The 57,671-nt window shown below is 67.0% G+C and carries 44 protein-coding genes (2 of these 44 cut by a window edge); 16 read left to right on the top strand and 28 right to left on the bottom strand.

Going from position 1 to position 57,671, the window contains the following annotated elements; all coding sequences use genetic code 11:
- On the bottom strand, positions 1 to 792 hold the 5' portion of the coding sequence (locus K2R93_01695; GenBank protein ID MBY0488529.1) for a hypothetical protein. The gene continues 471 nt to the left of window position 1, outside the view; the window shows 792 of its 1,263 coding nt (coding positions 1-792); the start codon lies at positions 790 to 792; its stop codon lies beyond the left edge, outside the window.
- Positions 793 to 800: 8 nt separating this feature from the next.
- The gene (locus K2R93_01690) at positions 801 to 4,499 is read right to left on the bottom strand and encodes a carboxypeptidase-like regulatory domain-containing protein (GenBank protein ID MBY0488528.1); all 3,699 of its coding nucleotides are present in this window, start codon (positions 4,497 to 4,499) and stop codon (positions 801 to 803) included.
- 172 nt (positions 4,500 to 4,671) lie between these two features.
- Between K2R93_01690 and K2R93_01685 the strand changes: the two genes are divergently transcribed.
- Positions 4,672 to 6,165 (top strand): hypothetical protein, encoded by a 1,494-nt coding sequence (locus tag K2R93_01685; GenBank protein ID MBY0488527.1) that lies wholly within the window; start codon positions 4,672 to 4,674, stop codon positions 6,163 to 6,165.
- A 6-nt stretch (positions 6,166 to 6,171) separates the two neighbouring features.
- On the opposite strand, the gene K2R93_01680 is transcribed toward K2R93_01685, so the two are convergent.
- Positions 6,172 to 6,345: a DUF2256 domain-containing protein gene (locus tag K2R93_01680; GenBank protein MBY0488526.1), complete on the bottom strand. Its 174-nt coding sequence runs from the start codon at positions 6,343 to 6,345 to the stop codon at positions 6,172 to 6,174.
- A gap of 68 nt (positions 6,346 to 6,413) precedes the next feature.
- On the opposite strand from K2R93_01680, the gene K2R93_01675 reads away from it, so the two are divergent.
- The 3 genes from K2R93_01675 to K2R93_01665 all read left to right on the top strand — a co-directional run bounded on the left by K2R93_01675 (position 6,414) and on the right by K2R93_01665 (position 13,261).
- Positions 6,414 to 7,685 carry a GAF domain-containing protein gene (locus K2R93_01675; GenBank protein ID MBY0488525.1) on the top strand — a complete coding sequence of 424 codons (1,272 nt, stop codon included), beginning with the start codon at positions 6,414 to 6,416 and terminating at the stop codon, positions 7,683 to 7,685.
- 49 nt (positions 7,686 to 7,734) lie between these two features.
- Complete coding sequence (locus K2R93_01670) at positions 7,735 to 10,509, top strand: 2-oxoglutarate dehydrogenase E1 component (GenBank protein ID MBY0488524.1); 2,775 nt, start codon at positions 7,735 to 7,737, stop codon at positions 10,507 to 10,509.
- A 112-nt stretch (positions 10,510 to 10,621) separates the two neighbouring features.
- Entirely contained in the window at positions 10,622 to 13,261 is a 2,640-nt protein-coding gene (locus tag K2R93_01665) for a PIG-L family deacetylase (GenBank protein MBY0488523.1), read from the top strand.
- A gap of 81 nt (positions 13,262 to 13,342) precedes the next feature.
- Here the strand turns inward: K2R93_01665 and K2R93_01660 are convergent, their stop codons facing one another.
- Positions 13,343 to 15,001, bottom strand: coding sequence for a sodium:solute symporter (locus K2R93_01660; protein ID MBY0488522.1), 1,659 nt, complete (start codon positions 14,999 to 15,001; stop codon positions 13,343 to 13,345).
- 289 nt (positions 15,002 to 15,290) lie between these two features.
- Here K2R93_01660 and K2R93_01655 point away from each other — a divergent pair, with 289 nt between their 5' ends.
- A complete protein-coding gene (locus K2R93_01655; GenBank protein MBY0488521.1) occupies positions 15,291 to 17,300 on the top strand; it encodes a response regulator in 2,010 nt (669 codons plus the stop codon).
- A gap of 3 nt (positions 17,301 to 17,303) precedes the next feature.
- On the top strand, positions 17,304 to 17,906 hold the full coding sequence (locus K2R93_01650; protein MBY0488520.1) for an ANTAR domain-containing protein: 603 nt from the start codon (positions 17,304 to 17,306) through the stop codon (positions 17,904 to 17,906).
- 99 nt (positions 17,907 to 18,005) lie between these two features.
- Here K2R93_01650 and K2R93_01645 read toward each other — a convergent pair whose 3' ends face one another.
- Together K2R93_01645 and K2R93_01640 are read right to left on the bottom strand one after the other, a co-directional pair.
- Positions 18,006 to 19,454, bottom strand: coding sequence for a M20/M25/M40 family metallo-hydrolase (locus tag K2R93_01645; GenBank protein MBY0488519.1), 1,449 nt, complete (start codon positions 19,452 to 19,454; stop codon positions 18,006 to 18,008).
- Between the two features lie 35 nt (positions 19,455 to 19,489).
- Positions 19,490 to 20,227 carry a twin-arginine translocation signal domain-containing protein gene (locus K2R93_01640; GenBank protein ID MBY0488518.1) on the bottom strand — a complete coding sequence of 246 codons (738 nt, stop codon included), beginning with the start codon at positions 20,225 to 20,227 and terminating at the stop codon, positions 19,490 to 19,492.
- A gap of 208 nt (positions 20,228 to 20,435) precedes the next feature.
- On the opposite strand from K2R93_01640, the gene K2R93_01635 reads away from it, so the two are divergent.
- A complete protein-coding gene (locus tag K2R93_01635; GenBank protein MBY0488517.1) occupies positions 20,436 to 21,758 on the top strand; it encodes a hypothetical protein in 1,323 nt (440 codons plus the stop codon).
- Between the two features lie 105 nt (positions 21,759 to 21,863).
- Here the strand turns inward: K2R93_01635 and K2R93_01630 are convergent, their stop codons facing one another.
- The 18 genes from K2R93_01630 to K2R93_01545 all read right to left on the bottom strand — a co-directional run bounded on the left by K2R93_01630 (position 21,864) and on the right by K2R93_01545 (position 38,525).
- Positions 21,864 to 23,930, bottom strand: a complete 2,067-nt coding sequence (locus K2R93_01630; protein MBY0488516.1) for a TonB-dependent receptor plug domain-containing protein — start codon at positions 23,928 to 23,930, stop codon at positions 21,864 to 21,866.
- A 201-nt stretch (positions 23,931 to 24,131) separates the two neighbouring features.
- On the bottom strand, positions 24,132 to 25,172 hold the full coding sequence (hypE, locus tag K2R93_01625) for a hydrogenase expression/formation protein HypE (GenBank protein MBY0488515.1): 1,041 nt from the start codon (positions 25,170 to 25,172) through the stop codon (positions 24,132 to 24,134).
- Between the two features lie 44 nt (positions 25,173 to 25,216).
- The gene (gene hypD, locus K2R93_01620) at positions 25,217 to 26,338 is read right to left on the bottom strand and encodes a hydrogenase formation protein HypD (protein MBY0488514.1); all 1,122 of its coding nucleotides are present in this window, start codon (positions 26,336 to 26,338) and stop codon (positions 25,217 to 25,219) included.
- The gene (locus K2R93_01615) at positions 26,335 to 26,631 is read right to left on the bottom strand and encodes a HypC/HybG/HupF family hydrogenase formation chaperone (protein ID MBY0488513.1); all 297 of its coding nucleotides are present in this window, start codon (positions 26,629 to 26,631) and stop codon (positions 26,335 to 26,337) included. Before K2R93_01615 ends, hypD begins: the two co-directional genes overlap by 4 nt.
- On the bottom strand, positions 26,609 to 27,814 hold the full coding sequence (locus tag K2R93_01610) for an NHL repeat-containing protein (GenBank protein MBY0488512.1): 1,206 nt from the start codon (positions 27,812 to 27,814) through the stop codon (positions 26,609 to 26,611). The genes K2R93_01615 and K2R93_01610 overlap by 23 nt, the downstream gene beginning before the upstream one ends.
- Before the next feature lie 7 nt (positions 27,815 to 27,821).
- Positions 27,822 to 28,709 carry a NifU family protein gene (locus tag K2R93_01605; protein ID MBY0488511.1) on the bottom strand — a complete coding sequence of 296 codons (888 nt, stop codon included), beginning with the start codon at positions 28,707 to 28,709 and terminating at the stop codon, positions 27,822 to 27,824.
- Positions 28,710 to 28,726: 17 nt separating this feature from the next.
- A complete protein-coding gene (locus K2R93_01600; GenBank protein ID MBY0488510.1) occupies positions 28,727 to 29,101 on the bottom strand; it encodes a hypothetical protein in 375 nt (124 codons plus the stop codon).
- On the bottom strand, positions 29,101 to 30,345 hold the full coding sequence (locus K2R93_01595; protein MBY0488509.1) for a hypothetical protein: 1,245 nt from the start codon (positions 30,343 to 30,345) through the stop codon (positions 29,101 to 29,103). The genes K2R93_01600 and K2R93_01595 overlap by 1 nt, the downstream gene beginning before the upstream one ends.
- 100 nt (positions 30,346 to 30,445) lie before the next feature.
- Complete coding sequence (locus tag K2R93_01590) at positions 30,446 to 30,649, bottom strand: hypothetical protein (GenBank protein ID MBY0488508.1); 204 nt, start codon at positions 30,647 to 30,649, stop codon at positions 30,446 to 30,448.
- Positions 30,636 to 30,950 carry a hydrogenase maturation protease gene (locus tag K2R93_01585; protein MBY0488507.1) on the bottom strand — a complete coding sequence of 105 codons (315 nt, stop codon included), beginning with the start codon at positions 30,948 to 30,950 and terminating at the stop codon, positions 30,636 to 30,638. The genes K2R93_01590 and K2R93_01585 overlap by 14 nt, the downstream gene beginning before the upstream one ends.
- Complete coding sequence (locus K2R93_01580) at positions 30,947 to 31,435, bottom strand: hydrogenase maturation protease (protein MBY0488506.1); 489 nt, start codon at positions 31,433 to 31,435, stop codon at positions 30,947 to 30,949. The genes K2R93_01585 and K2R93_01580 overlap by 4 nt, the downstream gene beginning before the upstream one ends.
- Positions 31,436 to 31,451: 16 nt before the next feature.
- Positions 31,452 to 33,074, bottom strand: a complete 1,623-nt coding sequence (locus tag K2R93_01575; GenBank protein MBY0488505.1) for a nickel-dependent hydrogenase large subunit — start codon at positions 33,072 to 33,074, stop codon at positions 31,452 to 31,454.
- A gap of 41 nt (positions 33,075 to 33,115) precedes the next feature.
- Complete coding sequence (locus K2R93_01570; GenBank protein ID MBY0488504.1) at positions 33,116 to 34,087, bottom strand: hydrogenase; 972 nt, start codon at positions 34,085 to 34,087, stop codon at positions 33,116 to 33,118.
- 141 nt (positions 34,088 to 34,228) lie between these two features.
- On the bottom strand, positions 34,229 to 34,858 hold the full coding sequence (locus tag K2R93_01565) for a response regulator transcription factor (GenBank protein MBY0488503.1): 630 nt from the start codon (positions 34,856 to 34,858) through the stop codon (positions 34,229 to 34,231).
- Between the two features lie 3 nt (positions 34,859 to 34,861).
- Complete coding sequence (locus tag K2R93_01560) at positions 34,862 to 36,580, bottom strand: GAF domain-containing protein (protein MBY0488502.1); 1,719 nt, start codon at positions 36,578 to 36,580, stop codon at positions 34,862 to 34,864.
- 51 nt (positions 36,581 to 36,631) lie between these two features.
- Positions 36,632 to 37,351 (bottom strand): hydrogenase nickel incorporation protein HypB, encoded by a 720-nt coding sequence (hypB, locus tag K2R93_01555; GenBank protein ID MBY0488501.1) that lies wholly within the window; start codon positions 37,349 to 37,351, stop codon positions 36,632 to 36,634.
- Complete coding sequence (gene hypA, locus K2R93_01550; protein ID MBY0488500.1) at positions 37,348 to 37,731, bottom strand: hydrogenase maturation nickel metallochaperone HypA; 384 nt, start codon at positions 37,729 to 37,731, stop codon at positions 37,348 to 37,350. Before hypA ends, hypB begins: the two co-directional genes overlap by 4 nt.
- Positions 37,732 to 37,736: 5 nt before the next feature.
- A complete protein-coding gene (locus tag K2R93_01545; GenBank protein MBY0488499.1) occupies positions 37,737 to 38,525 on the bottom strand; it encodes a DUF1641 domain-containing protein in 789 nt (262 codons plus the stop codon).
- Positions 38,526 to 38,629: 104 nt separating this feature from the next.
- Here K2R93_01545 and hypF point away from each other — a divergent pair, with 104 nt between their 5' ends.
- Complete coding sequence (hypF, locus tag K2R93_01540) at positions 38,630 to 41,032, top strand: carbamoyltransferase HypF (GenBank protein MBY0488498.1); 2,403 nt, start codon at positions 38,630 to 38,632, stop codon at positions 41,030 to 41,032.
- Complete coding sequence (locus K2R93_01535) at positions 41,032 to 41,709, top strand: sulfite exporter TauE/SafE family protein (protein ID MBY0488497.1); 678 nt, start codon at positions 41,032 to 41,034, stop codon at positions 41,707 to 41,709. Before hypF ends, K2R93_01535 begins: the two co-directional genes overlap by 1 nt.
- Here K2R93_01535 and K2R93_01530 read toward each other — a convergent pair.
- Positions 41,706 to 42,518, bottom strand: a complete 813-nt coding sequence (locus K2R93_01530) for a hypothetical protein (GenBank protein ID MBY0488496.1) — start codon at positions 42,516 to 42,518, stop codon at positions 41,706 to 41,708. The genes K2R93_01535 and K2R93_01530 overlap by 4 nt on opposite strands.
- Between K2R93_01530 and K2R93_01525 the strand changes: the two genes are divergently transcribed.
- The gene (locus K2R93_01525; GenBank protein ID MBY0488495.1) at positions 42,517 to 42,834 is read left to right on the top strand and encodes a superinfection immunity protein; all 318 of its coding nucleotides are present in this window, start codon (positions 42,517 to 42,519) and stop codon (positions 42,832 to 42,834) included. The genes K2R93_01530 and K2R93_01525 overlap by 2 nt on opposite strands.
- 27 nt (positions 42,835 to 42,861) lie before the next feature.
- On the opposite strand, the gene K2R93_01520 is transcribed toward K2R93_01525, so the two are convergent.
- The 3 genes from K2R93_01520 to malQ are packed head-to-tail and all read right to left on the bottom strand — an operon-like array spanning position 42,862 to position 47,466.
- Positions 42,862 to 44,685 carry a cyclomaltodextrinase N-terminal domain-containing protein gene (locus tag K2R93_01520; GenBank protein ID MBY0488494.1) on the bottom strand — a complete coding sequence of 608 codons (1,824 nt, stop codon included), beginning with the start codon at positions 44,683 to 44,685 and terminating at the stop codon, positions 42,862 to 42,864.
- Positions 44,686 to 44,689: 4 nt separating this feature from the next.
- The gene (locus K2R93_01515; protein MBY0488493.1) at positions 44,690 to 46,009 is read right to left on the bottom strand and encodes an MFS transporter; all 1,320 of its coding nucleotides are present in this window, start codon (positions 46,007 to 46,009) and stop codon (positions 44,690 to 44,692) included.
- Positions 46,006 to 47,466, bottom strand: a complete 1,461-nt coding sequence (gene malQ / locus K2R93_01510) for a 4-alpha-glucanotransferase (protein MBY0488492.1) — start codon at positions 47,464 to 47,466, stop codon at positions 46,006 to 46,008. Before malQ ends, K2R93_01515 begins: the two co-directional genes overlap by 4 nt.
- Positions 47,467 to 47,873: 407 nt before the next feature.
- Here malQ and K2R93_01505 point away from each other — a divergent pair, with 407 nt between their 5' ends.
- From K2R93_01505 to K2R93_01480, 6 genes are all read left to right on the top strand, one after another.
- On the top strand, positions 47,874 to 50,858 hold the full coding sequence (locus K2R93_01505) for a SusC/RagA family TonB-linked outer membrane protein (GenBank protein ID MBY0488491.1): 2,985 nt from the start codon (positions 47,874 to 47,876) through the stop codon (positions 50,856 to 50,858).
- Positions 50,859 to 50,873: 15 nt separating this feature from the next.
- Complete coding sequence (locus K2R93_01500; protein ID MBY0488490.1) at positions 50,874 to 52,442, top strand: RagB/SusD family nutrient uptake outer membrane protein; 1,569 nt, start codon at positions 50,874 to 50,876, stop codon at positions 52,440 to 52,442.
- Between the two features lie 5 nt (positions 52,443 to 52,447).
- Positions 52,448 to 54,058, top strand: a complete 1,611-nt coding sequence (locus K2R93_01495; GenBank protein ID MBY0488489.1) for an alpha-amylase family protein — start codon at positions 52,448 to 52,450, stop codon at positions 54,056 to 54,058.
- Between the two features lie 48 nt (positions 54,059 to 54,106).
- Positions 54,107 to 55,006, top strand: coding sequence for a nuclear transport factor 2 family protein (locus K2R93_01490; GenBank protein MBY0488488.1), 900 nt, complete (start codon positions 54,107 to 54,109; stop codon positions 55,004 to 55,006).
- A 76-nt stretch (positions 55,007 to 55,082) separates the two neighbouring features.
- Entirely contained in the window at positions 55,083 to 57,083 is a 2,001-nt protein-coding gene (locus K2R93_01485; protein ID MBY0488487.1) for an ABC transporter ATP-binding protein/permease, read from the top strand.
- 46 nt (positions 57,084 to 57,129) lie between these two features.
- Positions 57,130 to 57,671: the 5' portion of a hypothetical protein gene (locus K2R93_01480; GenBank protein MBY0488486.1), read on the top strand. Its footprint extends 67 nt past the window's final position; 542 of the gene's 609 nt are visible here — the first part of the coding sequence; its start codon is at positions 57,130 to 57,132; its stop codon lies off the right edge, out of view.

Genomic DNA, 57,671 nt, shown 5'->3' with positions numbered 1-57,671 from the left:
GTCCTGCCCGCGCACGATGGCGATGGTGCCGTCGGGCAGGAGCGTCCACTCGTCGGACACGGGGAGCGGATTGATCATGCGCCGCGAGAACGCCATGTTGCTCGTCGAGATGAAGACGCTCTTGGGCGCCGAAATCTTGAGAAACGCCACCGAATCCACGCTGCGCTTGTCGAAGTCCATGCGCAGAATGGGCGCCGAATCGGGCTCCGTGGTCACCCGTCGGCTGTTCCCGCCGGTGAATTCGAAGCCGTCGTTGCTGTTGCGCCGGATGCCGCGATAGAACAGGCGCCCCTTGGCATCGAACTGCGAGGCGCCGTACTGGCTGGACGCGATCAGAAACATGTCGCTCGCCCGCACCGGGGCCATCACGCGCGCAAAGGTGCCGGCACCGTCGATCACGAGGAACGCCTGCGAGTCGAGATCGATGAACAGGGTCGAGTCACCCTGATAGGGAATCAGGGAGCCGTTCGCCGTCCGCAGTCCGTAGGGGTTGGGGGAATTGCTGCTCGTGTCAGCAATGATGCGCGCCTGCTGCAGCGACTTGTCGTAGACCACCAGCTGCCGCCGCTGCACGTCGTTCACAATGACGCTGCCGTTGGGCAGGTGGCGCACACTCGACACATCGGTGAGCCGTGTGGTGTCGGCCGACTCCTTCGAGGCAAGCTGCCGCACGGGAATGGGGACGCGACTGGTGGTCACGCGCGTCTCGAGACTGTCCTGGGCACCGGCGGTAGCCGCCAGCGCGACACTCGCCAGCGCCGCACTCGCCACAAGTACCAGAGTGATTCGCATGGTGGGCCTCAGAAGAAGAAGAACGCGAACTCACTCCCCGACTGCCCACTCTTGAGCAGTTCGAGATAGCGCGGCTCGAGCTGTTGCAGGATCTGCGAGTTGAGCACGCGCAGCTGCCCCTTCGTGAGCAGCTTGCGCACGTTGGGGGTGGCGAGGATGAGGTAGTCGATCACGACCTCGCGGGCCGCCACGAGCTTTCGCTGGGCGTCGGCCTTGTCGTACTCCTTGGGGAGCGCCGCCAGATACTTGGCAGCCGGCGTCCACGCCGAATCGACGAGGCGGGTGTAGCGGCGGCTCATGGTGGCCAGGCTGTCGGCCTGTCGTCGCGTGAGATGGATCTGCTCGCCCACCTGCAGCAGGCGCGACATCACGTTCGGGAAGAGCTGTGGGCTCATCTGACGCACGGCGGCTTCGGTCATCTTGGCGCCCGCCCGGGTGCGGCCGCGGGCGAGCTGCTGACTGAGATTCTGCCAGTCACGCGTGGGGGCGAGGTCCACGTTGACCCGCATGGTGAGAATCGCGGGCGCCCGCGAGGTCACCTGCTGCACGCGCGTGGCGCCGAAGCGCTGGTTGACGTCGTAGCGGAAGCTGTTGGTCGCCGCGTTGAAGCCACGCACATAGAGCAGTGACTGGTCCACGAAGGGCGCTTGCCCCCAGCCCTTGAGCTTCTCGCTGCCATTCAGCAGCAGATCGGCGGCCGCCAACGGATTGGAGAGCGTGAACGAGAGCGTGGTGCGCTGCGGCAGCCGGATACGCGATGGATTCAGCGTGATGTTGAGCGACGAGTTGGCCGCGGTCCACGGCCCTTCGCAGCTGTTGCGATCAGCCAGCTTGCCCAGCTGGCTCCGGAGGCACTTCCGGGCAGCCCTCGAGCCGTTGTCGAGCAGCGCCTGCATGCCGGCCCCGAGCGCCGCATCCGTCGTACCACCCGGCGCATACACAAAGGCGCGATCGTTGGCGCGGCCGTCGCCGTTCACATCGCCGCTGATCATGGGCGTGAAGCGCTGCCCCGAGCTCAAGCGCCCATTCCATGTGAGCGTGACGAAGTTCTTCACGTTCCACGTGAGCTGGTACGAGAGATCGTGCCGCGGGGTCGCGCCGGTATTCCAGGCAATCGCCAGCGGATCGCCGGCCGTGTTGCTGAAGCCGCGATACTGCTGGGTGAGATACAGATAGCTGTAGCCGGCCGACCAGCGGAACGTGGGCGTGTTGAAGGTGAAGGGGGAGATATTCACCGTGAACTGTCCACTCTGCGAGCGCAGGTCCGAGCGCTGCTGTTGCACGCTGTTGAAGGCCGTGCTGATCCGAGCGTCGCGCGAGGCGATGAGGCCGCTGGCGGCGTCGATGCTGGTGGGCGCCACGTAGATCGGTCGTCCGGCTTCCCCGGCGAGCGCAAACTGCGGCTGCGCGCGGAAGTTGAGATCCACGAAGTCGGGCTGACTCAGGTTGAGCGCATACTGCACGTTCGCGGTGAGGTTGTAGCGGTTCCCCCACACGAGCCCGTTCCAGCTCAGGTTGCTGCGCCAGCTCCGTTCCTGCGTGTACTGCGGCCCGAACAGCGTGACGCTCGGCGCGCTGTTCGCGAAGAGCGAGCCACTCGTGCCATCGGCGCAGCTGCCGGCCACACCGTTCGGGTTGGCCAGAAGCATATCCCAATCGGCGATGGGCGTGGCCGCGCCCGTACACACGAGCTGCTGCTGCGACCCCGGCAACCCCGTGTTCGCGATGGCACCGGAGACGAGATCGGGCCCGCGCATGTTCTGAAAGAGCCCGAAGCCGCCGCGAATGGTGGCGCGCGGGCCGCTGAAGAACCCGTCGGCAAAGGAGATCTGCGGCGCCGTACCCATCAGCCAGGAGAAGCCGAGGCGTGGGCTCAGATAGAGGCGGTTCGGCACCAGTGTATTGGCAACGCCGAAGGCGCTCGCGATCGCGGCATTCTCGGCGGGGCGGTCGAGGAACGTGTTCCCATCCAGGCGCACGCCGTACTGCAGTTGCAGGTCCTTGGTGGGGCGGAAAGCGTCACCCAGCGCCACGGCACCCACCAGCGCGCGCCCGGTCTGCGACACCGTGTTGAGGTTGCGCGAGAAGCTCGACGCGCGGCCGACCGCCAGATCATCGAGCGACTGATAAGTGTAGCGTCCGAACAGATTCGTGGCACGCTCCGAGCCGGCCCGATCGAGGCGCAGTTCGGTGATCAGCTTGAGACGATGCTTGTTGTTGTTGCTGATCCACGACAGCATGTTGCGGCCGCTGAGCGACAGCTGGTCGTTGGTGCCCGCATTACTCCCGCCGCCAAAGGTGAGCGAGCGCGTGGCGCTCGAGCCATCGGCGAGGGTGCTGGTGACCAGCACGGTGCCGGCGGGGAGCTCGAGGAACGGATCGGTGCGCTGATGCGACCCCGACACGCTGAACATCGACTCCGTGAGAACGCCGTTGTTGAAGTAGTTGGTGTGCCGCAGCTGCGAGCCGCCGCTCAGACTGCGCGATCCTGACAGCGCGGTGGAGGTCTGCAGGGCAAAGGCGTTCTGCGGCCCCGCGTCGGTATAGGTCCCGTTGAACGCAAGGTTGAACGCCTGCCCGCTCGTGGGTGATTTGGGCGCCCAGTCAAAGGTGCCCAGCAATGAGGCATTGGTGCGCGGCGACGTGCGCCCGACATCGCTCACCGTGAGCGGCAGGCCGAGCTGCGACAGAATGCTGCGCAAGCGCTGCGCCGAGTCGGCGGCGACGCCATTACTCTGGAAGACCTGCGGGGAGCTGGTGAGCAGCGTGGGAAGGCGCGTGTCCCGTCGATCGAACTGGAAGGAGACGTTGTAGAAGTCCTTGTCCATCACGAACGGACCGGCGAGCCGGCCGCCAATGGAGGCAAACGAATACGCGTTCGCGCGCCCCACCGCGTCGTTGAATTGCCCCTGCGGCGCGTTGAAGACGCCGCTCATGGTGCGGTTGATGTAGTTGTTGCCGCTGAAGGTGGTGATGGCCACCTGCGCGCCACTGAACCCGCCGTTCGCCACGTCGTAGCCGGTGCGGACCGTCTGCCCCACCGCGGCATCGCGCGGAATGGTGGAGAGCCCTGCCTGTTGCCCGTTGAGCGACGCGTTGTTCTGCGACGGATCGAGACCAAAGATGGAGAAACGATCGGGGTTGCCGTCGACGCCGGGGATGAGCTGCACGCCGGGGGTGCTGGCGGCGAGCGCGGCGAGGTTGCCGGCCTGCTCGGGGGTGACGCTCGTGTTGGAGACGAATCGGTCACCACCCGTCACATCGCCCATGAAGTCCTGCCGCGGCGGCGGCGCCTTCGCGGCGTTCGCGGTGGTCTGCACCGCGGCCAGCGTCTGCACATTGGAGAGCTTGATGTCGGCAATGAGGACTTCTTCGTCGGCCACGCGCTTCACTTCGATGCGCTGCGGTTGATAGCCGAGGGCGGCGAAGGAGAGCCAGTAGTCGCCTTCCCCGTTGGGATAGGTGATGGAGAAGCGCCCATCGCGATTGGTGCGCGTCTGCTTGGTGATGCCGCCGAAGTACGACACGGCGGTGATCTGTGCATTGAAGATCGGCGCGCCGTCGGCGCCCACAACGCGACCCCGAATGACGTCAGCCTGTTGCTGGGCCGCCGCTGCGCGTGGGGTCAGGGCGAGGGTGCACAGCGCGAACACGAGGGCGACGTGCCGGAGCAGGGCCGGCCACCGGGGCACACCACGACCATTCATCGATTGACCTCAATGGGGCGGGGGAATGCGTCAGACTGCGACGCGGGTCGTCCCTCGTCAAATGCCCGGGGACGCGCGATGCTTACACACGCGGGATGAGAGTGATCCCGCGCACAAAGGGTTGGCTGACGAGCTGAACGGTGCGTGGATGCGACTGATCAACTGGAGGGGCATGCAGACGTGGCACGCGACACTCGGGCGCGTGGGACACGTCGCGTCTGCCGTGCTCGTGTTCGTGTCGGTCGCCGCCGCGCAGCCGGTCTCCCTCGCCACTGCCCGCATCTCCGCCCGCCGGGTCTGCGGCACCCCACCCGCCGGCGACTCCGCGCTGCTCGCGGTGCATCTGCAGCTGCGGGCGCTCATGACGCAAACCGCCGAGGCGTTCCGCGCGCCTGGCGTGCGCGCCGAGGTGCTGCGGTACGAGCGCGAGCGGGCCTACGATCGCGGCCCAACGCTGGTACGGCACTTCGCGCTCACGCGCGAGGCGCGCATGGCGGCGCCACCCTTCGAGGCGTGGCCGGCCGACAGTCTCGCGCGGTATGGCTACGTGCGCGACGAAGCGAATGGGACGGCCTTCCACGCTCCCGATCTCGCGACCATGGCGTCGGACGCGTTCGTGGCCACGCACTGCTACGCGGTCCGTCGCGCGCTTACACGCGACGGAGTGCGCTGGACGGTCGACATCACCCCCGTCACACCGCCGGCACCGCAACGCGCCGAGGTGGCGGCCACGTTCTTCGCGACGGGTGATCCGCTCCGCCCCGATTCGCTGCGCTTCTGGTACGACGGCCTGCCCGCGTTCATCGCGCGCGACGCCGCCACCGGTGCGCTGCGCTTTGCCGTGGGGCACGATGGCCTGCCGCTCATCCGCGACTGGTCGCTCACGATGCCCATCCTCGGCGCGCCTGGCACCAAGAGCGCCGATGGTCTCGCGCGCACCACCTACACACGCGAGCGCGTCGCGGTGCTCGGTCTCAAGGACGTGGGCGGCGTGACGATGCGCGTCACGCGAGGCGCAGGCCGCACGGGTGACGACTCCACGGTATACGCGCAATCGCTCGCCAGCACGCGCATCGCGCTGCGTGCCTCAACCGACGTACTGGCGGCCATGGCGGGAGCAACGGTGACGGTCACCGGGGCCAACGTGCGCGCCGCGCTCAGCGCGCGAGGAGACGTTGACCTCGGCGTGCTGCTGCCTGGTCGCTATCAGCTGGCGATCGCCGTGCCCAAGGCGCGCGACACCACACCATGGACACTGGCGATCGATGTGCCGGAACGCGTCGCCGAGGCCCTGGCGATTGTGCTACGCGACGAGTCGCTGGTCGATCACCTCTGCGGGCCACAGGTTCGGCGCGACGGATTGGCCGCGATTGCCGGTACGGCCGAGGATTCCGCGGGGCGCGTCGTGGCCACGCCGGTCGAGGCGCGCTGGATTGCGAGCGCGCGCATCCCGCCCGGTACGCGCGGGTCGCGGTTGATGGCGATGCGCGAGACCGTCCGCGATACGAGCGATGCCGCGGGCCGCTTCGTGCTGTGCGGGGTGCCGCGAACGACGCTGACGGTGCGGGCGGATAGCACGAGCCACATGGGGGCGCAGCTGGTCGAGCTTCGCGAGCGGACGCCGGTGCGCGCCGTGACGCTCCGCGTCGCACCGATCCGGCGATAACGGTCGCTACCTCGTCGCGCTCTTCCCCATCCGGCACTTGTCCGAGCAATACCGCACCGACTCCCAGTCGCGCTCCCACTTTTTGCGCCAGCTGAAGGGGCGGCCGCAGCGGGCGCAGAGTTTGTCGGGGTGACCGTTCGTGCCGCCCTCACGGGGGCGCTGGCTTTCTCGTTTGGGCATGTGTCCTCCCCAATCGGCGGCGGCGGGTGCAGAGTTCCCCGCATGAGGCGTTTCGCACCGACCCCCGCATGACCGCACCGCACGATCCGACCGGCTTCCCGACCGACGCCGGAGACCTGCTCTATTCGGACTACCGCAAAACCGAGGAGCTGGGCTCCATCCGGCAGGTGGCCCGGGCGCTGGCCGCCGAGACCGATTCGCAGAAGGTGGTGCAGACACTGTGCACGCTCGCGATGTACCGAGGACGTGCGAGTGGCTCAGCAGTGGCTCAATTAAGCGGCGATAATGGCGTATATGTCGCCTGCTTTGGGCGCACCATGCCGTTGCTCGGCATGAGCTTTCCACTCGAAGGGACCTTCACCGGGCGGGTCGCCGAAGAGCGTCGGACGCTGTCGCTGGACAACCCGAGCCGGAGTTCGAGTTTTTTTGCCTCCGTGCTGCCCCAGCTGGGGATCGGGCCGATTCTCCTGCTGCCGCTCCTCGCCAACAACCAGCTCTTCGGCGTGCTGTCCGTCACGCGCGATGACGGCCACCCGAACTTCGACGAGACTGACGAAGAGCGGCTGGGGGTGCTCGCCGACCTGGCCGCCCTGGCGCTCTGGAAGGCCCGGCTGCTCGAGGAAGCCCGATCGGCCGATGCGGCCAAGACGAGCCTTTTAGCGACACTATCGCATGAGCTTCGAACCCCTTTAGCGGCACTCGAGGGGTACGGTGAGCTATTGGAAGATGAGATCCTAGGACCACTCACGCCGCAGCAGCGGGATACGATCACGCGGCTGCGGACTGTGGGCCGGCACCTGGGGAGCCTGATCGAGGACATCCTCACGTATGCCTCGCTCGAGGCCGATCGGCTCACGACCCGCGATAGCGATGTGCGCCTCGACGAGCTGGCCGACTCGCTCCACCCGTTCCTGGAGCCGGTCGCTCGCGCCAAGGGGATCGACTTCCATCTGGAGCTCGAGCCGGGGCTCCCCGTGCTCCGGACCGACGAAAGCAAAGTCCGGCAGATCCTCCTCAACCTCTGCCAGAACGCCATCAAGTTCACCGAGCAGGGGCGCGTGGATGTGCGCATCTCCCGCGGGTCGCCGGCGGCCGACGGAGGCCCTACCGTGCGCTTCGCCGTCCGGGACACGGGGATCGGCATCGCTCCCACCGACATGCAGCGGCTCTTTCGCCCGTTCTCCCAGGTGGATGACGCCCAGACCCGCCGCCGCGGCGGCACCGGCCTCGGCCTCTACATCGCCCGCCGGCTCGCCACGTTGCTCGCGGGGCGCATCGAGGTCGTCTCGCGCCCCGGCGACGGCTCCACCTTCACGCTCGTGCTGCCCGCGCATCACTGACGGACCGCGCTGAGTGGGGCGCTGCGTGCGAGGCTTTTACATTCCGAGCATGAGCCCCGCCATCACCTCCGTCTTCAACGACGGCATCGTCGCCGAGCAGTTCGAGCGCTACCGTCGTGATCCGGCCAGCGTCGACGAGAGCTGGCGTCAGTACTTCCGTATCGCCGAGTCGCTCTTTGCCGGCAGCACGCCCGCCGCGGCCGGCGCCGCGAGCGCCGCGGACGCGCCCATGGACGCTGGCTTCCTTAAGAAGGTCGCCGCTGCGTCGAATCTGCTGCAGGCGATTCGCATGTATGGGCACTACGACGTGCAGCTCGATCCGCTGGGCACGCCGCCGGCCAGCGCCGACGAACTGCGCCCGGAATTCTGGGGGCTCACCGACGACGATCTCGCGAAGATCCCCGGCGCCGCGCTCGACGATGCCCGTTTCGCGACCGCCAAGGACGTCATCGCGCGCAAGCGCACGGTGTACTCGGGGCGCGTGGGCTATGAAGTGTGGCACCTCGAGGTGAACGAAGAGCGCGAGTGGTTCCGCCGCGCCTTCCGCGACGGCGTCCTCACCCGCCCGCTCACAGCCGACGAGAAGAAGCAGGTCCTCAAGCGCCTCAACGAAGTCGACGGGCTCGAGCGCTTCCTGGGTCGTGCCTATCAGGGCTACAAGCGCTTCTCCATCGAGGGCACCGACGCGCTCGTGCCCATGCTCGACGAGCTCATCGCCGCGCTCGGCCAGGCTGGCGCGGAAGAGGTCGTGATCGGCATGGCCCACCGCGGCCGCTTGAATGTCCTCACCAACGTGATGGGCAAGCCGTTCGAAACGCTCTTCGGCGAATTCGAAGGGCACTTCGAGCATGCCGACGAAGGCGCCAGCGGCGACGTGAAGTACCACATGGGCTACGTGGGCGCGCGCGAGATCGACGGTCGCGAGGTGCGACTCCGCCTCGTGCCCAATCCGTCGCACCTGGAAGTGGTGAACCCGGTCATCGAAGGCGTGGTGCGTGCATTGCAACGTACCGAGAATGGCCGCGACGAAAGCAAGGTCGTGCCGGTGGCGATTCACGGCGACGCGGCGTTCCCGGGTGAAGGCATTGTCGCCGAGACGCTCAACATCTCGACGCTCAACGCCTACCGCACCGGTGGGACGATTCACATCATCGTGAACAATCAGGTCGGCTTCACGACCGACCCGCACGATGCGCGTTCGACGTACTACGCGAGCGATCTCGCGAAGGGCTTCGAAATCCCGATCTTCCATGTGAACGCAGACGACGCCGAGGCGTGCATCACCGCCATGCGGCTCGCCTGCGCGTATCGGGCGCAGTTCAAGAAGGACGTGCTGATCGACCTCGTGGGCTACCGTCGCCACGGCCATAACGAAGGCGACGAGCCGATGTATACGCAGCCGGTGCGCACGGCACGCATTCGGCAGCACCCCACGGTGCCGCAGGTGTGGGCCAAGCGTCTGGTGAGCGAAGGCGTGCTCACCGAGGCGGAGGCGTCTGAGGTGGAGAAGGCCGTCGCCCAGCGCTACGCCGACATTCATGCGCGCTTCAAGCAGTCGCTGCTGGGCGCCGAGAAGCACGCCCCGTGGCCGGCCGAGCCGGCGGCGCCCACGCCGCCGGTGGTAACGGCAGTGAGTGCCGAGCAACTGCACGCGCTCAACGAGGCGCTGCTCACGTGGCCGGAGGGGTTCACGCCCAACCCGCGGTTGGCGAAGCAGCTCGAGCGGCGCCGCGAAACGATGGGCGAACAGGGGGGCATCGAGTGGGGGCACGCCGAAGCGCTGGCGTACGGCTCGCTGATTCAAAGCGGCATGAGCGTGCGGCTTACCGGCCAGGACGCCGAGCGCGGCACCTTCTCGCATCGCCACTCGGTCTTGAACGACGCGAACACGGGCATCAAGTACGCGCCGCTGGCGAACATTCCGGGGGCGACGGGCCGCTTCGAGGTCTACAACTCGGCGCTCTCCGAAACGGCGATTCTCGCCTTTGAGTACGGCTACAGCGTGGTCGCCACCGATTCGCTCGTGCTCTGGGAAGCGCAGTTCGGTGACTTCGTGAACGTGGCGCAGCCGATCATCGACCAATTCATCGTGGCGGACCGCGCCAAGTGGGGACAGGACAGCGGGCTCGTCATGCTGCTGCCGCATGGCTATGAAGGCCAGGGCCCCGAGCATTCGAGCGCGCGCCTCGAGCGCTTCCTGCAGCTGTGCGCCGAAGGCAACATGACGGTGGCGTATTGCAGCACGCCGGCGCAGTTCTTCCATCTGCTGCGCCGTCAGGCGCTGCGCGAGGATCGCCGCCCGCTGATCTGCATGCAGCCCAAGAGCCTCCTGCGCCTGCCGCAGGCGGCGAGCAAGCTCTCCGAGCTCACGAGCGGCGGCTTCCAGAGCGTGATCGACGATCCCATCGCGAGCCAGCGCCGCGATGAGGTGCGCCGCATCGTGTTCTGCACCGGGAAGATCTACTACGACATGGCGCTCGCGGCGAATCGCAATCCGAGCGTGGCGCTGGTCCGTGTCGAAGAGCTCTATCCGTGGCCGCACGAGGCTATTCAGCAGGTGATGGACACGTACCCTGCCATCGAGCAGGTGGTGTGGGCGCAGGAAGAGCCGAAGAACCAGGGCGCGTGGACGTATGTGCAGCCGCGGTTGCGCGCGTCGGCCGGTGCGGCCGTGGGCGTGCGCTACGTGGGGCGCCCGGAGCGCGCGAGCCCGGCCGAAGGGCACGTCGACGCGCACCAGGCCGAGCAGGCGCGCATCGTCGCCACCGTGATGAATGTCGACGAAGGCGCCGATATGCGGACGCCGGCGTATTCGCAGCGTTAACTCCAACTCGACAGAACCGCTCATGCGATTCGATCCGATCAGCGCCGCGGCCAGAGCCGCGGCGTTCGTCGTTCAGGCCGTCACTGCCGTCGCGGTAACCGCGGCAGTTTCCGTGGCTGTTTCCGCGGCCACCCCCGTCACCGTGGTTCACGCCCAGCCCACCGTGGACCGCGGCGCCGCCGCCCTCGGCAACACGATCGCGGGCCTCGGCACGACCGGCCGCGTACTCACGATCGCCGCGCACCCCGACGACGAAGACACCTTTCTGCTGGCGTGGCTTGCCCGCGGGCGGCACGTCGAGACGGCGTACCTGTCGCTCACGCGCGGCGATGGCGGACAGAACCTGATCGGCAACGAACTTGGCGAAGCGCTGGGTGCCATTCGTACGCAGGAGCTGCTCGCCGCGCGTCGCATTGACGGTCCCACGCAGTACTTCACGCGGGCCTTCGATTTTGGCTTCAGCAAGAACGCTGAGGAAACGCTCACCCACTGGCCCAAGGACACCATTCTGGGCGACGTGGTGAAGGTCGTGCGCGCCTTCCGCCCGCACGTGATCGTGGCGTGGTTCAGCGGGACGCCGCGCGATGGGCACGGGCATCATCAGATCAGCGGCATGCTGGCGCGCGAAGCGTACGAGCTCGCCGCCGATACCGTGCGTTTTCCGGTGAAGGACTTCGGGCTGCCGTGGACGGTGTCCAAGTTCTACCGCAGTGCGCGGCAGCAGATGGACAGTGCCACGCTCAAGGTGAACGTGGGCGAGTATGACCCCTCACTCGGTCGCAGCTACTACGAGATCGCGGCGGACAGTCGCAGCCAGCACCGCTCGCAAGGGCAGGGCACGTTGCAGCGCAAAGGCACGATCTACGCTGGCGTGACGCGCGAAGCGACGCGGGTGGGGCCGGCCAATGCGCGTGACGAGCGCGGTCTGTTCGACGGGGTCGACACCACGTGGGCGCCGCTGCGCGCGAAGGTGCCGGCCGCGTCGGCGCCCGTGCTCGATTCGGCGCTCGCGGTCCTACGGGGCCTCAGTGCGCAGTATCGCCCAGCCGATCCGAGTGCGCTGGTCGCCCCACTCGCGCGGGCGCTCGAGCAGCTGCGCGCCGTGCGCAACGCGGCCGGCACCCCGCCGGCCCGGTTGTTCTTCGCGCGCGCGGGCCTTCCGCCTACGCTCACGGGGCGTGCGCGCAATGCGGATCCCGCGCTGTGGGACGCGCTCAGCACGACCATCCAGCGGACCGAGCGCGCGCTCGTGCAGGCGTCGGGCGTGGTGGTGGAAGCCGAGGCCGATCAGGAGGTCTTCCCGGTGCGCCGCCCCGAAAAGACGGGCGTGAGCGACTCGCTGCCGGTGCGCATCAGCGTGTACAATCGCGGTCGCGTGCCGGTCACGCTCACCAATGCCGTGACGCGTGAAGAGTTCCGACAGCTCGGGGTCATTGAAGACAAGCACGAGCTGCTCCCCGACAGCAGCATCACGCTCAAGCGCTTCGCCTTTTCCATGGAGCCCACCACCACCTGGTGGCGCACGAATGGCCGCAAACAGGGCGACTGGTTCCAGACGCCCATCGAAGCGGTGGATGAGGCCACGGAGATCGGGCGGACCGCCACGACGGCGCGCGCCGTATTGCAGATCGCAGGCACGACGGTCGACATCACGGTGCCCGTGGTGCGGCGCAGTGTGGATGCGGTGAAGGGGGATGTCTCCAAGCCCGTGGCCGCGGTGCCGGGGATCGTGATCGGGCTCGCGAACGTGATGGAGTACATCCGCGCCGGCGTGCCGGTGCTGCGTGATGTGCCGGTTCGGCTCGAGAGCGCGTACGATCAGGACGCGAAGGTGCTGGTGAAGCTCGAGCTCCCCGACGGGCTCAAGGCGGACTCGATCGAAAAGACCATCACGCTCGCGCCGCGCGGCGTGGGCGTCGTCACCTTCCGCCTGCGCGGGATGCTCGCACCGGGTCGACATCAGCTCGCCGCGCTGGCCTTCCACGAAGGCACGATGAGCTCGAGCGGCTACTATACGGTGAACTACGAGCACATCGATCCGATGCGCCTCTATGGCGGCTCGGGGATGTATCTGAGCGCCGTGGACGTGAAGCTCCCGGCGCGGGCGCGCGTGGGCTACATCGCGGGGCTCGCCGATCATGGCGCCGATGCGCTGGAGCAGCTGGATATCGCGGTGGAGCGCATCGATCCGAACGCGCTCGCCGGCATGGACCTGTCGCGCTTCACGAGCATTGTGGTGGGGCCGCGCGCCTACGAAAGCAGCGAGGCGCTCGTGCGCTACAACGGTCGCCTGCTCGACTACGCCAAGGCCGGCGGCACGCTCGTGGTGCAGTACGGCGCACAGAACATGAACCAGTTCACGAAGGTGCTGCCCTTCCCCATGCAGTGGGCGCCGCGCGCCGAACGTGTGACGGATGAAAACGCGCCGGTGAAGGTGCTCGCGCCCACCAACCCGCTGCTCAGTGCCCCGAACAGGATCAGCGCCGCCGACTGGGCGGATTGGGTGCAGGAGCGCGCCACGTATATGCCGAGCACGATCGACCCGCGCTACACGAGCCTGCTCGGGATGAACGATCCGAACGAGCCGGAGAACAAGGGCGCGCTGGTCGCGGCGCCGCTCGGCAAGGGTAAGTACGTGTACGTCACGCTCGCACTGTTCCGGCAGTTACCGAACGGCGTGCCGGGGGCGGCGCGGCTGCTGGCGAATCTGGTGGCGGGGCAGCCACCGGTCGTGGGGCCGCGCGTCCCTTGAAGCGGGGACAGCTCACGAGGTCAGGGGACAACAACGAGGACGTGTGCGTGCACCAATCCTCGTCAGTGGTCCCTTCCCTCGTCAGTTGTCCCGCGAAGTAACGCTGAGCCCCAGCCCGACCACAACGACCACCACCGCGCCGATCACGTTGTGCCACAGGAAGCTCACCTTGGGCGCTCCGAATGACACCGCGGCGACGGCGGCCATGCCGCTCAGCAACCCGACGAACGCGCCGAGGGCGTTCGCCCGCTTGATCATGGCGAGCAGGAAGACGCCCAGAATCGAGCCGTAGAAGAACGAGCCGAAGCGGTTCACCACCTCGATCAGCGAGCCGAGCGTCGCGGCTTTAGTGGCCACGGCCATCGCGAAGACCCCCCAGCCGAGCGTGGCCACGCGGCCGGCCTGCAGGTACTGCGCGTCGGTGGCGTCGCGCTTGAACCAGCGTTGGTAGAAGTCCACCGTGCTGGCCGTGGCGAGCGAATTGAGCTCGGCGGCAATGGCACTCATCGCCGCGCCGATGACGGCGGCCAAAAAGAGCCCCGCGAAACCGAGCGGCAGGTAGTCGAGCACGAGGCGCGGCACGATAAAGTTCACGTCTTTCGGGTTCTCACCCGTTGCCTTGCCAGCCGCCTCAAGCGCCAGCGCACGCACCGAATCGGCGCGCAGGTTCTGGTCGTGGAAGACGGCGAGATCGGCCGGCGCATCGCCGTGAGCCGCGGCATCGCGCGCGGCCTGATTCCGTGCCGCGAGGGCCGCCGTGTACTTCGCGGTGAGCTCCGCGTAGACGGCCGGCTGCTTCTCGCGCAGCATGGCATCGTGGCGCGGATTGAAGAGCATCGGCGCCGGATTGAACGTGTAGAACAGATACACGAACACGCCGATCAGCAGCACGAGCGCCTGCAGGGGAATCTTCCAGTAGGCACTGATCAGCAGGCTCGTGCGCGCTTCGTCCACATTCTTGGCCGCGAGATAGCGCTGCACCTGGCTCTGGTCGGTGCCGAAGTACGACAGCATGAGGAACGTGCCGCCGATGATCCCTGACCAGAAGGTGTACGTCTCGGTGAGCGAGAAGGAGAAGTCGAACACCTGCATGCGCCCCGTGCTGCCGGCAATGCGGAGGGCGTCGTCCACCGGCACGGGCAGCTTGATCATGAGCACGGCGACGATCGCCACCAGCGCCCCGATCACGATGACCATCTGCTTCACATCGGCCCAGGCGACCGCTTCCACGCCGCCGATCGCCGTGTACAGCACCGTGGGGATGCCAATGAGCACCACGCACCACGAGATGTCCCAGCCGAAGATCGCGCTCAGCACCACACTCGGCGCCGCGATGATCGTGCCGCACGACATGCCGCGTGAGCACAGAAACAGGAAGGCCGTGACCGATCGCGTCTTCGCGTCAAAGCGCCGTTCGAGGTACTCGTAGGCGGTGTAGACCTTGGAGCCGTGCAGAAACGGCACCAGCGTCACGCCCAGAATGACCATCGCGATCGGCAGCCCGAAGTACTGCTGCACGAATCGCATGCCACTCGTGGCGCCCAGGCTCGTCGTGCCGATCAGCGTGATGGCCGAGAGCTGCGTGGCCATGACCGACAGCCCCACCGCCCACCACGGCAGGCGGCGACTGGCCAGGAAGAACCCATCGAGATTCTTCGTGGCCCCGCGCGTGCGCCGCAGGCTGTCGCCCACGACGAAGATCAGGTAGGCCGCCACGATGGCCCAGTTCAGCCAATGCATGCGCTAGTGGGAGTAGCGGGACTGGAGCAGCCACAGCAGGGCCAGCGCCACCAGCTGGACCGCCAGGACCCGAATGAGCGTCGTGCGGAAGGTCGACATGCCACCAAGCTACCGAGCAGCGGCGCATGGCGCCCCTCTGTAGGGGTGAGCCCGGTCGATTTGACCGTTGGGACAAAGGATGGCTACTTTCCACCCCGTGCCGGGCGAGTCCCCGTCACCCCGTTTCCCGATTGCCCGGCCGCGAAGCTGCCCCCGGGGTCCGGCCACGACGTCCGGTGTGTCTCTGCCAATGCCCTCGCCATCTGACACCGCGTCGCCGCTCACCATCTCTGACCGTGAGCGCACGCGACTGACCGCGCTGCTCGACGCGCTGCCGTCGGCTGCGGCGCTCTTTGCGGCGGCCGGGACACTCGTGGCGATCAATCAGCGGGGCCGGGAGCTGTTCGTCGTCGACGAGATCGCGCCGCTCGAGTCCCAGCAGTGGCGCGTGGTGCTCCAGCCGTTAGGCGCCGCTGCCGCCGAAGCCATCGCCGCAGCCAAAGCCCGGGCACCACTCCAGACGCGCACCGTCCCCTTCGGTCTGGACGGGCCGATCGTCGATCTTCGGGTGACGGTGTTCGATTCGGATCTGCTGCTGGTGTCGGCGGTGGACGCCACCGAGCGTGAGCAGCGCCGAGCCGCCCTGGAACGGGCCGATCGCGAACTGGCGACGATCTTTGACCTCACGCCCTCGTCCGTCCGCATCGTGGATATGGACGGCCGCATCCGCCGGCAGAACGCGAACGCCGAGCGGGAACACGCGGAGCGTCAGCCGGCCACGGTGCGTGAGCTCTGGGAGCTCGACAAGCCCCACTGCGTGCAGAATGTGCGGCCGCTCCCGTTTCTCGACACACCGGCCATGAAGGCGTTCGCCGGCATCATCGTGTCGCGGCAGCTGCTCGAGGTGCAGCGTCTCGGCACGGCGCGTACGATCGAAGCGTACGCGGCGCCCATGCGCGATGCCGATGGCCAGGTGTGCGGTGTGGTGCTGCTCGACCGCGACGTGACCGATCGTGAGCAGCTGAGCCAGCTGATTCGCGACCGGGAGATGGCGGCGCAGGCCTCGGGCCCGCCGCTGAACGAGTCCGAACTGCAGCGTCTGGTCGAAGAGCGGTCGCGCGACCTGCTGGCGGCGCAGGAAGACACCGTGCGCGAACGGCGTCTGGCGGCCATCGGGCAACTGGCGGCCGGCGTGATGCACGATCTGAACAACGCGCTCAACCCGATCATGGCGGCCGCGTATCTGTTGCGGCATCATGCCGAATCGCCCGACGCGGTGCGTGAGTACGCCGATCGGATCAAGACGGCCTCGGAAACGGCGGCCGCGACCGCCTCGCGCGTCGGGCGCTTCATCCGGCAGGAACCGGTACACGCCGGGGGCGACGAGGAGATGGATCTGTCGGTCCTCGTCAACGAAGTCCTCGACCTGACGGAACCCGTCCGCAAGCGCCCGGCCGGTGAGGCGGGGGAGGTCCGGGTCGTTCGTCAGCTTGGTCCAGACGTGTGCGCGCGAGGCCTGCCCGGCGAGATCCGCGAGGCGCTGCTCAACCTGGTGCAGAACGCGATGGACGCCATGCCAACCGGCGGCACGCTCACGGTCCGGACGGTGGTGGAGGGACGCGACGCCTGCGTCTTCGTCCGGGACACCGGGGTTGGCATGACCGCTGAAGTCCGCGAGCGCGCCTTCGAGCCATTTTTCACCACCAAGGGACGAAAGGGCTCGGGCCTCGGATTGGCCGAGGTGTACGGCATCATGCGGCGGAATCGCGGCACCGTGCACATTTCGTCTGAGCTGGGGCGCGGGACCGAGGTGGTCCTGCGATTGCCCGTGGAGCAGACACAATCCGCTCCAACGCCGCCAGTTGTCCCCGCCGTCTCCTCGCCGCAGCGCATTCTGGTGGTCGAGGACCACGACGATGGCCGGGAATTTTTGCGGCGCATCCTGCAGGGCGACCGTCATATCGTGGACGCGGTTGGGACGTGCGCCGACGCCCGCCGCCGCCTCGAGGCGGCCAGCCCCCCGCCCTATGACATTCTGCTGACCGATGTGGGCTTGCCCGACGGCAGTGGATGGGACCTGGTCGCCTTTGCCCGGGCGGTGGCACCGGGCGTGCGCGTCGGGGTGATCACCGGCTGGGAGCCTGCGGCCGATACCTCAGAGGCACAGGGCGCCGAATTCGTGCTCCGCAAACCGTTGCGGGCAATGGAACTCAAGGCCCACATTGCGGGGGGATACTCCCCGCCTTCCACATCCGAGTAACTCATGTCCGAACAGCCGACGACCATTCGCGTGCTGGTGGCCGAAGACAATGCGCTAGAACGCTCCACCCTGGTGGACCTTCTGGGCGCACTCGGTCACATGGTCGTAGCCGAAGTTGATAGTGGGACTGCTGCCATCGAAAAGGCGCAGCAGTTCACGCCCGATGCGGTCCTGCTCGATATGCACATGCCCGGCGCCACCGGGGTGCAGGCCGCCGAAGAGATCGCGCACCAGCTCCCCGGCACCGCCGTGGTGCTGATCACGGGTGATCTCTCCCTCACGCTGTCGACGGCCGACGTCATGCGCAGCACTGCCGTCGCGCTGTTGCCCAAACCCACACCGCCGACCACGCTCGACGCCACGCTCCGCATGGCGGTGACGCGCGCGCGCGAGCTCATCGAAGCCAAGCGGGAAGCTGCGGCGGCCAAGGAACAGCTCGAAGCGCGCAAGCTCATCGAGCGCGCCAAGGGCATCCTGATGCGTCGCACCGGCTCGAGCGAACAGGAAGCCTATCGGATCATGCAGCGGTCGTCGCAGGATCGCTCGGTCAGGATGGTAGACATTGCGAGAGCGGTCATTGACTCCGAACCTGGCATGAAGAGCTGAGCGCTCGACGGGCACCGTAGGTGACACGTCAGGGGGAAGTGAGAAAGGGGGCAGCGCGCGATGGCGCGCTGCCCCCTCTTCGTTGTGCACCGCTTTCGCTCAGCTGATCGGCTTGGCGGAGGAGATCATCTTGACCAGCTGATAGAGAAAATCGAGGCCGTCGTAGAAGCTCTTGATGCGAAGCTTCTCGTCGCGACCGTGGGCGTTCGTTTCGCCGGGGCTCGAGAAGACCCCGCTCACGCCGTAGGTCGGAATACCGGCGGCGCGCAGGAAGCGACCGTCGGTGGCGCCGGTGCTCATCGTGGGAATCACCGGCACGCCGTTGAACATCTTGTTCGTGAGCTGCGTGGTGGCGGCGAGTAGCGTCGGATTGATCGGCGCGGGCGGCCCACCGGCGTTGTTCCGGTCGCCGCCGCGCATGCTCAGCTTCACGCTGTCGCCGGCGAGCTTCTGCAGCACCTCGAGGACCTGTGCGCCCGTGCTCGTTGGCGCCACGCGGCAGTTCACGTTGGCGGTGGCCGTCTGCGGCAGGGCGTTGTCGGCATGACCGCCCGAGAGGCGGGTGGCCACGCAGCTCGTGCGCAGCATGGACGCGTAGCGCGGATCGGTGGAGATGATGCGCGCGGCGGCGGTATCCTTCGGGTTCTTCGCGATCGCGCGCATCGCGGCGGCGAGCGACGGCATCTCGACCTTGGCCGTCTGTTCAAAGAACGGCCGCGACACATCGTTCAGCTCCACCGGGAAGGTGTACTTCTCGATGCGCGTGAGCGCGGCGGCGAGCGTGTAGATCGCGTTGTCTTTGCGCGGCACGCTCGAGTGTCCGCCCGTATTGGTGACGGTGAGCGTGTAGTTCACCGGCACCTTCTCGGCGGCCTGAATGGAATGGAAGAGCGGCTTGTCGTCCTGCAGGGTGCCACCGCCGCCTTCGTTGATCGCGTACTCGGCGTCGATCAGCTCCTTGCGATTGGCGATGATCCACCCGACCCCGTTGGAGCCACCGCCCTCTTCGTCGGCCGTGAGGGCCAGGATGAGATCCCGGTCGGGCACCCAGCCTTCCTTCTTGTAGCGGAGCAGGTTGGCGGTGAGAATCGCCGCCATGCTCTTGTCGTCGGCGACGCCGCGCCCGAGGAAGTAACCATCCTGCTCGACCATCGTGAACGGATCGCGCGGCCAGTCGCTTCGCAGCGCAGCCACCACGTCCAGGTGTGCCAGCAGCAGAATGGGCTTGAGTGACGCGTTCTTGCCGTGATAGCGCACGACGAGATTCTGCTTGGCGGGCTTGTCGGCGGGCCCGACGATCGCGATGTCGCTCTCGGGGAAGCCGGCGTCACGGAAGCGCTTGGCGACGGCCTCGGCCGCCTTCGTAACAGATCCCACGGAGTCGACGGTGTTGATCTCCACCATCTCCTTGTAGATCGCGCGCGCCGCCTGCTGCTCCGGCGTGAGGGTCGTGGGCGCACCGGGCGCGGAAAACCGGGGCTGAGCGCCGGCGGGGGCGCTCAGCGAGAGCGCGATGGCACCGGCCGCGAGGGCAAGACGGGAACGCATGCGAGAGAGGGTGGAGGTGAGCGCGAAGGCCGTGATCACACGGCGCGTACGAAATGACAACCGGCCTCTTCGGCCATCACGTTGGCGAAGATGCCGCTGGGCTGGAGGATCACGCCGGGGAGGATCATGCTCATCGCCTTGGTGCGGGCTTCGGCGGGCTTGAGCTTGTCCTTCTTCTCGACCATCGACACGATCGATCGGAACGCCATGTTGCACCCGAGGGCGATGGCGCCGGCGGCGATGAGCTTGTCGAGCGTATACGGCGAACCGGGCCCCTTGGCGTCGGGATCCGGCAGGACGGGATTCACCTTCTGCGTCTTGCCTTTCTCGTTCTTGAGCTTCATGGCCTTGCCCACCTCGTAGGTGGTCCAGAACTCATTGGTCATGATGAGCGGAATGCCGCCATGGCGCAGCACGACCACGGTGGAGAGGTCGGCCGGCTGCAGCTTGAGCACATCGGTGTACTGCCGCCCCCAGATCGCCGCGCGGAAGACGCCCACCCCGCCTTCCACATCGGGGACGTCGAACATCGCCCGATGCTTGCCGGTGATCTTGGCTGTCCAGCTGGTGTCCCACTGGGGTTGAGCCGGCGGCTGCGCGGGCGGCTGCCCGTCGAGCGCCGCCTCGAGCTCGGCCAGCTCGGCGAGTTGCTCCTCACGCTCGCGCGTCCAGTCCCGACGCAGGGGTTCAGCCTGAGCCAGTTGGGGGAAGGTGGCCAGCGCGGCAGCGCCAAGTCCGGCATGGCGGAGGAAGTCGCGGCGGGGGGTCGTCATGATCGGCGGCAAGGAAGAGGGCGAACGACAAATCGGGCGGAGGGCATCCTGCTGATTCTGCTCCCGCCGGCGCCGTTTGTCACCCCGTTGCGAACCCTCCGTAAGGAATTGGTGTCGTAGCGCATTGTGGTCCGGTGGTCCCGCCGCGATGCCCCTCGTCGCCCATGCCTTTCCTCTGTCCCTCAGTGCAATGATTCTGTCCCGATGGATGCGTCGTCTTGTGGTCATTGGTGGTCTGCCGTTTGGGGCGCTCGCCGCGCAGGAGTCACCGCCACCCTCGAACCGCTCGCCCGCCTCGGCGACCACCGCAGCCCCGGATACCACGCAGGCGGGTGCGCTGCGTGTCTTCGTGGACTGTGAATCGCGTGGCTGCGACTATGACTTCTTTCGGGATCAGCTGCGCTGGGTGAACTTCGTGCGCGACCGCCTCTTCGCCGACGTGCTCTTGCTGGTCACGTCGCTGGAGACCGGCTCGGGCGGGAGCGAGGTGACCGTGACCGCCATTGGCGGCGAACGCTTCAAGGGGCGCATGGACACCGCGGTGGTGTTCATCAACCCGAACGACGCCCGTGATGTGGCGCGTCGGAATCTCGCGCGCACCTTCTCGCTGCTGCTGGCTCCCTATGCGGCCAAGACGCCATTGGCGAGTCGGCTCGATCTGACCTATCGCGCGCCGACCACGGGGCCAACGAATCCGAAGGCTGTGAAAGATCCGTGGAACTTCTGGGTCTACCGCATCTCCGCCAACGGATACGGGAGCGGGGAAAAGCGTCAGAATTTCCGCAATGGCTTCCTGAGCTCGAGCGCCAATCGCGTCACGGCCGCGTGGAAGATCAATCTCAGCTCCAACCTGGGCTACAACGAGAGTCGGTTCTCGCTGAGCGACGGCACCGAGTTTACCAACCTGCTGCGCAACTACGGCGGCAACGCGCTGGTGGCCAAGAGCATGGGCGAGCACTGGTCGGCCGGGCTCACGGCGACCGGGGAGTACTCGGACTTCAACAACTACGAGCGCAACATTCGTGTGTCCCCGGCGCTCGAGTGGAATTACTTCCCGTACAAGGAGTTCACGCGGCGCCAGCTCACGGCGTACTACAACGTCGGCGCCGCCTCGATGCGCTACAAGGAACGCACGATCTACGACCAGATCGAAGAGACGCGGCCGTTCCACGCCCTCACACTCGGCTGGAACTCCAAGCAGCCGTGGGGCTCGGTGAATTGGTCGGTGTACGGCTCCCAATACCTGCACAAGACCCAGTACTACAGCTACGGATCGAGCGCGTTCGCCGATATTCGCATTGCGAAGGGACTCGCCTTCAACATGGGCGGCAGCTACTCCCGCGTAAACGATCAGCTCTACCTGCCGCGCGGAGAGCTCACCGACAACGAGATCATCTCGCGACGTCAGGCGTTGGCCACGAACTATCGCTTCTTCGTGAGCTTCGGCATGAGCTACACCTTCGGATCGATCTTCAACACGGTGGTGAACCCGCGCTTCAATCGGAGCGGGGGCGACGTGTTCTTCTTCTAAGTCATATCGGACTTCAGACTTCAGGCATGATTCGGGCCTCCGACGTCGGTCTCGGCAGCAGAAGTCGGACATCGGTTTCGGGATTCTGACGTCCGACCCAATGTCTTAGCGATCGCCTATGCTGATCCCCAGACGAATCTGGCGCGGCTCCACCGGATGGAAGTGCACATCCTCCACGCCGCCGGCCGGTTCACCGGAGAGTCGCGAGGCATAGAAGTACTGGATATCACGCCCGCGACTGCCCAGCGCGTTGAGGAGGCTCGCGGTTAGCCGGCCCCCGCGAATCGGCACGCCCACACTGGCGTTGACCAGTGTCGTGGGGGTCGCTCGGACGGCGTTGCTCTCCGTCAGCGGATACGCTCCAAGATGCCGGAGGCGCACGACCGCGGTCGGGCCGCCGCGCACGGGAGTCCATTGCGCGCCGGCGGCGATGACATTCTCAAGCGCGCCGGAGACCCGGCGCGCGGTGGGCTCCGCGTCGAGATACCGCGCGGCGGTGAAGGACACGTCCGCATCGAGCGCCAGGCTCGAGACCGGTCGCCAATAGTTCGCCATCGAAAACCCGGTACGCGCGCTTCTCCCCTGCGGCTCCGTCGTGCCGGCATCGCCCACGAAGAGCAGCTCGCTATTCAGCCGGAGGGTCCAGAGCGATATCGTGGTACGCAGGTCGCGCGGGCCACTCAGGCGTACGCCCAGCTCACCACCCGTGGAGCGAACCAGCGGCTCCACCGGCGACACCCGATCGCCGCTCACCGGATCGGTGTGAATGGTGGTACCGCGCGCATCGTTGCTGTGGAAGCCCAGCCCGCCACCGGCATACAGCTCCACGCCATCGCTGGCCCGCACGATGAGCGACGCCTTCGGGCTCGCGAGAAAGGCTCGGCGATTGCCAGAATTCTCCGCGCGATCGCTGCGCACAACGAAGCCGTAGGCGTCGCCTCGCACGCCCAGCACGGTGCGGACTCGGCGGCTCCACTGGGACTCGAGCGATGTCCACATGCCGGCACTCCCCTGCCACACCACGTCGGCGCGCACGATTCCCGTGAGCTGTCGGTCGGCGCTGCGTCCAAGCGAGACATCGGCATCGTCGAAGCGGGTCTGCAGGCCATACCGCCACTGCTGCGCCCGCGAGGCCAGGGTGAACACGCGCCGTTGCTGCGACTCGATACCGTAAATCGTACGATGATCGCGCTGCCGGATCTGGTCGCCGCTGGCTGGGTTGTCCAGGAAGTAGGTGAAGTTCGAGAACAGCGTGAAGTCGTAGCGTACCGCGTACGCATCGAACGTGCTGTGTACGAGCCCACGCTGGCGTTCGAAGTTCATGGAGAGCGAGTGGCGCGCCGTTTGCCCGCCCAATGACGGATCGATCTGGCCAAAGCGGTCCAGGGCCCCTTGCAGCACCCCCCGCTCCGGAATCTGATCGCTCGCGTTCCAATGGTTTGCGTAGCTCATGCCGAGCACCGAGAGCGACTGCCCCGCGCCCTGCCAGCTGTACCGCGCCAAGCCACTGCGCTTGCTCAGTCCCTGAGCGATCAGCCACGGCCCATCGTAGTCCTTCACTTCGCCACCGGCGAGCCACGTATGTGCGCCACGCGTTTCACTCCCCGCGGCGACGAGGCGACGGTAGCCCCACGCGCCTCCTTCGGCTGATGCGAACGCCTGGGGCAATGCTCGGACCAGCTGCAGCGTAGCGCCGCCCGCGCTGCCAAAGTCCCCGAGCTCGGCGTAGTACGGGCCAAGCGAGTAGGAGACATGATCGACGAGCTCGGGGATCAGCAGATTGAGGTCGCTGTATCCCTGGCCGTGCGCATGCGTGACCAGGTTGAGCGGCATCGACTCAATGCGGGTCTGGAAATCTGTCCCGTGATCGAGATTGAAGCCCCGCAGAAACATCTGATTGGCCTTACCGTCGCCGCTGTGCTGCGTCAGGATCATCCCGGGCACGACCTCGAGGATCTCGCCCTCGCGCACCATCGGGCGCTGCTTGAGGTCGGCATGGCCAATGCGCCCCTGCGCCGCACTCAACGCGACGCCGGTAAGATCGTCGCGCCGGCCGGTGACGCGTACGGCCGAGAGCGTCCGGGACGAATCGCTACGTGCCGAGTCCGGCGTGGACTGGGCGGGGAGCGTACCGGCGAGGGCGAGCGAGAGGGCGACGAGGCGATATGTCACAACAATTCTACGCGGCTGATCGGACTTCAGATCTCTGGGCTTGATCAGGCTTCGGACTTCGGTCTCGGCAGCAGAAGTCGGACATCGGTTTCGGGATTCTGGTGTCCGACCAGAATTCCGACGTCCGACTCCTGAGATCTGCTTCCGAGACCGAGGTCCGAGTCCCGATCGGGCGCGGAGGTCAGATGTCTGATCAACTACTCAGCAGATCCGCGGCAACTGCTCCCCGATCTGCATCGTGATCACCCGGCGCGCGCCGATGGTGGTGCGTTCCACCAGCATCCCCGGGTGATCGGCCACCACCTCACCGATGATCGCGGCGTTCCCGCCAAGCCGGTGCGCGCGCATCGCGGCGAGCGCGGCGTCGGCCTGCGCCGCTGGCACGATGGCCAGCATTTTCCCTTCGTTAGCCACGAACAGGGGATCGAGCCCGAGCAGTTCGCACGCCGAGCGCACTTCCTGGCGCACCGGCACGCGCTCCTCGTGGATCTGGATGCCGACCTGTGCATCCTGCGCGATCTCGTTGAGTGAGCTGGCGACTCCCCCGCGCGTGGGGTCACGCATCACGTGCACATCGGGCGCGGCGGCGAGCAGCGCGGCGACCATGGTGTGCAGAGCGGCCGAGTCGCTCTGGATGGTGGTGTCGAACTCGAGCCCTTCACGCAGGCTCATGATCGCCATGCCATGGTCGCCGATCGTGCCGCTGAGCAGCACCACATCGCCGACCTGCGCCCGGCGCGGGGCGATGTCCACGTTCGCCGCAACGACGCCGATGCCGGCCGTGTTGATGTACACGCCATCGCCTTTGCCGCGCTCCACGACCTTCGTGTCGCCGGTGACGATCCGTACGCCCGCCTCGCGCGCTGCGCGCCCCATGTCGCTCACGATGCGCGCGAGCGTGGCCATGGGGAGCCCTTCCTCGAGAATGAATCCGGCCGTGAGATAGAGCGGCGTGGCCCCACTCATGGCGAGGTCATTCACCGTGCCATGCACGGCGAGCGTCCCGATGCTGCCCCCCGGAAACACCAGCGGCTTCACCACGAACGAATCGGTGCTGCAGGCGATGCGCGTTCCGGGCAGCGTGAGCACCGTGGAGTCGGTCAGCGGCGGCGGATCGTCGCCACCGAGCGCCGGACGGAAGAGATGCTCCACCAGCTCCGCCGAGAGCTGCCCGCCGCCGCCGTGCCCGAGGACGACCGTGGGGTAGTCGCGCAGCGGGAGTGGGCAGGCCCACTCGTCCATCGAAATCGTGGCGCCCGTCGTGGCCGGCGCGGAGGTGACGGAGGTCATGCGTGGACCCGAACGCGAACCCGTTCCAGCTGCACCACGCGGCCGTAGTTGAAGTAGGCGGCGCACGCGCCTTCGCTGCTCACCATCGTGGCGCCGAAGGGCGTGCGCGGCGTGCACTGCTTGCCGAACGCCGGACAGTCGGTGGGCTTGATGGCCCCCTGCAGCACCTCACCGCTCCGGCACTCGGGCGACTCGTGCGTGTGGATGTCCGACACATCGAAGCGGTTCTCGGCGTCGTAGTCGGCGTAGGCGTCGCTGAGCTTCCACCCGCTCCGGGGGATCACGCCAATGCCGCGCCAGGCGCGGTCGCTTTCGGCGAACACTTCCTCGAGTAGCGCCTGCGCCGCGCGATTGCCGTCGAACGTGACGACGCGCTCGTACGCGTTCTCCACCTCGTGTTCACCGGCCTCGAGCTGGCGTACGCAGCGGCGGATGCCTTCCAGCACGTCCAGCGGCTCGAAGCCCGTGATCACGATGGGCACCCGGTGCTGCGATGCGAGCGGCGGATACTGCCAGAAGCCCATGACGCTGTTCACGTGCCCCGCGGCGAGAAAGGCCTGCACGCGGTTGGTGGGGGAGCGCATGATCGCATCGATGGCCGGCGGCACCAGCACATGCGAGACCAGCATGGAGAAGTTCGTAAGCCCCTGCTTCTTGGCGAGATGCACCGCCATGGCGTTCGCCGGCGCGGTGGTCTCAAAGCCGATGCCGAAGAACACCACCTGCTTGGTGGGGTGCTGCACGGCGAGCTGCACCGCGTCGAGCGGCGAGTACACGACGCGCACATCCCCACCTTCGCTCTTTACGCGGAACAGATCGCGATCGGAGCCCGGCACGCGCAGCATGTCACCAAAGCTGCAGAAGATCACGTTCGGGAGCGCCGCGATGGCCAACGCCTTGTCGATCATCTCGAGCGGCGTCACGCACACCGGGCACCCCGGGCCGTGAATCAGCTCGATCTCGCTCGGCAGCAGCTGGTCGATACCATTGCGCATGATGGAGTGCGTCTGCCCACCGCACACTTCCATGATGGCCCAGTGCCGCGTGGTCATCTGGCGGATCTCGGCGGCCAACTTCTGCGCGATGGCGCCGTCGCGGAACTCCGTGAGGTACTTCACTGGTAGGTGACCGGGCAGGGGGGCGGCGGCGCGTATTCGTCGTCGGGGATCTCCCCGAGCTCTTCCTCGAGCAAGCCGAGCTCGCGGAAGTGCCGCAGCGTTTCCTGCGCCGAGGCTTCGTCGATGCGGCTGATGGCAAAGCCCACGTGCACGATGGCGTAGTCGCCCACGACGGCGTCGGGGAGGTACGCCAGGCACACTTGCTTCTGGATGCCGCCAAAGTCGAGCTTGGCCATCCGGACCATCCCGTCGTCGGAGATCTCGACGATTTTACCGGGGACTGCGAGACACATAATCGGGCTCCGCCTGTGAGGCGTCCTGGGGGGTGTCGTGAGCATACGCCTCGGGATCCGCCCCCCGCCATCCGGGAATTTCCCACAACATCATCCGGTTATTCCCCGAATCGGCAATGGCGAGCCGATTCCCGTGCAACCACAGCCCATAGGGCCAGCAGAGGGTGTCATCGGCGACACTCTTCCACCGGTTTTCGCCGGCGGCATCGAAGTTGAGTTGGCCGAGCACGCCGTCCGCCGGTCGCTGCACGCCGACGCGGGGGACCCCGTCCCAGGTGAGGACGCGGTTGTTGGCGGTATCGGCGACCACGAGCCGCCCGGCGTCTTGCGCGATGGCGTACGGGAAGCGCATCCGGTGCGCTCCCTGCGGGCGGTGCGGGAGCTCCTCGTTGCGCTCAAAGCCGGCCTGTCCGAGCAGCAGATCGGCATGGCGATCCTCTTCCGGAATGGGAGTCCACCCGAGAATGCGGTGATTGCCGGCATCGGCCACGAAGAGCGTGTCGGCATCACCGGCAATGGCGTGCGGCCAGCGGAACGACCGAGCGCTGGGACCAATGCCGCGGTTTTCGTCGCCCCGGCGCGCATCGTCCTGTCCCAGCACCACCGCGGCGTAATCGCCCGGCTCCGGGAGTCCCTCCCACCCCAGCACGCGGCGGTTGCCGGTGTCGGCAATCCAGAACATCGAGCCGGTCACGCCCATGCCGTACGGCCAGTAGAGCGCATTGCCATCGATGTCGCTGCCGCCGTTCGGCGAGACCTCCTCGAGCGTGGGTTGGCCGATCGCGTAGCTGGGCGGCTCGTAGTTGCGGGTGGGGATCTCGTTCCACACGAGCAACCGATGATGCCAGGCATCGGCCACGATGAGCTTGCCGTCGTGCACGAGCACGCCGGTGGGCAAATGCAGCCCATTGGCGCGCGACCGGCCGCCGGCGGCAGGGCCTTCACTCTGAAAGTCGGGTTGACCCAGCACCACGTCGGCGTCGGTGCCGCTCACATTCGGCAGCCCATGCCAGATGAGCACGCGATGATTCCCGGAGTCGGCCACGATGAGCAGGTCATCGTTGAACCAGACGCCGCGCGGTGCATAGAGCTGCGACGCGGTGGGCTGCGCGCTGGGGAGCGCCAGCCCGAACGGCGACGCCGCGCCACAGCGCAGCAGCGGCTGCCACGTGGTGGCGGTCATGCGTGGCTCACGAGACCGGGCGCAGTTGCACCCGGCCCTCCGTGACGCGCGCCGGCACGCCTTCGAGCTGTGCCTGCGGCGCACTCAGGCACTCGCCGCTGGCGCAGTCGTACGAGAAGCCATGCCACGGGCAGGTGATCGTGCCGTTGCTCTGATCCACCATCCCCCCGTCGATGGCGAGCCCCAGATGTGCGCACTCATTCCAATACGCCTTCACCTCGTCCCCCACCAGCAGGACGACGATGCTGCGCCCTTCGGGCAGGTCCTGCCGATACGGGCGCGACGGCGTGAGTTCGCTCACGAGCGGCCCATCCACCCAGCCGTCGTTCTTGGGCGCGCGGGAGAGCGACACGAGCGTGGGCTTCTCCTCGGGAGTGTTGGGCACCACCTCGATCTTGGTGATCTCGGGGACCTGCTCCTTGAGCGCGTCCTCCACCCCGCGACGCAGCGTCACGCTCGACATGCTGCACCCGTTGCAGGCGCCGCTGAGCTTCACGTAGACGGTGTCCTCGCTGATGTCCACGAGCGTGACATCACCGCCATGCGACTGCGTGTACGGGCGGAGATTCTCGATGACGCGCGCCACGCGCGTGCGGACATCGCTCCGGATGATGCCGTGCAGCGAAAAGAGCGAAAAGACGCCCGGGTCATCGACGAGGTCGAGCAGCAGTGCCTTGCCGTGCGGGTCGCCCTTGAGGGCTTTCACGATGGTCGTGAGGCCGGCCTTGTGGAACGCCTCCACGGCGTCCTTGAGCGCCAGCGCGCGCGTGCGGTGATCGATGGGCATCCCACGCACGTCGTCGAGCGTACGCTGCACGTCGCCCGCGAGCTGCTCGAGGGTCTTGGGGGCATCGGTCGTGGCCGCCGGTTGCGGCTGCGGTGCGATCGCGGTCATGGATGGGGCTCGGGGAGTCAGTCCGTGATCTGAAAGGCGAGGCGCTGCTCGAGCGCCTCCTCGGTCTTGGCGGCCAGTACACTCGCGAAGGCGTGACGGGCGACGAGCTGCATCCAGTCGCTCACCGTGCGGGCGGGTTCGATCACTACCGGCACCGGCCACTTGGCCAGCGCCTGCAGGATGAACGCGGCCCCCGCGGTGTTGTCGAGCAGGAAATCGGTGAAGAGCGCCGACACGAACTCATCGATCCAGACGCCATCGCCGTTGGTGTCTTCGCGTAGGCGCGCGAGCGCCGGCACCGGGCCACCACACCGTTGCTCAATCCGCTCCACAAAGCGCTCAATCGCGCTGTTGAAGAAGAAGTCGAACTGCTGCCGCGCGTGCAGGTCCATCAGACCGCTCCCGTGGCATCGGCCGACGCGCTGCCGGCGAGCGCCAGCTGTTCGTTGATCTGCTCGAGCTGCGCCAGCAGGCGCTGGGCCGCATCGGCCTCGCCGTGCCAGTGGAGCAGCTTGTGCGCCTCCGTGAGCTTCTCCACGGCCGGGCCAAAGATGCCCAGATGCGCGAGGGCGTTCCCCTGGTTCGCGAGAATGCGCGCATATCCCACCGGGTCGAACTCCTTGGGACGCACCGACAGCAGCTCCTCGTACGCGGTCACCGCATCGGCGAGATTCTCGGCCTGCTTGGCGCTGGGGAGATACTGCATGGCGTTGGCCATGTTGAGCATCGTGCTCGCCCACTCATCGGGGTGCGTCTCGCGCGTGTAGACGTGCAGCGCTTCGCGGAACGCCTGCACGGCCACCGCCAGCCGGAGCTTTTCGCCCTGCTCGCTCATGGGCATGGCCACATAGATCAGCCCGAGATTCACCTGAATGCGGGCCCACAGATCGGGGTGCGACTCCTTCGTGATCCCGGTGCGCAACGCGCGCTGATAGTGCTCGGCCGCTTCGACCAGGCGCATGCGGTGCGTCTCGGCACGCTGATGGACCACAAAGGCGAGCGCGCACCACAGTTCGGCGGTCAGCGACGCGAGCGGCGTATCGGCGGCGAGGGCGATGGCGTCGCGCAGCTGCTGTTCGGCGGCGGCGCCGTCGTCGTTGAGCGAGGCGCGCTGCAGCAGCAGCTGCGCGGCCAGCAGCGGCGAGGTGGCGCGCGCCGCGGCAATGCCGGCGTCGAGTGCGGCGGCTGCTTCGGCGTGTCGCCCGTGCTCGAGGTGCGCGCTGGCCACCATCAGGGCGCCATGCGCGGCCAGCTCGCCGTCGAGGGCATCGAGCGCTGGCAGGGCATCGCTTTCGCCCATCACGAAGGCGGCCAGTTGGGTGAGTGTCCGCACGACGTGGTCACCCATGCGCTCGGCATGACGCCGATCAAGCGCGTTGCCGCCCAGTACGTACCGGTTGTAGCTGGCGAGCGCGTTGGATTGCCCGGGGAGCGCGTCAAAGGCTGCCTCCCGCTCACCGCGGAGCGCGGCCGCGTAGAAGCCCCACGACTCGGGCCACCAGTCCGGCGTGCCGCCGCGCATGAGCGCGCGCAGGGCTTCCGTATCCAGCTCCCTCGGCTCGTTGTCGAGCGAGGCGGGGAGGAGGAGGAGGCCGGCGGGGTAGGGGTGGAGGCCTAGGGGCTGGGGGCGGATCATGGGGAGTGATCTTTGGGGTGGGGACCGCGGGACGTTCGCACGGCGGAAGCCTGTACTGCGGAAGCTGGAACTGCGGGAGCTGGACTGCGGGAACGCGGGCCTACGGTTTGTTGGCGGTGCGGGCGATCCATTTCGCGGCCAACTCGGCGGCTTCCTTCCTCGGGTGATCGCTGACGCGGTGGGTGATCACGTATTCCTCCGTCTCCGGGATGCAGACGGCGTCGGCGTAGACGACCCATCGCCCGTGTTCGTACTCCACGCGGGTGTGCAGGGCGATGACGGGGCTGTCATCAAAGGGCACCATGCGCGCGCTCGGTGACCATCGCGACGCGGAGCGCGCCGGCCTGGTCATCCCAGAAAGCGGGGAGCTGGCCGACGGGGTATCGATCGTTGAGCGCTTCGCGCACGAGCACGCTGCGATCGCCCTGCAGGTTGCGCTGCTTGAGCATCAGCCCACCGCCGCCCGGTCCGCGGGTAGGGAGCAGCCAGAGCTCCTGACCGCGCGGCATGGCGAGCAGCGTGTCGTTCGGGAAGAACGCGCGCGCGACCTGCGAGGTGAGCACGAGATAGCCGTGCGCCGTGAGCTCGATCTGCGCGCTCGTCACGCGGCGGCCTCGGCGAGTGACACGTCGACTTCCTGCATCAGCAGATCGCACACGCGGTGCATCGCGGCTTCCACCTTGGGCGACAACGGCTCGCCCACTTCCAGGCGCTCGGCCTCGATGAGCCACACGTCGATACGCGGCGGGTACTCCTCCTTGAGCGCCCACCGGGCAAAGGCGAGCGCGTGATCCCAGCGGAAGGCGTGGAGATTGACGCCAGCCAACGGTGGCGTTTCGCAGTCGGTGCCACTGAGGCGGAATATCGAGCCGGGCTCGGAGCCGCTGGTGCAGGCATCAACGATGATGACGTGCGGGACGCCGCGCATCTGAAAGGCCACGTCCATGCCGCCCGTGCCCCCGTCTGCACAACGCACCAAGTGCGGCACCCCTCGTTGCCAGAGGTGCCGCACCAGGATGGGACCGACCGCATCGTCGCCGCGGAGGAGATTTCCGCAGCCGACGATGAGGACGCGTGCCGGTTCGTTCATGCGAGCATGCCCACGATCACCCCATCTCGCCGATGCGGAAGCGCGAGAGCTCCTTACCCGTCTTCTCGTCGTACGCGTGCACCGTGCACACGAGGCACGAGTCAAAGGAGCGGGCCACGTGGCCCATCTCGATCGGATCGGTGGGATCCTGGATTTCGGCACCGATGAACGAGGCTTCCATGGGGCCGTGGCGGCCGAGCCGGTCGCGCGGGCCGATATTCCACGCGGTGGGCGTGATGACCTGGTAGTTCTCGATCTTGCCGCCGCTCAGCACGATCCAGTCGGAGAGCGAGCCACGTGCCGCTTCGGTGGACCCGAAGCCGCGACCACTCTCGAGTTCCACCGGCTTGTTGTAGAAGCGGCCGTGCAGGTCGATCTGGTCGAGCCACTTCCGGACCATCGCGTAGTACTTGGGCGCCTCGTGCATGCGCGCCATCACTCGGGTGAAGATGCTCGGGCCCGCGGTCTTGATCGCGTCCATGATGAACGGATCGTAGTCCTGGTGCGCGGCATTCCCCGGGCGGCCGGCGATGACCTGACGCGCCAGCGGACCGACTTCGAGCGGGATCGCGCCCTTGCCCGGCACATCGTAGCGCGGTGACTTGGCCCACGAGTACTTGCCCTGCTTGTGCCCTTCGAGCGGATCGATCGGGTCGGTCTCGCCCTGCCACGGGTGCAGCGACTTGTCGCCACGATAGAACGAGTGCGCCGTGTCCTCACGCACGTTCAGATGGTCAAAGTCGTGGAAGCTCGACCCGTCATAGATGCCGGAGCGGGTGATGAGCGCGCTATTGCGCCCGTCCACCGTGGGGTGCTCGTAAAGCGACGGCTCGAAGAACGTCCCGGTGGCGAGATACGCACCAACACCCTGGCCGTACTTGTCGAGCCCGGCCCGCTGCGCAAAGCGGATGAACAGGCCACAGTCGGAGTTGCGCTGCGACTCGTTCTCTTCCGCCCAGGCCAGCATGTCATTCCAGCTCTTGATCTCCATCCAGCGCTCGATGGAACAGCCGAGCCACTGCTTCTCGAGCCACTCGCGCTTCCACATGTCCAGAATGGCGATGGAGCGCGTGACGTCCGAGAGGCTGGGCGCGCACATCACGCCGCCCGGGATCATGAAGCTCGAGTGCGGCCACTGGCCGCCGAACATGGCGTACACCTCCACCGGCTTGGCGGACAGCGTGACCCCCGGCTCGAAACTGGTGCCGACGAACGGGGCAAAGCGGCGGACCACTTCGTCATACTCGGGCAGGTGCGCGTACTTCTTGTTGCAGAGGTCGATCGCAAACAGCGCGTAGAACCAGCGTGGAATGGAGAGCAGCGTCTCGCACGCCTGCGCAATGTTGCGAATGAGGGTCGCGTTCTGCGGCATGTGCGTCTTCCACGCCGTGTCCAACGCATACGCGCTCTTGTAGAGGTGCGAGCCGCCGCAGATACCGCAGATGCGCGGCGTCACGATCAGCCCCGCCTGCGGATCCTTGCCGCGAAGAATGATCTCAAACCCGCGGAACATGCTCGCTTCGGTCCACGCATCGGTCACCACGCCGTCACGAATCGTGACGCGGAGATCGAGGTCCCCCTCGACGCGTCCAAGCGGGGAGATGCGGAGGTCGTTCACCGGCTGAGTCGCCGTGGCCATGTCAGTGCTCTGGGAGTGAAGGTGGGAGGAGACTCAGGCGATCAGACGACGAACATGTCTTCCTTCGTCCACTTCGGCGCCGCGATGCGCGCGGCCGCCGCGTGTGCCATGTACGAGACGTGATCCGTCCCGGTGGGCACTTCCTTCGGAATCGTGCCACTCACCTTCTGCGTCTTGAACACCGTGCCCGGCTTGAGATCGTGGAACGGGAACTCGGGCTCGGTGCACCCGGTGCAGGGCATGCCGGCGCGCGTCTTGGAGCTCTGCCGGTTCCACAGAATGCGATTGCACGGCGAGTGCGTCATGGGCCCACGGCAGCCGAGTTCGTAGAAGAGGCAGCCCTGACGCGTACCCTGGCCGAACTCCATCGTGCTCTGCTTGTACTCGAAGTACTGCACGCGTGTACAGCCGGTCTGCGTGAACGTCTTGAAGAACGTCTGCGGGCGCTGGAGGTCGTCGAGCGCGATATCGCCAGCGCGGCCGGCGGCGATGGCCACGAGGATCTGCGTGACCCAGTCCGGATGCGTCGGGCAGCCGGGGATGTTCACGACCGGCAGCCCCCACTTGGACTTGAAGTCGCTCCCCAGGAAGCCGCCGTGCTTGCGCTTGAGGTACTGCAACCCTACGGAGTCCACCGGATTGGGCTCGGTGGCCGGGATGCCGCCCCAGCAGGCGCAGTCGCCCAGCGCGACGACAGCACCGGCGTGACTGGCGATCTCCTTCACCCAGTCCTTCATGGGGCGGTCGGCGAACATGTTGAACCGACCGGTGTTGTTGGGCCCGAGGATCACGGTGCCTTCAAACACGAAGATGTCGAGCTGCTTCTTGCCGCTCGCCAGGTCATCGAGGAGCTGACGCACGGGGGCGCCCATCTCGAGGCCCAGGGAGGGGTGCCACAGGATCTCAATGCCGAAGTCGGTCACCAGATCGCACGCGCTCGGTTCTTCGGCATTCAGGAACGACATCGTGTTGCCGGAACACGCGCCGCCCTGCAGCCACAGCACCGTTGCCATGATGGGAGGTCTCCTGCGGGAGATGAAGCCGGAGGACAGGTGATCCGGCCGTAGAGGTGGGAATTGCAGGCGACACAATGCGAACCGGGCGGGGGGCCAACAATAGCAAGAAGAGGCTACGCGGCCCACGCTCGCGGGGCGCTACCCCAGCACGATCAGCCCCTGCGACGACGCAATGCGCACCAGCTCGACCTGGTTGTGGGCATCGAGCTTCTGCATGAGATTCGCGCGGTGCCGCGTAGCCGTGTGCGGCGAAATGTTGAGCCGTTCGGCGACTTCGCTCGTGGTATGCCCCGCCGCAATGAGCTGCAGCACCTCGCGCTCGCGCGTGGTGAGAGTCGTCGGACGCGCGGTGACCTCCAGCAGCCGGCTCCGGTCGATCGCCGCCGCCACGTACTTCTGGCCGCGAATCACCCCGTCGATGGCCTGAAAGAGCTCGTCGTCCATCGAATCCTTGAGCAGGTAGCCGTCGGCCCCACTCGTCATCGCCTGCCCCACCAGATGCATTTCGTCGTGCATCGTGAGGATCAGGACCTTCACGGGGATCGGCTTGCTGCGGAGCCGGCGGAGCGTCTCCAGGCCGTCGATCCCCGGCATGTTGAGATCGAGCACCATCACGTCGGGGCGCAACTGCTCCACGGCCGCGAGCGCGGCCTCCCCCGACCCGGCTTCGCCCACGACCTCAAAGCGCGAATCCATGCGCAGGAGCACGGCCAGGCCGCGCCGCACGAGCGCATGATCGTCCACCAGCAGAATTCGCGCCTTGGCCATGCGCTACGACAGCGGCAGATCGATCAGCAGGCGCGTCCCCTCGCCGGGGGCGCTCGACACCTGCAGCGTCCCGCCGAGCATGTGGACGCGTTCGCCGATGCCGCGTAGCCCCAGCCCGGGCGTGCGCTCATCGGGGCGGAAGCCACGGCCGTCGTCGGTGATGCGCACGGCCAGGGAATGCCCGGTATGCGACACGCGCACGGCACATGTCGTGGCCTGCGCATGCACGCACACGTTCGTGAGCGCCTCCTGCACGATGCGGAACACCGCGGTTTCGTGCAGCGGCCAGCGCCGTTCGTCGATCCCCTCGAACGCGACCGACACCTGCAGCCCACTCCGTTGTTCGGCATCGTGCGCCAACTGGCCGATGGCCGAGGCCAAACCATGCTGGTCGAGACTCGGGGGGCGCAGCCGCCGGGCGAGTTGACGGAACCGCGAGGTCGCCTGATTCACCTGCAGACGCAGCTCATCGAGCGGCGCTGCGAGGGTTGGATCGGTGGCGGGCACGACGCGCGACAGCACCTGCAGCGCCAGCTTGACCCCCACGAGCGCCTGCCCGGTTTCATCGTGCAGATCGCGGGCGATGTGTTGCCGCTCTTCTTCCAGCCGTTCGGCATGGCGCGCGAAGAGCTGCCGGATCTCGTCGTTCTTCGCCTCCAGCGCGTTCACCAGCCGCGCGTTCTCGATCGCCATGGCGGTGGTGTCCGCCAGCGCCTCGAGAAACGCCGCATCGTTCCAGGTGAACGCCGCGCGCTCCACGCCCCGATGTAATTCGAGAAACCCCACCACCGTATGCATCGCGTCACGCAGGGGGACACAGAGCGCGTGACGGATGGTCCCTTCGGTGACGAGATCGGGATCGGCGGCCGGATCGTTCGGGTAATCGGGGGCGAGATACGCGAACTCGTGGTCGAGCACGATCCCCGGGATCCCCTGCTTCCGAGGCCAGCGACGCGTGGCGCGCGTCCATTGCCCATGCTGCCAGTAGGCCGTGGCCTCCATGACCAGATCGCCACTCGGTCTCGCCACGGCGAGCCCGCCGCGACCGGCGTCGGCTTTGAGAAAGCGAGCCGCATGCTCGACCATCTCGTTCACGAGCACTTCGGGCGCCCGATGCTGATGCACCGAGCCCGAGAACGCGAGCAACGCCTCCATCCCGTTGGACCATTCCGACAGGCGCCCCAGCAGTTGCGCCCGGTCGAGGCCTACCACGGTCTGCTCCGCGATCGTGCCGAGGAGCATCAGGTCCGAATCGGTGAACGCGCGTTCGTCCGGGCTCGCCACCAGCAACACGGCGACGGCGTGCCCGGCGTGATGCAACGCGGGCATCACGGCGAGACTGCCGTACCCCACACTCGCCGGCGTGGAGAAGGTGCCTGGCAGCATCGTGAACGGGTCGTTCGACACCAGACGCTCACGTCGGGTCGCCGCGACGGTCATGATGGCGCGCATCACGGCGGTGATGGCCGGGTCCAGCACCGCGCCGCCGGCCACGGCGGTGATCTCACTGTCGATCACCGTCGCCACCAGTGCGAGATCCGCCCCGAGCATTGGCGGCAACAGCGCCGCCAGCTCGGCGGCGAGCGTCGCGCCATCCGGTTCGCGCGCGAGCAGCTGCGCGACGGTGAACACGTGCTGCAGCCGGTCCGCCGCGGAGCGCAGTGGATGGCTGCCGCCGTCTTCGAGTTTCAGTGGGTGCGCCACACGCGGTCGGGACGCCATACCGTCACGGTAACGTCGTGCACGCGACTCCGCACGGCAGCGCTTGCTCGCTCAAACAACGACGTCACGGCGGGTGGACCGCCACCCCTGTCGACGCGTTTCGAGGGCGGCATACCAGGTGGCCATCCCCGTGCCTTTACGCGCGGAGCAGGAGAGGATCGTCATCCCGGGGCGTACCGATTCGATCGACTGCCGTGCCGCCTCCCAGTCGAACTCACAGGCCTCGGCGAGATCGACCTTGGTGATCATGGCGACGTCGGCCGAGTTGAACATCGTGGGATACTTGAGCGGCTTGTCCTCGCCTTCGGTGACGGAGAGGAGGGCCACGCGCATGGCCTCGCCCAGATCGTAGGAGGCCGGGCAGACCAGATTGCCGACATTCTCGATGAACAGCACATCGAGCTGGTCGATCGCGAAGTCGTCGAGGTGGGCCTCGATCATCTCCGCTTCCAGGTGACAGCGTCCGTGGGTGTTGATCTGCCTGGCCGGAGCGCCGCTGCGCGCCAGGCGCTGCGCGTCGTTGTCGGTTTCGAGATCGCCGACCAGGGCGGCGACCCGCAGCCCCTGCTCGCGCAACTCGCGCAGGGTGCGTTCAAGAAACGCGGTCTTTCCGGTGCCCGGGCTCGACACCAGGTTCACGACGAAGACGCCCGCGGCCTCGAAGCGGCGGCGCAGGGCGCGCGCCAGTTCATCGTTCTTCTTGAGAATGCCAGCACGCACCTCGACGATGCGTGTTTCCGTGGCAGTGAGAGGCACGGTCGGCGCACTCATGAGGCGGCACTCTGGGTGAGCGGCGTGAAATCCGGCTGCTCCACCTCCAGATGCGTCAATTCCAGCTCACGCCCCCGCCGAATGTCGCCGCTCGGCGTCTGACAGTCCGGACACCGAAAGCGGTTCACGCCCGGCAGCGCCTTCTCCGAGCCGCACGGCTTGCAGTAGATGCTGATCGGGACGTCCTCGATGACCAGCCGCGAGCCGTCGAGGGGCGTACCCGCGGTGGCGATGTCGTAGCAGAAGAGCAGCGCGCCCGCCTCAATCCCTGACAACCGCCCGACCGCCACGTGCACGGCGCTGACCCGCACGGCGCCGAGGCGGCGCGCTTCACCGACGGCCACGTCGACGATGCCATGCGCAATGGAGAGTTCGTGCATGGCGATTACTTGCTGAGGTTCTGCCCGTAGGCCTTCGAGACGTGCAGGGCGAAATCGAGCGCGCGATTCACATCCGGGTCGCGAATGGCCTTGAGCAGACCGAAGAGCCCCAGCGGCCGGGTTTCCCGCTTGACCGCGCGCGCCTCGTCGTAGGAGTCGGCCACCGACCGGCCGATCTTGCCGAGCGCCTCGACGGCCTTGGGTTCGAGCATCCCCGACTTCACCAGCGTCTGCCCGGCGGTCACCAGCGCGGGCATGGCGCGCATGACCTCCTTGAGCTTCACCAGATCGGGCTGCGTGGCCTTCTTGAGATCCGCCACGTCTTCGGAGAGCGCCTGGCCAATCCCCTCACTGCGCTTGAGGAAGCCGTCCACGCTCTCGAGGACGAACGAGGCCAGTTCGAGGCGGTCCAACACATCGAGGAGCGACTGAAGCACCTTGGGATCGCCGAGGCGCTCCAGCAGGGGCGAATTGATGATCCGGTCGAACGCCGGCGACGCCGTGACATCCGCAAGCTGCACGCTGGCCTTGGCCAGCTGGGGCAGGCGACCGATCACCTCACCGGCGGTTGTCTCCTCGCCCGTCATCTTCTTGAGATCGGCGACGCTGGAGGCCACACTCTCCGCGACCACATCGGCGCGCGCCAGGAAGCCACTCAGGGCATCGGCAGTGAACGCAATGACGTCCAGACGGTCCAGCAGGCGATTCAGTGCGTCGATCGTCTTCTCTTCCGAGAGGCGGGCGAGCAGCTGCTCCTGGGCAGCACTCGGCTCGGACGGCACGGCGATTCCCATCGAACTTCCTCCTGGCGGGCGCAACGGCGGGGGTGGGATGGGCTACTCTATGGTCCGGTTTCGGATGGCGTTATGGCATGAACTTGCTATTCTCGCATTCAGCCATGCGGAAACACGTTGACCCCATGATTGCCGCCTCACCGCCCCCCGAGGCCGTTCGCCGCCAAGTCCGGGTGCGGGGCACGGTGCAGGGGGTAGGGTTCCGGCCGTTCGTCCATCGGATCGCCCACGCCCATGGCGTGACTGGCTGGGTCTACAACGACGACGACGGCGTGCTGATCGAGGTCGAGGGCGCGCCGGACCTCGTCGAGGCGTTTCTCGCTGCGCTGGTGGCGGAGGCCCCGGCGGCATCGGTGGTCGATGAGGTCACGACGGTGGTGGTGCCGATCGCGCAGGCCTCGGACTTTGTCATTCGCGAGAGTCCGGCCCGCGCCGGCGGTACGGTGCCCATCTCGCCCGATCTGGCGACCTGCGCCGACTGCTGGCGCGAGTTCAACGATCCGACCGACCGTCGCTATCGCTACCCGTTCCTCAATTGCACGCAGTGCGGGCCGCGCTTCACGATCGTGCTCGACGTGCCGTACGACCGCACGCGCACCACCATGCGGCAGTTCACGATGTGCCCGGACTGTCAGCGCGAGTACGACGATCCGACGAGCCGTCGCTTTCACGCGGAGCCGAATGCGTGTCCGGTGTGCGGGCCCTCGCTGGCGTGGTATGCGCCCGGTGGGCCCGATGTCCTGGCGCGGCGTGAGGAGGCGCTCGCGCAGGCGCTCGCTGTGCTGCGCGCCGGCGGCGTGATCGCGGTGAAGGGGATTGGCGGGTATCACCTGGTGTGCGATGCCACGAACGAGCAGGCGGTCGCGACGTTGCGCGCGCGCAAACATCGCCCCGACAAGCCGCTCGCCATTCTCGTCGGCTCGCTCGACACGCTGCGCACGTTTGCGCGGGTAAGCGAGGGAGCGGCTGCGTCGCTGACGTCACCGGCCCACGCCATCGTGCTCGTGCCGCACGCCGCCTCCACCCCGATTGCGCCCAACGTCGCCCCCGGCATAGACACGATTGGCGCCATGCTGCCGTCGCTGCCACTGCACGCCATGCTGGCAACGGTCGGTCCGCTCGTGTGCACCAGCGGCAATCTGTCCGACGAGCCGATCGCCTGGCGCGATGAGGATGCCCGCGCGCGCCTGGCCCCGCTCGTCGATGGGGCGCTGGCGCACGATCGCCCCATCGAAGTCCCCTGCGACGATTCGGTCGTGCAGATCGGTCGTGATGAGCGCGAGCGACCGGTGCGCCGGTCGCGCGGGTATGCGCCATTTCCCCTCGCGGTGCCGTTGGGTGACTATGCGTCTACGCGGGTGCTCGCCGTAGGCGCCGAGCTCAAGGCCACCGTTGGCGTGTTGCAGGGCGCGCGCTGCTTTCTGTCGAGCCATATCGGTGATGTGGCGAGTCCGGACACGCTCGCTGCGCTGACGCACGCGGTGGCGCACCTTGAGCGGCTGCACGATGCGCACCCCGAGCGCATCGCCTGTGATGCGCATCCGGGATATCTCTCCGCCGCCTGGGCATCGCGCGAGGCCGCCGCACGCGGACTCCCGCTGGTGCGTGTACAGCATCATCACGCGCATCTCGCCAGCCTGATGGCGGAGCACGGCCTTACCGATACCGACACGCTGTTCGCGTTCACCTTCGATGGCACCGGCTACGGCCCCGATGGCACCATCTGGGGTGGCGAGGCGCTGCTGGGCGGCTATCGGAGCTACTCGCGCCTCGCGAGTCTCACCCCCTTCCTGCTCGCTGGTGGCGATGCGGCGGTGAAGCAGACCTGGCGCACGGCGCTCGGTCTGCTGCACGCCCTCGGGATCCCCGTCGACGACGCCACTGCGCTCGACGCGACGCTCGAGCCGGCCCAGAAGCGGGCGCTGGCCTGGCAGCTGGCGAAGGGGATGGGGTGTGCCACCACGACCAGCATGGGGCGCCTCATCGATGCCTGCGCCGCACTGGCGGGCGGCCGTCGGGTGGTGAGCTACGAGGGGCAGGGGGCCATCGAGTTCGAGGCGCTCGCGGCGGGTGCCACCGCGGCCGATTCGGCGCCGCTGGCCGGGCGATATCGGATGCGAGTGGAGGAAAACCCTGACTCCGGCCCCCACGCGCCGGCCCGCATTATGGACGTGGCGCCCCTGGTGCGCGCCCTGCTCGCCGACGTGCGCGCGCAGGGACAGCCCGAAGCGCCGTCACCGGCGGACATCGCGCGCGCCGTCCACGAGGGGATTGCGGCTGGCATGGTGGAGGTGGCCCGGTACGCGCGGAACGCGCACGGGATACACGCCGTTGGCCTGACCGGTGGCGTGTTTCAGAATCGCCTGTTGTCTGACCTGGCCCGCACGGCGCTCGTCGCCGAAGGATTCACTGTGCTCGAGCATCATCGCGTTCCCAGCAACGACGGCGGTCTGGCCCTGGGGCAGGCCATGATCGCCGCGTGCACCGATCTCTCGGGAGCGGCGTGATGACCGAACTCCTGCTGCCGGCGCTCGGCATCGGCTTCGTGGTGGGGTTCCGCCACGCGTTCGAGCCGGACCATCTCGCGGCCGTCACGACCCTCGCCACACGGGAGGGCGGCATGTCGCACGCCGCGCGGCTGGGGGTCGCCCGGGGAATCGGGCACACGGCGAGTGTGGCGCTCGTAGCCGTCGCCCTCATTCTGCTGGGCATCCGGGTCCCGGAGCGCTTCTACAGCACGGCCGAACTCGGCGTCGCCACGCTGCTCATCGTGCTGGGGGTGGGCTCCCTGTGGGTCGAAGCGCGGCGGCATCGCCATGCGCTGGGAGAGCCGCACCACGCGGCCCATTCGCATCATCACTCGCACGTGCACACCGCCGAGGTGCGGACGGCGTCACGGGCGCTCGGGTTTGGGCTCGCGCATGGGCTCGCCGGCAGCGGCGCCGTCGTGGTGCTGCTCGTGGCCGCCTCGCGCGATGTGCGCGAGCAGTTTGCCTATCTGCTCACCTTTGGCGTGGGCACCATCGTGGGCATGTCGCTGGTGAGTTTTCTCACCGGCACCGCCACCGGCATGGTCAGCAAGCGCAACGCGAGCGCCGCCCGCTACGTGCGCCTCGGCGCGGCGGCGATGAGTGTGGTTGTTGGCCTCTCACTCGGCGCGGGCGTGCTGGCTGAGCTCCGCTAGCGCGCGCGCTCCAACTTGACGCGACTGTAGGCGATCTGAAATCCCGCGCGCTGCGCGTTGCGTTGCGACGCGCTGCCGGGTGCGGTCACCATCATGGCGAGGTCGGCGCCCTGCTCCATGGCAAACGCGAGGCGCGCCATGAGCAGCAATCGCTGCGCGCCGTGACCGCGGAACGCGGGAATGGTGCTCGCGCCGGCCAAGAGCGCGACGCCCTCGTGCAGGTGGAGACTGCCAGCGGCGATCGCGTCGCCCCGATACTCCACCAGAAACGCGTGCGTATCCTGGGCCGCCGCACTGACCTCGCCAAAGCCGCGCACGAAGTCCGCGAGTTCCGGTGTCTCTGCCCAGCCGCGGGCCGACGTGTCCGCCCAGCGCCCGACCTCCGAGGCCTCAATGCGACGCACGGACATCGAACTCCCGACGCCGCCCCCCGAGCGTGGGAGTCGCTGCCACAGTACCGCGGACCACTCGATGGGTCGATAGCCGCGTCCGGTGAGGTGTGCGAGCAGTCCCACATCGGCGGTGGTGGCCACCTCATGACTGGTCGCCGCCCCCCGTTCCGTGAAGAACGCCTCGAGCACGTCGAGCTGCGCCTCGCGCGCGTCGGTCATCGTGCCGAGGCCGAACGTCTGTGTCAGCGGCGAGCCCGCGCCGTCGAACATCGCCCAGGTGCCGTCGACGTCGCACCAGGTGGCGCCCACCTCGGGCGCGAGCCGGGCGCGGGCTTCGACGAACGCCCGGTTGGCATGGGCTTCGGCGCGCTCGAGCCGTTGGGCGAGCGCGCGATCGGAGAGAAGCAGGTCACGCATGACGTATATTGTGCCGATGCTCGTCCCCGTGCTCGTCCCGATGATCCGTCAGCTCGAAGAGCCCGCTCAGCGCTACACCGGCGGCGGGCTCCCCAAGGGCTGGATCATGATCGTCATCAGCGTGGCGCTGTACATCCTGCCGTCGCTGCTCGCCTGGAAGAACGAAAGCCCGCGGCGCACAAAGATCCTGCTCATCAACCTGCTGCTCGGCTGGACGGTGATCGGCTGGATTGTGGCGATGATCATGACCTTCGCCTATGTCGCGCCACCCGCGGGCGAGACGGACGTGCCGCACGAGCCGGGAACTGGCCAGTAGGAGAAGCCGCGAAGGGACACGAAGGCGCTACGGCACGAATACGCAGCTTGAACGCGCCGGGATCGTCAACGCCGTGCCACTAAGCGACGCACACGCCTTGAGGACATCGGATCCGATCGCCGGCACCGGGAGTGTGACTGTCGCCGGGGTGTTCGCGTTGTTGATCGCCACTACCACGGTGCCGCGGCGATAGACGAACTGCTGTTCGGTGGCGAGCAGGTGTTCGATCTTGCCCGTGCGCAGCGCGGGGGTCTTGGCGCGGAGCTGCAGCAGCGTCTGGATGTGCGTCCACACGCTCTGCTGATCGGCGGTCCGACCGGCGGGGGTGAAGGCATTGGTCGCGTCGCCCGGCCAGCCGCCGGGGAAGTCGCGGCGGTTGTCCGGATCACCACCGCCGGGCATGGCGATCTCGTCGCCGTAGTAGAGCATCGGCGTGCCGCGATTGGTGAGCAGGAGCGTGTACGCCAGCTTGAGTCCGGCCACCGTCGCCCCACGCTCCCCCATGAACCGCGGCTCGTCGTGCAGCCCGAGCAGCGTCACCATCGCGTTCGGATTGGCATAGAGGAAGTCGCGCGACAGCATCTTCACCACTTCCCGCAGCGAGCCGCCGCGGGCGAAGGCCTCGCGCATCACGAAGTGCATCGGGAAGTCGAACATGTAGTCCACCCCCGTCTTCACGCCGTCCGGCGTGACATGCGTGCCTTCGAAGTACGCAATGTGGGCCGGGTCGCCGTCGAGTACTTCACCCACCACGTTCATCTTCGGATACTGCTTCTTGATCGCGGCCATCCAGTCGCGCCAGAACTTCACCGGCACGTACTGCCACGTATCCTGACGGATGGCATCGATGCCGCTGACGCCGGCCCACCAGAGGGTGTTCTGGATGATGTACTTCGCGACCTCCGGATCATCCTGATTGAGATCGGGCAGGATGTTCACGAACCAGCCGTCGAGCACCGTTTTCGTCATGGCCAGATTCGCGGCCTGGTCGCGCAGCGTCCACGTCTGCCAGTCGTTGTTCGGATGCTGGGCTTCGGTGCCATGGAACCAGGTCGGCGTCGGCGCGTCCTTCACCCATGGGTGATAGGGGCCGGTGTGGTTCGCGACCATGTCCATCACCAGCTTGATCCCCATCGCGTGCGCCTCATCCGTCAGCGCGCGCAGCTCAGCGAGCGTACCGAGGTGCTCGTCCACGTTGTAGAAGTCCACCGCGCCGTAGCCGTGATAGCCGGTGCTGGTCTGACCATCGTAGACCTCCTTGGTATCCTCGCCGTCGTTCTGATCGTACACCGGCGTCATCCAGAGCGCGGTGATGCCGAGCGACTTGAGGTACGGCAGCTGCTTGCGTACGCCGGCGAGGTCTCCGCCGTGGTACCAGCGCCGCTTGGTGCGATCGAGAATCCCCGGCGACTTCTTGGTGCGATCATTGGTGGTATCGCCGTTCGCGAACCGATCGGGCATGATCAGATAGATCACGTCATCGTTCGAGAAGCCCTGAAAGCGCCCCATCGTGGGGAGCTGGGCGCTCACGGTGAAGGGTGCCTTCGCGCTCCCCTGTGCCGTGGTCAGCGTGATGGGATAGTCACCCGGCTTGATCGTTGGCGCGATGCGCACATCGAGCATCGCGTAGGTGCCGGCCGCATTCACGGTCACCGCACCGCAGACCAGCGGCGCACACGACGCGCGTGCGCCCGCCAGGTGCGCCCCGCGCACGAGCACGCGCACGGGGTTGATGCTGTGGTTCGCCCACCAATTGGGCGGTTCGACCTTGCTGACACTGGGCGCCTGCGCCCTCAGCGCGCCCGCGCTGAAGGTCAATGCCAGAGCGATGCGGCGGGACGCTCGAATCATGCGCCTATCTCGTTTCAGGTTGCTTCACCCGCAGCACCAGCAGCGCGGCGAGTGCCATAAAGGCCCCGCCAGCCACCACGGCCGCGAGCCGGTTGTTGTCGAGCACGTTGTTCATCACCCAGCCAAAGCCGAGCGACGCGACGATCTCGGGGAGGACGATGAAGAAATTGAAGATCCCCATGTACACGCCCGTCTTGCCGGCCGGCAGCGCGTTGGCCAGCATCGAATACGGCATGGAGAGCGTGCTCGCCCACGCGATGCCCACCCCGACCATGGACAGCATCAGCAGCCACGGCGTGTGGATCACGCTCACCGACATCAGGCCGATCGCACCGGCCGAGAGGCAGAGCGCGTGCGTCACCTTGGCGCCCCGCAGCTTGGCGATGGGCGGCAGGAAGAACGAGAAGAAGAAGCACACCACCGAGTAGGCGGCGAAGCAGAGCCCGGCGTAGGCGACGCCTTCCTGATAGAGCGGCGACTGCGCGTCGGGGGCGCCGAACACGTTCACCGCCACGGCCGGCCCGAAGTAGAGCCACATGCAGAAGAGGCCAAGCCACGTGCAGATCTGCACCAACGCCAGCTGGCGCATGGTCACCGGCATCTCGCGAATGGCGGCGAGAATCTCCCGCGCACCGGCCGCCAAGCCGGCGCTCTGCGCCTTTTCACGTTCGAAGGCCGCCATATCCTCGGGCGGCTTTTCCTTGGTCGTCAGCACCGTATAGAGCACCGCGCCGAAGAACGCCGCCGAGCCCACCATGAACGACAGCCGCACTGCCTGCGGAATCGTGCCCGGGGCGCTCGGCGCCACGCCAAACCAGTTGGTGAGCATCCACGGCAGCGCATTCGCAATGGAGGCGCCTAGACCGATGAACAGCGACTGCATCGCGAATCCCCGCGTCCGCCCTTCCGGCGGAAGCAGGTCGGCCACGAAGGCGCGGAACGGCTCCATCGACACGTTGATCGAGGCGTCGAGCACCCACAGCAGCCCGGCGGCCATCCACAGCGCACTCACCTGCGGCATGATCAGCAGCGCCAGCGAACTGAGGATCGCGCCGATCATGAAGAACGGGCGGCGGCGACCGAAACGCGGCGACCAGGTACGGTCGCTCAGATGGCCGATCACCGGCTGCACGAGCAATCCCGTCAGCGGCGCGGCCAGCCAGAGCATCGGGATCTGGTCCGGCTTGGCTCCCAGATACTCGTAGATGGCACTCATGTTCGCCATCTGCAGCCCCCAGCCGAACTGAATGCCGAGGAAACCGAAGCTCATGTTCCAGATGGCCCAGAAGTTTCCGGGCCCGGGGTCGCGCGTGGTGGTGTTCACCGTTCGTACGTCACCGCGAGCTCCCGCAGGCGCTCGGTCAGGTGGGGCGTGAGTTGCTCCCATGTGAAACGGAACCCCCAGTTGCCGGATTGGCGGCCAGGCAGGTTCATGCGCGCCTCACTCCCGAGGCCGAGCACGTCCTGCATCGGTACAAGCACCGTGTTCGCCACCGAGGCGAGCGCCGTGCGGATCAATACCCAGTGCATGTCGCTGCCGTCGGTGGCGAGATAGCGCTTGGCGAACGCCTTCTCGCGGTCAACTGCATCGGCGGAGCGGGTCGAGTCGCCCTCGCCCGTGGAGCGCCACCAGCCCATGGTGGTGTCGTTGTCGTGCGTGCCGGTGTACACCACGCGCTCGCGAATGTAGCGATGCGGAATGAAGTCGCTCGACTGGCCGTCGAACGCGAACTGCAGGATGCTCATCCCGGGATAGCCGAACTGCTCGCGCAGCTGCTCCACCTCGGGGGTGATGAGCCCCAGATTCTCGGCGATGATGGGCAGCGGGCCGAGCGCCGATGTGAGCGCGTCGAAGAGCGCTGCGCCCGGTCCCTTCACCCAGCGGCCGGTGATGGCGTTCGGCGCGTCGCCGGGGATCTCCCAGTAGGCCTCAAAGCCGCGGAAGTGATCGAGGCGCACGACGTCGAACATCTGGAGGGCGGCCCGCATGCGGGCGATCCACCAGGAGTAGCCCTCGGCGTGCATCCTCTCCCAGTCATAAAGGGGATTGCCCCAGAGCTGTCCGGTTTCGCTGAAGTAGTCGGGCGGCACACCGGCCTGCACCTTGAGCGTCCCGTCGGCGTGCAGGAAGAACTCGTTGCAGTTGGCCCAGACGTCGGCCGAGTCGTGCGCGACGTAGATGGGCACATCGCCCATGAGCTGAATGCCGCGCTGCTGGCAGGCGCGATGAATGGCGCCGTACTGCCCGAAGAACACGTACTGCTGCTTGTGGATGCGCTCGATCTCGGCCTTGAGCTCCACATCCCAGCGGGCCATGGCGGCGGGCTCCCGCTGGGCGGCGCCCGCCTCCCACTGGGTCCACGCCACGCCACCGTGGGCCTGCTTGAGGGCCATGAAGCGCGCGTAGTCGGGGAGCCAGTGGGCTTCGCGCTGGACGAACGCGCGCACCGCGTCGTCGTACGGCACGGTATCGAGCCAGCGGGCCAGCGCCTGCTGCTTGCAGGCGATGACGTGGCCGAAATCCACCTGGTGGGCGGGGAAGTCGCCGCTGTAGCCCGGGACGTGAATGAGGAGCGGATTGCCGGCGAACGCGGAGAAGCACTGGTAGGGCGAGTCGCCGTAGCCGGTGGGCCCGAGCGGCAGCACCTGCCAGATCTTCATGCCGCTCGCGGCGAGCCAGTCGATGAAGCGAAAAGCGTCGGGACCGAAGTCGCCGATGCCCCCGGCACCGGGGAGCGAGGTGGGATGCAGCAGGATGCCGGCAGCGCGTGGGAACTTCATGGCAGCAGAAAAGCGGCGGGCGAGGTAGGGGAGGGAGCTCGCAAGCTTGTGCGCGGGACGCGGAATCGCCAGCGGGAAAAATCATGGCTCGGGTCATGAAACCGATTACCAGAAAAACACTTGCACGACTTTGCGCATGAAAAGGTTTACTTGCCCCTCATCGGCGAAATCATTCTTGACAACACTGTTCCCACTCCGTTTCGTGGCGTGCGTTCACCCGCCGAATCGACTCACCTTCCCCCCGAGTCGGACGCAGCAGTCCTTCGATGCTTGGACTCCCGTTCAGGATCATCGAGCGAATGCCGTTACCAATCCCTCCCCGTTTCCCCACCCTGGGTGCGACGCGCCCGTTGCGTTCCGCGACGCGCACGCGCATCCGCTCTTCAGCACCCCCGGAGGTTCGTTTCATGTTCGTTGGCGCCCGTTGGCTACTCGCCGCGGTGACCGCCGTCGGACTGCTTAGCGCCCAGCAGGTCTCGGCGCAGGGCAGCACCGGCCGCATCACCGGTCGCGTCGTCGAAACATCATCGCAGGGCCCCCTGGCCAATGTGCAGGTGCTCGTGGTCGGTACGACCGTCGGCGCCCACACCCGGCCGGACGGTGGCTACGTGCTCGTCGGCGTTCCCGTCGGCACGCAGAAGATCCGCCTCAGCCGCATCGGCTACGCCGCCAAGGAAGTCTCGGTGAGCGTGCAGCCCGACCAGTCGGCCACGGTCGACGTCTCCCTCGACGCCCTCGCCGCGCAGCTCGCGGCCGTCGTGACGACCGGCTACGGCACGCGCGAAGCCCGTGATCGTACGGGCGTCGTCGAAACCGTCACCGAGAAGACCTTCAACACCGGTCGCGTCATCAACCCGGCCCAGCTCATTCAGGCCAAGGTCCCCGGTGTGCAGGTCGTCGACAACAACGAGCCGGGCGGTGGCATGGCCATCCGCATCCGCGGCGGCACGTCCATCAACGCCTCCAACGAGCCGCTCTTCGTCATCGACGGGGTGCCGCTCCAGATCGGCGGTGGCGTGTCGTCGGGCCGTAACCCGCTCAACTTCATCAACCCGGGCGACATCGAGAGCATCTCGGTGCTCAAGGACGCCTCGGCCACGGCCATCTACGGCTCGCGCGGCGCCAACGGTGTCGTCATCGTCACCACCAAGCGCGGCTCGATCGGCACGCAGGTGACCTACGGCTCGTCGTACTCGAGCTCGTCGATCATCAAGAACCTCGACATGATGTCGGCGGCGCAGTATCGCGCGGCGATGCAGCAGTTCGCGCCGGGCAATGTGAGCCGCCTCGGCTCGGCCAACACCAACTGGCTCGACGCCATCGAGCGCACGGCCGGTGGGCAGGAACAGAACATGGCGGTGTCGGGCGGCAAGGACGCCATGCGCTACCGGCTGTCGCTCAACTACCTGAACCAGGACGGCGTGCTGCAGGGCACCACGGCCCGCCGTATCGCCTCGAACTTCAACTACAGCGATCGTCTCTTCAACGATCAGCTCGAAGTGAAGACGAGCCTCAAGGCGTCGAAGAACGACGACTTCTACACGCCGGGTGGCGTGCTGGGCAATGCGACGGCCATGAACCCGACGCAGCCGATCAAGAACGCCAACGGTACGTACTTCCAATGGTCGGATCCGCTCGGCGCGAACAACCCGCTCAGCGATCTCGGCCTGGTGACGGAGCGCGGCAACGTGTTCCGCACGATTGGCAACGTCGAGACGCGCTATCGCATCCCGCACGTCGAAGGACTCTCGGTCACGGCGCGCGCCGGCTACGACTTCACGCAGTCCACGCGCACGTACTTCTCGCCCGCCACCGCGCAGACCGACATCGAGTCGAGCCGCGGCGGCCGCTTCGACCAGAACAACCCGCGCCAGGTCAATACGGTCTTCGAAACGTTCGCCAACTACGCGCGCCACTATGACGCGTACAAGAGCGACGTCGACTTCACGACCGGTTACACCTACGAGCAGTCGAACGGCTACTACCCGTCGATGTTCGCCCAGAAGCTCTCGACGAGCCTCCTCGGCATCAACGGCATCCCGGGCGCCGAGACGTACGGCAACTTCCTGGACGTGCAGGACGCCAAGCTGATTTCCGGCTTCGCCCGCCTGAACTACACGCTGAACGACAAGTACCTCTTCACCGGCGGTGTCCGTCGTGACGGATCGTCGCGCTTCGGCCCCGGCAACCAGTGGGGTGTGTTCCCGTCGGCCGCGTTCGCGTGGCGCGTCATCGACGAGCCGTTCCTCAAGGACAAGACGCCGCTGTCGGACCTCAAGCTCCGCTACAGCTGGGGTGTGAACGGTAACCAGGCGTTCGGCAACTACCTCTTCGTGTCCACCTACGGCACGTCGAATGGCCAGGCGCTCGTCCAGTTCGGCAACTCGTTCATCAACATGATCCGTCCGAGCGCCGTTGACCCCGCCATCAAGTGGGAGCAGACGACCTCGAACAACATCGGCGCGGACTTCGGCCTCTTCTCGAACCGCATCACGGGGTCGGCCGAGTATTACGTCAAGAACACGAAGGACCTGATCTTCAGAGTCCCGGTTCCGGCCGGTACGAACCTCTCGAACTTCGTCACGACCAACATCGGCAGCCTGCAGAACAAGGGCTGGGAACTCGGGCTGACGGGCAAGGTGTTCGAGGCGGCGAAGCAGGGCGCCTTCAGCTGGGACGCGAACCTGAACCTTTCCAGCAACACGAACAAGGTCGTGAAGATCAGCGGCGCCGGTTCCGACGCCATTCTCACTGGCGGAATCGCTGGCGGCGTGGGCAACACGGTGCAGGTGCTCAAGCCGGGCTACCCGGTGAACTCCTTCTACGTGTACCGCACGAAGAAGGGCGCCAACGGCCAGCCGGTGACCGGCAACGTGGCCGACAAGGACATGTACGTCGACCAGAACGGCGACGGGAATATCAATTTCGATGATCGCGTCGTCTATAAGAACCCGGCGCCGCGGCTCATCATTGGACACACGTCCAACATGGCCTGGAAGCGCTTCGACCTGTCCCTGACGGCGCGCGCCTACCTCGGCAATTACGTGTACAACAACATCTCGTCCAACCTGGGTAACTATCAGGTGCTGAGCGGCAACGCGCCGGCGAACGTCCATGCCAGCGCGACGAAGTACAACTTCACCAAGCCGCAGTACTGGTCGGATGTGTACGTTGAAGAGGCCTCGTTCCTCCGCCTCGACAACATCACCCTGGGCTACACGTTCAAGCAGGTCGGCGGGCTCAACAACCTCCGCGCCTTCGGCACGGTCCAGAACGCGTTCACGAGCACGAAGTACTCGGGCATCGACCCGCTGGCGGGTGTGAATGGGATCGACAACAACATCTATCCGTTGTCGCGCACCATTACCGTCGGTCTCAACGTCGGCTTCTAATTCCGGTCACGACCTATGACGATTAACGCTCGCAAGCTGCTCATGGCCACCGCGGTGCTCTTCGCCCTCGGGGCGTGCACCGACGTGACCACCGAGCCCAAGAGCTCGGTCACCAGTGCGAACATCTTCACGGATCCGGCGGCGTACAAGCAGTTCCTCGCCAAGATCTATGGTGGCCTGACGCTCTCCGGTCAGTCCGGCCCCGCGGGGAGCGGGGACATTGCCGGTCTCGACGAAGGCTTCTCCCAGTACGTCCGCCTCTGGTGGCAGATGGAGGAGCTCCCCACCGATGAAGCGGTCATCGCGTGGAACGACGGTCCGCTCCAGGAGCTGAACACGCAGATCTGGGGCTCGTCGAACTCGTTCCTGGGCTCGATGTACTATCGCATCTACTTCCAGGTGGCGATGGCCAACGAGTTCCTGCGTGAGACGAGCGACGCGAAGCTGGCCGCCCGCGGCCAGACGTCGCTCGCCGCGACGGTCAAGCAGTACCGGGCCGAGGCGCGCTTCCTGCGCGCCCTCAGCTACTGGCACGCGATCGACCTCTTCGGCGATGTGCCGCTCGTGACCGACGCCGACGCCATTGGCAAGACGGCGCCGGCCCAGGCCAAGCGCGCCGACGTCTTCACGTATGTCGTGAACGAGCTCAACGCCATCCGCGCCGATCTCCCGGCCGCCGGGGCGGCCGAGTACGGCCGCGTCGACCAGGGTGGTGTGGCGATGCTGCTGGCCAAGCTCTACCTCAACTCCGCGGTGTACACGGGCACGGCCCGCTACACGGAAGCGCGGACGGAGGCGGAGAAGGTCATCGCGGGCTCGTACCGCCTCGACAACAACTTCCGCCGCATCTTCTCGGCCGACAACCACACGTCGCCTGAGATGATCTTCCCGATCCCGCAGGACGGGAAGAAGACGCAGAGTTACGGCGGCACCACCTTCCTCACGCACGCGTCGGTCGGCAATCAGATGAACGCCGGCGACTATGGGCTGGATGGTGGCTGGTGGGGCCTGCGCGCGAAGCCGGAAGCGGTCGCCCTCTTCCCGGCCGGCGGCGAAGACAAGCGCAACAACTTCTTCTTCCGCTCGGGTCAGTCGCTGTCGATCGACAACATGACTGACTTCACGCAGGGCATCGCGGCGCCCAAGTACACCAACGCCAAGTCCACGGGTGGCGTCGGATCGGATTTCGGCTTCGCCGACACCGACTACCCGATGTTCCGTCTCGGCGATGCGTACCTGATCTACGCCGAAGCCGTGCTGCGTGGTGGCGGTGGCACGCGGACGCAGGCGCTGGACTACATCAACCAGCTCCGCACGCGCGCCTACGGCAACACGTCGGGGAACATCACCGACGCGCAGATGACGCTCGACTTCATCCTCGACGAGCGTGGCCGTGAGCTCTTCTGGGAAGGCACCCGCCGCACGGACCTGATCCGCTTCGGCAAGTTCACCACGACGGGCGTCTGGGCGTGGAAGGGCGGCGTGAAGGCGGGCAAGACCACGGAAGCCTTCCGTGCGCTCTATCCGCTGCCGGCGTCGGAGCTCATCGCGAACCCGAATCTCAAGCAGAACACGGGGTACTGATGCCAATGGATCGCTTGGTCCGGAGCCTTGCTCCGGGCCGGGCGCTCCGGCAGCAGACGAGCGCGGTCGCGATGTTCGCGGCTGCGCTTTTCGCTGTCGGGTGCACCCACGGCGGCGCGGATATCACGCCCCCGCCGATCACCACGCCACTCGAGCGCCCCACGCTTCCGCAGACCTATCGGCCCACGGGTCGGGCGGCGGCCGGCGACGTGTTCGTGCAGCTCTTCGAATGGCGGTGGGCTGACATCGCCACCGAATGCACCCAGCGCCTGGGGCCGGCCGGCTACAAGGCGGTGCAGGTCTCGCCGCCGCAGGAGCACGTGCTGGCCACCAACTCCCCCTGGTGGCAGCGCTACCAGGCGGTGAGCTACAAGCTCGATCGCAGCCGCTCGGGGACGCGCGCCGAGTTCGTGAGCATGGTGCAAGCGTGCAAGAGCGCGGGCGTAGACATCTACGTCGATGCCATCGTCAATCACATGTCGGGCACGAACGCCGGGACCGGCAGCGCCGGGACGGCGTTCACCAAGTACGAGTATCCCGGGCTCTACACGAGCGGCGACTTCCACCCGCCGTGCGGCGTCAGCAACTACAGCGACGCGGCCAATGTGCAGGATTGTGAGTTGCTCGGTCTCGCCGATCTCAAGACGGGATCCCCCACGGTGCGCGCCAAGATCGCGGGGTATCTGATGGAGCTGCTGCGCTTGGGGGTGGCGGGTTTTCGCATCGATGCGGCCAAGCACATCCAGCCCGTGGAGCTCGACTCCATCATCGGCTTGGTGAACCGCACGGCGGCCACGGAAGGCTTGCCGCTGCCGTACGTCTATCACGAGGTGATCGACTACGGCGGTGATGCGGTCGCGGCGCGCGACTACTTCGGGGTGGGCTACAACACCGGCGGTGCCAGCGATGTGAGTGAGTTCAAGTATCGCGGCATCGGCGACAAGTTCATCAATCTGGGGTCGCAGAAGGTCGGCGATCTGGCGCAGTTCTCGCCCAACGCGTGGGCGTTGATGGCAAGTGACAAGGCGGTCTCGTTCATCGAGAACCACGATACTCAGCGTGACGGCGCGCCCATCTCCTATCGCGATGGGGCGGTGTTGCGGCTCGCGTACGTGTGGCTGCTCGGTTACCCGTACGGCTATCCCACGGTGATGTCGAGCTATGCCTTCGACCGCACGTCGCAGTTCGGTCGTGATCGTGGTCCACCGTCCAGCGGCACGGGCGAGACCAATGCGCTGAGCTGCGCGCCGAGCTGGGATGCCGCCGTGATCGGCACGCACTGGATCTGCGAGCATCGCGATCCGACCATCGTGGCGATGGTGGGCGTCCGCAAGCGGCTCGCAGGGTCGGATGCGAACACCCCGTGGACGAACGGCGGCAACGCCGTGGCGTTCTCCCGCGGGACGCAGGGCTTCGTGCTCATCAATCGTGAGGCCGCGACGCTCACCGCCAGCGTGCCGACGAACCTGCCGGCGGGGACGTACTGCGATGTGCTCACCGGTGGCGTGAGTGCGGGTCGCTGTGTGGGCACGAGTGTGGTCGTGAGCGGCGGAACGGCGGCCGTGACGGCCCCGGCCCTCTCGGCCATCGTGCTGCACACCGGCGCCCGGCTCTAGGTCGAGGCGGTGGTGAATCCGGGTCATGTCGCGCCTCGTATGGGCGGCATGACCCGTTTTTCGTTCGGGATGGCGTGCGTGGTGGTGAGTGCCGCGTGTGCGCCCACGCATGCGCCTAGCCGTCCCGCCGGCACGTCGCCACAGTCCGTTGCCGACGCCGTGCTCGCGGCGGATCGCCGATTTGCGGCGACCACCGCCCCGCTGCCGCAGGCGATCGGCGCGCTGCTCAGCGATGGCGCACTGATGCCCGCGCCGCGCGGCGAAATCCTCGCCGGCCGCGAGCGCATCGTGGCGGCGCTCGCCGCCACGCCAGACAGCACGGCGCGCCCGCACTGGACGCCCATCGAGGTCGGTGTGGCCGCCGACGCGGCGCACGCCTTCACCGTTGGCTTTCTGATGACCACGCGGGCCGACGGATCACGTGCCGCGTTCAAGTACCTCACCTTCTGGACGCTGACCGGGAGTGGCTGGCGCGCCGCCGCGTGGCGTCGCCGCCCCATGGATTGGGTCCCGATCGACTCCACGGCGTTGCCGCCATTGTTGCCGCCGCGCGTGGTGGCGCCCTTCAGCACGGCCGCGATTCGTGCGCAACAGGTGCAGGAACTCCGCGCCGCCGAAGCCGAGTTCTCGGCGCTCGCCAATCAGGTCGGTGTGGGCGCCGCCTTTGCGCAGCGCGGAACACCCGCATCGCTCAATGTGGGGCTGCCGAGTGATGGCCGGTTCGTCCGTGGGGCCGATGCGATCGCGCGCGTGGTGGCGGGCGGGCAGCCGCTCGACGCTCCCAGCACGATCACCTGGAGCGCCGATACGGCGATCGTCGCGACGAGTAATGATCTTGGTATCACGTTCGGCGTGATCCGCCCCAAGAACGCACCGGGGGCCACGGGTTCGTCGTTCTTCACGATCTGGCGCAAGGTTGATGGCGCGTGGCGGTATTTCGCCGAGTGACACGCTCGCGGCCTTCGCTCAGAAAGATCGCCCCTGACCGCCTGACGAGTCCGCTCGAAAATCGGTAGCGTTGGGGATGGCCAACCCGCCACGATCCTCCCGCCTGCGCTATCGCGCCTTCGTCGAGCAGTACCACGCGGGCACGCTCGGCGATGCCGATGCGAAGACCCCGACGAAGCCTGAGGCGACGCCCGACGCGACGCCGGATGCGAACGCCAAGCCCAAGGGACGCGTTGCCCGCTGGCGTGATTCGCTGCTTGGCGGCTCACGCAAGGATTACCTGCGCGACTACCTGCGCTGGCTCGCGCCACATCGCGGTCGGCTGGCCGCCGTGTGTGTGCTCGCGCTGCTGTCGGCGGGTGCGCAGAGCATCGAACCGCTGTTCATGCGCTGGATCGTGGACAAGGTGCTGCTGGCCAAGCTCGACGCCGCCGAGCGTGTCTGGCGTTTGAATGTCGCCGGCGTGTCGTTCCTGGCGCTGGTCGTCGTCTCGGCGCTGATCTCCGTCTCGAAGGACTACACGCAGCGTATCCTCAACGTGCGCGTGGTGTTGTCGCTCCGCCGCGCGATCTTCGACCGCTTTCTCAACCTGCCACTCAACAAGCTCTGGGACATGAAGACCGGCGGCCTGCTGTCGCGGCTGTCGGGGGACGTGGAAACCACCAGTGGGCTGCTGCAGATGGCGATCATCTCGCCATCGATCTCGGTGGTGAAGCTGCTGATCGCCATGGGGGTGCTCTTTACGCTCAACTGGCGGCTCACGATCATGGCGCTGGCCGTGATTCCCGGCGCCATGATCATGAGCTTCACCTTCTCCAAGCGCATCCGCCCGGTGTACCGCGTGGTGCGCAAGGATGTGGAGCAGATCGACGGGCGCGTCGGCGAAGCGTTCAGCGGCATTCGCGTCGTGCGCGCCTTCCGGCAGGAAACGCGCGAACTGCTGGCGTACATGCAGGGGCGCCACACGGTGTTGCGCAAGGAACTGTTCGCCGGGCGCCGGGAGCTGGTCCTCTGGACCAGCTGGGGGTTGCTCACCGCGATCGTGAACGTGGTCATTGTGTGGTATGGCGGGCATCTTACGCTCGCCGGGCGCGCCTCGGTGGGCGACATCTTTGCCTTTCAGTGGTACACGTTCCTGCTGATGGGGCCCGTGTGGAACATCGTGAACTCGTTCAGCGAGATGCAGCGCTCGCTGGCCGCGATGGAGCGCGTGTTCGAGGTGTTGGCGATGCCCCCGGACAAACCCGATGTGCCAAACGCCCAGGTCGCGCCGGCGCGTATCGACGAGTTGCGGCTCGAGCATGTCTCGTTCGCGTATCACGAAGGCAAGCCGGTCCTGCACGACCTCGATCTGGTCATTCCCGGCGGCACGGTCGTGGCGCTCGTCGGGCGTAGCGGGGCCGGCAAGACCACGGTCACCGATCTCGTCGCGCGCTTCCACGATCCGACCGGCGGGCGGATTTGCGTGAATGGCATCGACCTGCGAGATCTGCGGCTATCGAGCTGGCGCGGCCGCCTGGCGCTCGTGCAGCAGGATGTCTTTCTCTTCGACGGCACCGTGCGCGATAACATCGCCTACGGTCGGCACGACGCGAGCGTCGCCGAGGTGGAAGCGGCGGCGCGGCGCGCCAACGCGCACGAATTCATCGAGCGGCTGGTCGATGGCTACGACACGATCGTCGGCGAACGCGGGGTGAAGCTCTCGGGTGGACAGAAGCAGCGGCTGGCGATCGCCCGCGCCATTCTTGCCGACCCGCAGCTGCTCATTCTCGACGAGGCCACGAGCAACCTCGATACCGAGAGTGAGCAGCTCATTCAGGCGTCGCTCGCCGATCTGGTGCAGGGGCGCACGACGTTCATCATCGCGCACCGCCTGTCCACCATTCGCAAGGCCGATCTCATTCTGTTGCTCGACAACGGACGCGTCGTGGAGCAGGGGTCACACGAGGCGCTGATGGCGGCTGATGGGCGGTATGCCGGCATGGTGCGGCGTCAGCATGGGGCGGGCACCGTGGATGAGGCCTTCGCGGCGGCCGAGGCCTCGGCCGCGCTGGAGACTGGCGGGGCCATCACGTAACTTCGCACCAGAGCCCGTTCCGCCCTTCCCCCACTCGGCGAATCGTATGCGTCAGCTCATCAGCCGTTCCAGTCTTGGTCTCGCGTTACTCGGCGGACTCGCTGCCCCACAGGTGGCGCGTGCCCAAGCCAACGCCCTGGTCCCCTCAGGCACGGGCTTCAGCCTCGCGGCGTCTGCGTCCGGGGCCAAGATGACCAGCAGCGGCAGCGGCCTCGACGGCGGCGCCACGAAGCCGGGCGGGCAGATCGAAGTCGCGTATGGCGCATCGCCGCGCCTCTCCCTGCTCGGCGCCTTCCGGCCGATCCAATCCACCGCCGGCACGCAGGACTACACCGTGAACGGCCTCGAGCTTGGCCTACGCTACCTCGGCAAGGCCGGCGCCACCGTGCGCCCCTTTGCGGAAGGCGGCTTCGGCATCCGCACCATTCGCTACGAGACCACCGACGTCTTTACCTCCAGCAACGTCGGCCCGTGGGCCTCGATTGGCGTGATGCGGCTCGCGGCGAGTCATTGGTCGGTCGAGGGCGCGGCCACCTGGACCAAGTCCAACTACGACAATTGGAAGCGCAACAGCGAAGCCGTGGTGGC

Source organism: Gemmatimonadaceae bacterium (assembly GCA_019752115.1).
Classification (GTDB): domain Bacteria; phylum Gemmatimonadota; class Gemmatimonadetes; order Gemmatimonadales; family Gemmatimonadaceae; genus Gemmatimonas.
Note: the sequence above shows the minus strand (reverse complement) of the source record. Positions and strands in the feature narration are given on the sequence as shown.

What these genes read in the sequence shown, in the direction of transcription:
- K2R93_01690 (MBY0488528.1), bottom strand. Translation starts at nt 4,499, where the DNA reads ATGAATGGTCGTGGTGTGCCCCGGTGGCCGGCCCTGCTCCGGCACGTC.
- K2R93_01685 (MBY0488527.1), top strand. Translation starts at nt 4,672, where the DNA reads ATGCAGACGTGGCACGCGACACTCGGGCGCGTGGGACACGTCGCGTCT.
- K2R93_01680 (MBY0488526.1), bottom strand. Translation starts at nt 6,345, where the DNA reads ATGCCCAAACGAGAAAGCCAGCGCCCCCGTGAGGGCGGCACGAACGGT.
- K2R93_01675 (MBY0488525.1), top strand. Translation starts at nt 6,414, where the DNA reads ATGACCGCACCGCACGATCCGACCGGCTTCCCGACCGACGCCGGAGAC.
- K2R93_01670 (MBY0488524.1), top strand. Translation starts at nt 7,735, where the DNA reads ATGAGCCCCGCCATCACCTCCGTCTTCAACGACGGCATCGTCGCCGAG.
- K2R93_01660 (MBY0488522.1), bottom strand. Translation starts at nt 15,001, where the DNA reads ATGCATTGGCTGAACTGGGCCATCGTGGCGGCCTACCTGATCTTCGTC.
- K2R93_01655 (MBY0488521.1), top strand. Translation starts at nt 15,291, where the DNA reads ATGCCCTCGCCATCTGACACCGCGTCGCCGCTCACCATCTCTGACCGT.
- K2R93_01650 (MBY0488520.1), top strand. Translation starts at nt 17,304, where the DNA reads ATGTCCGAACAGCCGACGACCATTCGCGTGCTGGTGGCCGAAGACAAT.
- K2R93_01645 (MBY0488519.1), bottom strand. Translation starts at nt 19,454, where the DNA reads ATGCGTTCCCGTCTTGCCCTCGCGGCCGGTGCCATCGCGCTCTCGCTG.
- K2R93_01640 (MBY0488518.1), bottom strand. Translation starts at nt 20,227, where the DNA reads ATGACGACCCCCCGCCGCGACTTCCTCCGCCATGCCGGACTTGGCGCT.
- K2R93_01635 (MBY0488517.1), top strand. Translation starts at nt 20,436, where the DNA reads ATGCGTCGTCTTGTGGTCATTGGTGGTCTGCCGTTTGGGGCGCTCGCC.
- hypE (MBY0488515.1), bottom strand. Translation starts at nt 25,172, where the DNA reads ATGGACGAGTGGGCCTGCCCACTCCCGCTGCGCGACTACCCCACGGTC.
- K2R93_01615 (MBY0488513.1), bottom strand. Translation starts at nt 26,631, where the DNA reads ATGTGTCTCGCAGTCCCCGGTAAAATCGTCGAGATCTCCGACGACGGG.
- K2R93_01610 (MBY0488512.1), bottom strand. Translation starts at nt 27,814, where the DNA reads ATGACCGCCACCACGTGGCAGCCGCTGCTGCGCTGTGGCGCGGCGTCG.
- K2R93_01605 (MBY0488511.1), bottom strand. Translation starts at nt 28,709, where the DNA reads ATGACCGCGATCGCACCGCAGCCGCAACCGGCGGCCACGACCGATGCC.
- K2R93_01600 (MBY0488510.1), bottom strand. Translation starts at nt 29,101, where the DNA reads ATGGACCTGCACGCGCGGCAGCAGTTCGACTTCTTCTTCAACAGCGCG.
- K2R93_01595 (MBY0488509.1), bottom strand. Translation starts at nt 30,345, where the DNA reads ATGATCCGCCCCCAGCCCCTAGGCCTCCACCCCTACCCCGCCGGCCTC.
- K2R93_01590 (MBY0488508.1), bottom strand. Translation starts at nt 30,649, where the DNA reads ATGGTGCCCTTTGATGACAGCCCCGTCATCGCCCTGCACACCCGCGTG.
- K2R93_01580 (MBY0488506.1), bottom strand. Translation starts at nt 31,435, where the DNA reads ATGAACGAACCGGCACGCGTCCTCATCGTCGGCTGCGGAAATCTCCTC.
- K2R93_01575 (MBY0488505.1), bottom strand. Translation starts at nt 33,074, where the DNA reads ATGGCCACGGCGACTCAGCCGGTGAACGACCTCCGCATCTCCCCGCTT.
- K2R93_01570 (MBY0488504.1), bottom strand. Translation starts at nt 34,087, where the DNA reads ATGGCAACGGTGCTGTGGCTGCAGGGCGGCGCGTGTTCCGGCAACACG.
- K2R93_01565 (MBY0488503.1), bottom strand. Translation starts at nt 34,858, where the DNA reads ATGGCCAAGGCGCGAATTCTGCTGGTGGACGATCATGCGCTCGTGCGG.
- K2R93_01560 (MBY0488502.1), bottom strand. Translation starts at nt 36,580, where the DNA reads ATGGCGTCCCGACCGCGTGTGGCGCACCCACTGAAACTCGAAGACGGC.
- hypB (MBY0488501.1), bottom strand. Translation starts at nt 37,351, where the DNA reads ATGAGTGCGCCGACCGTGCCTCTCACTGCCACGGAAACACGCATCGTC.
- hypA (MBY0488500.1), bottom strand. Translation starts at nt 37,731, where the DNA reads ATGCACGAACTCTCCATTGCGCATGGCATCGTCGACGTGGCCGTCGGT.
- K2R93_01545 (MBY0488499.1), bottom strand. Translation starts at nt 38,525, where the DNA reads ATGGGAATCGCCGTGCCGTCCGAGCCGAGTGCTGCCCAGGAGCAGCTG.
- hypF (MBY0488498.1), top strand. Translation starts at nt 38,630, where the DNA reads ATGCGGAAACACGTTGACCCCATGATTGCCGCCTCACCGCCCCCCGAG.
- K2R93_01535 (MBY0488497.1), top strand. Translation starts at nt 41,032, where the DNA reads ATGACCGAACTCCTGCTGCCGGCGCTCGGCATCGGCTTCGTGGTGGGG.
- K2R93_01525 (MBY0488495.1), top strand. Translation starts at nt 42,517, where the DNA reads ATGACGTATATTGTGCCGATGCTCGTCCCCGTGCTCGTCCCGATGATC.
- K2R93_01530 (MBY0488496.1), bottom strand. Translation starts at nt 42,518, where the DNA reads ATGCGTGACCTGCTTCTCTCCGATCGCGCGCTCGCCCAACGGCTCGAG.
- K2R93_01520 (MBY0488494.1), bottom strand. Translation starts at nt 44,685, where the DNA reads ATGATTCGAGCGTCCCGCCGCATCGCTCTGGCATTGACCTTCAGCGCG.
- malQ (MBY0488492.1), bottom strand. Translation starts at nt 47,466, where the DNA reads ATGAAGTTCCCACGCGCTGCCGGCATCCTGCTGCATCCCACCTCGCTC.
- K2R93_01505 (MBY0488491.1), top strand. Translation starts at nt 47,874, where the DNA reads ATGTTCGTTGGCGCCCGTTGGCTACTCGCCGCGGTGACCGCCGTCGGA.
- K2R93_01500 (MBY0488490.1), top strand. Translation starts at nt 50,874, where the DNA reads ATGACGATTAACGCTCGCAAGCTGCTCATGGCCACCGCGGTGCTCTTC.
- K2R93_01495 (MBY0488489.1), top strand. Translation starts at nt 52,448, where the DNA reads ATGGATCGCTTGGTCCGGAGCCTTGCTCCGGGCCGGGCGCTCCGGCAG.
- K2R93_01490 (MBY0488488.1), top strand. Translation starts at nt 54,107, where the DNA reads ATGACCCGTTTTTCGTTCGGGATGGCGTGCGTGGTGGTGAGTGCCGCG.
- K2R93_01485 (MBY0488487.1), top strand. Translation starts at nt 55,083, where the DNA reads ATGGCCAACCCGCCACGATCCTCCCGCCTGCGCTATCGCGCCTTCGTC.